The following is a 54,835-nucleotide window of genomic DNA, read 5'->3' as shown; positions in this document are numbered from 1 at the left end:
CGGTCTCGGTCACGTCACCGCCGAGCGCGTTGATCTCCTTGGTCAGCGCGGCCAGCCGGTCGGTCTCGTGCAGCCGCAGATGGGCCACGCCGCGCAGGGTCGAGGACGAGTCGGCGAGGGCGGCGACGGCCGCGATGCCCGGGGTCAGCTCGCCCACCTCGCTCAGGTCCACGTCGATGCCGTGCACGGCACCCGAACCGGTGAACACCAGGCCGTACTCGGTGAGCTCGCAGGAACCACCCATCTCGGTGAAGATCTGCCGCAGCCGGTCACCCGGCTGGGTCGTCCGGGCCGGCCAGTCGGGGATGACGACCTTGCCGCCGGTCAGCAGCGCCGCCGCGAGGAAGGGCTGGGCGTTGGACAGGTCCGGCTCCACGGTCAGGTCCCGGCCGAGCAGGGCGCCCGGCGTGATCCGCCACACGTTCGGCTCGCCGCCCGACTCCGGGGTGTCCACCTGGGCGCCGACCGCGCGCAGCATGTCCACCGTCATCCGGATGTGCGGCATCGACGGCAGCTTCGCACCGGTGTGCCGCACCTCCACGCCCTGGTTGAAGCGCGGCCCGGACAGCAGCAGGGCGCTGACGAACTGGGACGAGGAGGAGGCGTCGATCTCCACCGGGCCGCCCTCCAGCGCACCGCCGCCGTGCACGGTCATCGGCAGCGCGCCCCGGCCGTCGTCGTCGATCCGGGCGCCCAGAGCGCGCAGCGCGTCGATGACCCCGTGCAGCGGACGCTCGTACGAACGCGGGTCGCCGTCGAAGCGGATGGGGCCGTCGGCCAGCGCGGCGACCGGCGGCAGGAAGCGCATCACGGTGCCCGCGTTGCCGACGTCGACCGTGGCCGGGCCGTGCAGGCCCGCGGGGATCACGCGCCAGGCCTCCCCGGTGCCGTCCGGGCCGACGCCCTCCTCGATGCCCACGCCCATCGTCCGCAGGCCGCCCGCCATCAGCAGCGTGTCGCGGGAGCGCAGCGGGCGGCGCAGCCAGCCCGGCTCGGAGGCGAGGGCGGCGAGCACCAGGGCGCGGTTGGTGACTGATTTGGACCCCGGCACGTGGACCGTCGCATCGACGGCTCCGCTCGCGTGCGGGGCGGGCCAGAGGGCGGTGTGTGCGGGATTCGGAGCCATGGCCCCCACTCTATAAGGAGGAGGTCGGACCGGCCGCCGCCCGTCCAGGCGGGTGATCACAGCCCCAGCAGCCAGCGGCCTCCGCCGATCAGCGAGCACAGCGACACCGCGTGGAACAGGAACAGCCACAGCCCCGCCGGTACGTGCGTCAGCCGCGACAGCTGGTCCGCGTCCGAGTCCCCGGCGCCCCCTCGGGACCGCTTGGCCTGCAGCTCGAAGGCCGGGCGCACCCCGCCGAGCAGCAGGAACCACACCACCGCGTACGCGAACGCCGCCTGCACCTGGGGCCCGGTCAGCCAGGACACCAGCAGGAACGTGCCGCCGGTGAGGATCACGGTGAGCGCCCCGTAGGCGTTGCGGATCATCACCAGCATCGTCACCAGCAGCGCGGTGGCCACCCACAGCAGCAGCGTGATGCGCCCGGCGCCGAGCAGGGCAGCGCCGCCCAGGCCCAGCAGCGGGGGAGCGGTGTAGCCGGAGGCCGCGGTGAGGATCATGCCGATGCCGTACGGCTTGCCGCGGCTGACGGTCAGGCCGCTGGTGTCGGAGTGCAGGCGTATCCCGGTCAGCGTGCGGCCGGTGAGCAGGGCCACCAGTCCGTGGCCGCCCTCGTGCGCGATGGTGATCGCGTTGCGGGAGACGCGCCACAGGCCGTGCGGGACGACCACGGCGAGCGCGGCGACCGCGGTGGCGACCACCACCCACAGGTCGGGATCGGGCTGGGTGCCGATCAGCCGGTCCCAGAGGTCGGGCAGCGCGGAGGCGGCGGTGCTGGCCATGTTTTCTGGTGGCTCCCTGTCCTTGTACGGAGTCTGGCAGTGTGGCACGTATGTGCGGACGGTATGCGGCGAGTCGTGGGGCCGGGGAACTCGCGGAAATCTTTGAAATCGAGAAGTGGGAGCCGGAGGAGACCCTGGTGCCCGACTACAACGTGGCCCCGACCAAGGAGGTCCACGTCGTCCTCGACCGCCCTCTGAAGGACGCCGAGGACAGGCGGCCGGTTCGGCAGCTGCGGAAGCTGAGGTGGGGTCTGGTTCCCTCCTGGGCGAAGTCCCCCGAGGGCGCCGCCCGGATGATCAACGCGCGCGCGGAGACCGTCCACGAGAAGCCGTCGTACCGCCGTGCCTTCGCCGCCCGGCGCTGCATCCTGCCCGCCGACGGCTACTACGAGTGGGTCACCGGCACCCAGGAGCGCGAGCTGGAGGTCGAGGGCAAGCGCAAGCGGCCCCGCAAGCAGCCGTACTTCGTCACTCCGGCGGACGGCTCGGTGTTCGCGATGGCGGGTCTCTACGAGTTCTGGCGGGACCGTACGCTGCCCGACGACCACCCGCGGGCCTGGTGGGCGACCTGCTCGGTGATCACCACGGAGGCCGAGCAGACCCCGCTGGCCGGCGCCCCCGCCGAGGGCCCGCGCTCGCTGCACGACATCCACCCCCGGATGCCGCTGATGCTGACCCCCGACCGGTGGGACGCCTGGCTGGACCCGGCCCGCACGGACGTGGACGACCTGCGCACCCTGCTGGCACCCCCGCCGCCCGGCCTGATGCGCGCCTACCCCGTCTCGACGGCCGTGAGCAACGTCCGCAACAACGGACCGGAGCTGCTGAGGGAACTGCCGGCGCCTGAAGAGGGCACACTCTTCTGACGTGGACGTGAGCGAGAACACCGGGACCGCCGGGACCGCCGGGACCGCCGAGACCGCCGGGACCGCCGGGACCGCCGAGGACACCGAGACCGCCAGGACCGCCGAGGTCGTCGAGACCGGTGCGGGCCAGGCCCGCGTCACCTGGCACCGGGCGGACGACGCGCGGCTCGTCCTCGCCGTGGGTCACGGCGCGGGCGGCGGCATCGAGGCCCGCGACCTGCAGGCGTTGGCCCGGACCCTCCCCGGGCACGGTGTGACCGTCGCGCTCGTCGAGCAGCCCTGGCGGGTGGCCGGCAAGAAGGTGGCTCCCGCGCCGAAGACCCTGGACACCGGCTGGCGCGGGCTCTGGCCGGCGCTCACCGCGCCCGGACTGCCGGTGATCTCCGGAGGCCGCAGCGCGGGCGCGCGCGTCGCCTGCCGCACCGCGACCGAGCTGGGCGCGCACGCCGTGCTGGCGCTCGGCTTCCCGCTGCACCCGCCGGGCAAGCCGGAGAAGTCCCGCGCGGAGGAGTTGCTCGCACCCGGGGTGCCCACCCTCGTGGTCCAGGGCGGCAACGACCCGTTCGGCAGGCCGGCGGAGTTTCCCGAGGGGGACCACGACCTGATCGAGGTGCCGTACGCCGATCACGGCTTCGCCGTCCCGAAGCGTGCGGACATCACGCAGGAGCAGGCGCTGGAGATCATCACCGAGGGCGTCGCCCAGTGGGCCGTGTCACTCGGGTGACGCCCGGGAATGCCCGGCCCCCGGGCGCTGTTGAGGTGGACAGAAGTGCCGGTCACCGGCGTCCGCGTCCGAGGAGAGGAAGTCCGCCGCATGGGTTCGACCATTTGCCCGAGCCGCAGCAGCCGCACCACCCTGGACTGGACGGTGCTGCACGCGGCCAGGACCGCCCCGATTCGGGCGGCGGGCGGGCCGGATCGTCGTCTATCCTCCGATTCGGGTGGGACCGCTTCCGGTCCCCCGACATCGCTTGAGGAGGTGGGTCCGGTTCCCGGTACCGACGCAAGGGCCGACAACGGCCAGGCGGAGCAGCCCGAGGGCCGGGGCGCGCGTGTGGAAGCGTCCGCGGAGTCGAGTGCCGAGCGCAGTGCGCGCTTCGAGCGGGACGCGCTCGAATTCCTCGACCAGATGTATTCGGCCGCGCTGCGCATGACGCGCAACCCGGCCGACGCGGAAGACCTGGTGCAGGAGACCTACGCCAAGGCGTACGCGTCCTTCCACCAGTTCCGTGAGGGCACCAACCTCAAGGCGTGGCTGTACCGGATCCTCACCAACACGTTCATCAACTCCTACCGTAAGAAGCAGCGCGAACCCCAGCGCAGCGCGGCCGAGGACATCGAGGACTGGCAGCTCGCGCGGGCCGAGTCGCACATGTCGACGGGGCTGCGCTCCGCCGAGTCGCAGGCGCTGGACCACCTGCCCGACTCGGACGTGAAGGAAGCGCTGCAGGCGATCCCCGAGGAGTTCCGCATAGCCGTCTACCTCGCGGACGTGGAGGGCTTTGCCTACAAGGAGATCGCGGACATCATGGGGACACCCATCGGTACGGTGATGTCCCGGCTGCACCGGGGCCGCCGTCAGCTGCGCGGAATGCTCGAGGACTACGCCCGCGAGCGCGGGCTGGTCCCGGCCGGTGCCGGAGAGTCGAACAAAGCGAAAGGCTCGGGCTCATGAGCTGCGGAGAGCCGCACGAGACGGACTGCAGTGAGGTACTCGACCACCTCTACGAGTTCCTCGACAGTGAGATGCCGGAAGTCGATCGCACCAAGTTCGAGCACCACTTCGAGGAGTGCTCGCCGTGCCTCGAGAAGTACGGCCTGGAGCAGGCCGTGAAGAAGCTGGTCAAGCGGTGCTGCGGGCATGACGACGTACCCACCGACCTGCGCGCCAAGGTCATGGGGCGGATCGAGCTGATCCGCTCCGGCCGGACCGTCCCCGAGAACGACGTGACCGCGGGACCGGTGACTCCGCAGGAGTCCTGACCCGCCGTCCGCGCGGACACCCGCCCGGACACTGTTCACCCGAACGTGCTAATCTGCGGGGTTTTGCCCCGTGTACTCCCCGTTGCCCGCCCTACGCTCCCACTGTGGACAGGCGTGACCGGGGAGGGGCATCGTCATGGAGGCGGTTCCACCGCGGGCCCGTGTGTACGTCGCCTGTGTGGTCCTCGGCGCCCTGACCTGTCTGCTGCCGCTGCCGGCGAGCCCCACCACCTGGTGGGCGGTCGCCCTGCTCGCCGCGGTGTACGCCGGCTGCAGGCACCTCGCCCGGCGCAACCTCGCCGGCCCCTTCTACCCCGTCCTGCTGGCGGCGGCCTTCCTGCTGCCGCCGGCCGCCGCCGCGCTGGTTCCGCTGCCGGGTGTCCTGTTCGCCCGCGTCGGGCAGCGGCCCGAGGGGCTGCGCCGGAGCTGGCGGGCCGCCCAGCTCGCCCTCGCGGTGTGGGCCGCCTCCCGGACGCACGGGGCACTGGGCGGCCGGGACGCCGTCGCCGCCTCCGACTTCCCCTACGCCCTCGCCCCCGCCGGGGCCGCCGTGCTCGCCTTCTGCCTGGTGCTGACGGCGCTGGACGGCGGGATCCACGCGCTCGTCGAGCGAGTGCCGGCACGGCGGGCGTGGCAGGGGCTGTTCACCCGGTCGCTGGCGCCGATCGGGGTGCACGGGCTCGCGGGACTGATGATGGCCGTGCTGTGGCGCAGCCCCTACGGCCCGGTCGCCGCGCTGCTGGTGCTGCTGCCGATGTGCGTGTCGTGGTGGGCGTACGCCCAGTACCACCGGGAGCGGGCCGCCCACCGGGCCACCATCCGCGCGCTGGTGCAGGCCGTCGACATCAAGGACGGGTACACGCGCGGGCACAGCGAGCGGGTCGGTCAGGCCTCCATGATGATCGCGCGTGAGCTCGGCATGGACGACGAGCGCGTCGAGGTGCTGCGGTTCGCCGGCATCCTGCACGACGTGGGGAAGCTGGGCGTTCCCACCCGGCTGCTGCGCAAGGACGGGCCGCTGACCCCCGAGGAGCGCCGGGTGATCGAGCTGCACCCCGAGTACGGGCACGAGATGGTGCGCGGGATCTCCTTCCTCGGCGAGGCCCGCTCGGCGATCCTGCACCACCACGAACGCCTGGACGGCAGCGGCTACCCGTACGGGCTGACGGGAGGCCAGATCCCCGAGTCCGCACGGGTGGTGGCCGTCGCGGACGCCTTCGACGCGATGACCTCCACCCGCTCCTACCGGCGGGCCCGCCCGATCGGTGCCGCCCTGGAGGAACTGGAACGCTGCGCCGGCGCACAGTTCGACCCGCGGATGGTCACGGCACTGGCACGGGCCCTGGACCGGCACGGTTGGCACCCGGCGGTCACGGCCGAGGACGGGGTGTCCGTCTCCCCGCCGGTGCCGCCGGCGGCCGACCGTGAGGAGGTGCGCCGATGAGCCGGTGCGTGTTGTCGGCCCTCGACCCGCGGATGGTCGCGGCGCCGGTGCGGGCCCTGGACCGGCACGGTTGGCACCCGGCGGTCACGGCCGAGGACGGGGTGTCCGTCTCCCCGCCGGTGCCGCCGGCGGCCGACCGTGAGGAGGTGCGCCGATGAGCCGCCCCCTGCTGCTGGTTCTCATCCGTGGCTCGGCTCTTCTCGTCGCCCTGCTGTCCCTCGGCGTCACCCTGTGGACCGGCGTGGAGGAGCGCGGGGCCGCCCTCGCCTTCGGGGTGCTCGTGCTCGTCGGCGAGGTCGCGCGGTGGAACGGGGCCGGTGTCCGGGAGGCCGCGCCGCTGGGTGCCGCGGGAGGGCTGTCGTACGCCCTGCTGGGCGAGGACGCCGGGCGGGCCAGTCACCACGGCGCCTTCCAGGCCGTCGCCGTGGTGCTCGGCGCGTGTCTGCTCGGCAGCGTGCCGCACCTCGCGCGCGGGGAGGGACAGACCCTCGACCACCTCGCGCGGCGGATCCTCACCGTCGCCTTCGCGGCCGTCTGTTTCCAACCACTGTACGGCGAAGGGGCGTTCGGGGACTGGATCGGTCCGGCGTACGCCCTGCTGCTGCTCGCGCTGCTGGTGCTCACCGCGCTGTGCGGCGCCGTGCTGGCCGCCGCGTCGGCGCACTGCCGTACCCGGTGGCCGTTCGGCCCGCTGCTGCGCGAGGAGCTGCGCGGGCTGCTCGGGATCGGCTCGGCGGTGTGCGCGACCGGCGCGGTCATGGCCCTCGCGGTCGCGGTGGTCGGGCTGTGGGCGCTGCCCGTGTTCTCGCTGCCGCTGCTGCTCACCCAGTTGTCCCTGAGACGGTACGCGGCCGTGCGGAGCACCTACCGGCAGACCATCGACTCCCTGGCCCGCGCCACCGAGGTCGCCGGGTACACCCCGTCCGGGCACGCCCGGCGCGTGGCCGCGCTCAGCCGGGCCGTGGGCCGGGACCTGGGCCTGACGGAGCCGGAGCTGACCGTGCTGGAGCACGCGGCCCTCATGCACGACATCGGGCAGCTCAGCCTGGTCGACCCGGTCCCCGCGGGCGCCACCGCCGGGCTGCCCGCCGAGCAGCAGCGGCGTATCGCACTGCTCGGCGGGGCCGTCGTACGGCAGACCGGGGTCGACGCGCGGGTCGCGGTCGTGGTGGAACGCCAGGCCGACCCCTGCCGGGAGCAGCCGCTGCCCGCGCGGATCGTGCGGGCCGTCAACGCCTACGAGGAGAAGGCACGCGACGCCGGGCCCGGCGGATCGCTCCAGGCCCTGGAGGAGCTGCGGCTGGCGGCCGAGTACGCCCCCGATGTGGTGGAATCACTGGCCCGTGTACTCTCACGCGACGGTCTGACGTCGCCCGCCATGGGGTAACCCATGGGTAATGAGCGCCCTTCCAACCGTACGTGGTTGGATGCGTGGAAGAGGGTGTCCGGGGGCAGAAGCCAGCCCACTGAACGGAACTGGCAGGCAGGAATCGTGAGGATCTTCGGCAAGGTACGGCACCGGCCCTCCGCCTCCTGGCGGCAGGCCACCGACCGCGCGTTCACCCTGATCGGCGACGGTCGGTACGAGGACGCGGGCGCGCTGCTGACGCGCGCCGCCGACCTGGAACCCTGGCTGTCCGAGTCCTGGTTCAACCTCGCCCTGCTGCACAAGTTCCGGCACGACTGGGAGCAGGCCAGGTCGGCGGGGCTGAGGGCCGTGGCCCTGCTGGAGAAGGAGACCGGGGCGCCCGACTGGTGGAACGTCGGCATCGCCGCCACCGCCCTGCAGGACTGGCCGCTGGCCCGGCGGGCCTGGCAGGCGTACGGCCTGAAGGTGCCCGGAGGCGCGGCCGCCGCCGGGGAGCCGGTGGGCATGGAGCTGGGCAGCGCGGCCGTGCGGCTGTCGCCGGAGGGCGAGGCCGAGGTGGTCTGGGGCCGGCGCCTGGACCCGGCCCGGATCGAGGTGCTGTCCATCCCGCTGCCCTCCTCGGGGCGGCGCTGGGGCGAGGTCGTGCTGCACGACGGCGTGCCCCACGGCGAGCGGACCACCGCGGCCGGCGACATCTACCCCGTCTTCGACGAGATCGAGTTGTGGGCGCCCTCGCCCGTGCCCACCTGGGTGGTCCTCCTGGAGGCCGCCACCGAGGCCGACCGGGACGCCCTGGAACAGCTGGCCTCCGACGCCGGCTTCGCCGCCGAGGACTGGTCGTCGTCCGTACGGCTGCTGTGCCGGATGTGCTCGGAGTCGCGGATGCCGTCCGACGAGGGCGACGGCGAGCACCTCGACCCGCACGACCACAGCGAGCCGGGGCACCCCGGCCCCCTCGGCCACCGCACCGACGGACAGCTGTGGGTGCCGGAGCGGGAGTGCGGGGTGGCCGCGCCCGCCTCGCTGGTGAGGGGGCTGCTGGACGGCTGGGTCGCCGACAGTCCGGACTCCCGGGACTGGCGGGACCTGGAAGAGGTCTGCTGAGCGCTCGCCGTACTCTTTAACAGCATCAGTCGTTCCAGGAAGGCAGGCACAGGGCGGTCATGGCGGAGCAGGACACCGATCAGCAGCACGCGGGCGTGCTCCCCGTCGACGACGAGGGGTACGTCGTCGACACGGAGGACTGCGAGGAGCGCGAGGCGGCCTGGCGCGAGCGCGGCACCTCCCGGCCCATCACGGTCGTCGGCAATCCGGTGCTGCACAAGGAGTGCGAGGACGTCACCGACTTCGGTGAGGAGCTCCAGCAATTGGTCGCGGACATGTTCGCCAGCCAGCGCACCGCCGAGGGCGTGGGCCTGGCCGCCAACCAGATCGGCGTGGACCTGAAGGTCTTCGTCTACGACTGCCCGGACGACGAGGGCGCCCGGCACGTCGGCGTCGTCTGCAACCCCAAGCTGGTCGAACTGCCCGCCGACCGCCGCCGCCTGGACGACAGCAACGAGGGCTGCCTGTCCGTGCCCACCGCCTACGCGCCGCTCGCCCGCCCCGACTACGCCGAGGTGACCGGGCAGGACGAGCGGGGCAACCCGATCAAGGTGCGTGGCACGGGCTACTTCGCGCGGTGCCTGCAGCACGAGACCGACCATCTCTACGGCTACCTCTACATCGACCGGCTCTCCAAGCGCGAGCGCAAGGACGCGCTGCGGCAGATGGCCGAGAACGAGCCCCGCTACCCCGTCGTCGCCAACGACTGATACGCGTCACGGCAGTCGGGGCGGGAGCGACCCGCCCGTACGGCGCCCGGTCGGCAGGAAACCGACCGGGCGCCGTACGTATGCCGTCGCACTTCCGGCGCACTGCTCTCGCACCGTGCTCGCACATGCGTTGTAGATGCCGTGCTTATTCGATCCTTTGTGCGCTTTCGTCGATTCATATTCAGCCACACAAGGGGAGATTCTCCGCATCCCGGAATGGCGAGTAGGTCAAATCCGTTCCCAGAGCGGTCAGTTGTAGTGCTGAATGGGGGGACGGGGATACGCGACGGCGTGCGCCCGGCACAACAGAAGGGGCGTACGTCACCGGCGGCTGAGAGGGGTTTGTTCGTGCCAGCTTTCCCGTACAGCACCGCAACGACATCCACAACGACATCCACATCGACGGCGGTCGCAGTCCCGCCACAGCTCGCTCTCCCGGTGATCGAGACCGTGTTCCCCAGGCAGTTGCACGCCTATTGGCCCAGCCTCCAGGGGAAGACCCGCGGCTGGCTGCTGGAAAAGCGGCTCATGCCGGCCGACAAGGTCGAGGAACACGCCGACGGCCTGTGCTACACCGACCTCATGGCGGGGTACTACATCGGCGCCCCGGACGAGGTGCTCCAGGCGATAGCGGACTACAGCGCGTGGTTCTTCGTCTGGGACGACCGTCACGACCGCGACATCGTCCACGGCCGGCCCGCCGCCTGGCGGCGGCTGTGCCATGCGCTGCACACGGCCCTGGACTCCCCCCAGGACCACCTGAACCACCGGGATGCCCTGGTCGCGGGGCTCGCGGACAGCGTGCTGCGGTTCTACTCGTTCCTGTCGCCGACGTGGAACGCCCGCTTCGCCCGGCACTTCCACGCGGTGATCGAGGCGTACGACCGGGAGTTCCACAACCGCACCGAGGGTGTGGTGCCCACGGTCGAGGAGTACCTCGCGCTGCGCCGGCTCACCTTCGCGCACTGGATCTGGACCGACCTGTTGGAGCCGAGCGCCGGCCGCGAACTCCCGGACGCCGTCCGGAAGAACCCCGCCTACCGGCGCCCGGCACTGCTCAGCCAGGAATTCGCCGCCTGGTACAACGACTTGTGTTCGCTGCCCAAGGAATTGGCGGGCGACGAGGTGCACAATCTCGGGATCAGTCTCGTCAAACATGAGGGTCTGACCCTGGAGGAGGCGGTGAAGGAAATGCGCCGGCGCATCGAGGAGTGCGTTTCTGAATTCCTCGTCGCCGAACAGGAGGGATTACGTTTCGCCGATGAACTCGCGAACGGCACGGTGCGGGGAAAGGAACTGAGCGCCGCCGTACGGGACTGCCTCGGCAACATGCGGAACTGGTTCAGTTCCGTCTACTGGTTCCACCACGAGTCCGGCCGTTACAGGGTCGACAGCTGGGACGACCGATCCACGCCCCCGTATGTCGACAACGATGCGGCAGGTGAGAAATGACCGTCGATTCGGTGAATTCCGAAGCCCGGCAGAACACGGAGGAACCGCACGAGCCGCCGCTGGCCGGAGGGGCGGTACCGCTTCTCGGCCACGGTCTGAAACTGGCCCGCGATCCACTGGCCTTCATGTGCGGGCTGCGCGACCACGGCGACGTCGTCCGCCTCAGACTCGGTCCCAAGACGGTGTACGCCATCACCACCCCCGCCCTCACCGGGGCGGTGGCCCTGAGCCCCGACTACATCATCTCCGGCCCGCTGTGGGAGACCCTGGAGAGCCTGCTCGGCAAGGAGGGCGTGGCCACCGCCAACGGCCCTCTGCACCGCCGCCAGCGCCGCACCATCCAGCCCGCCTTCCGGCGCGACGCCATCCCCGCCCACGGTCCGGTCATGGAGGAGGAGGCGCACGCGCTGACCGAGCGCTGGAGCTCCGGCCGACCGGTCGACTGCACCCTGGAGGCCTTCCGGATCGCCGTGCGCGTCTCGGCCCGCTGCCTGCTGCGCGGCCCGTACATGGACGAGCGCGCCGAACGCCTGGGCGGCGCGCTCTCCACCGTCTTCCGCGGCATGTACCGGCGGATGATCCTGCCGCTCGGACCGCTGTACCGGCTGCCGCTGCCGGCCAACCGCGCATTCGACCGCGCGCTGGCCGATCTGCATCGCCTCGTCGACGAGATCATTGCCGAACGCCGGGCGTCCGGGCGAAATCCGGACGATTTGCTGACGGCATTGTTGACGGCCGAAAATGACAATGGCAAGCCCATCGGGGAACAGGAGATCCACGACCAGGTGGTCGCGATACTCACCGCCGGCGGTGAAACGGTGGCCACCACGATCATGTGGCTGCTGCAGACACTCGCGAATCACCCGGAACACGCGGACCGGATCCGCGCCGAGGTCGAATCCGTGACCGGCGGCAAACCGGTCGCATTCGACGACGTCCGCAGGCTCACGCACACCAACAATGTCATCGTGGAGACGATGCGTTTACGGCCGTCAGTATGGGTATTGACGCGGCGGGCGGTCACCGACACCGAACTCGGTGGCCGGCGCATTCCCGCCGGGGCGGACATCATCTACAGTCCGTACGCAATCCAGCGCGATCCGCGTTCGTACCCGGACCACCTGGAGTTCGACCCCGACCGCTGGCTTCCCGAGCGGTCCAGGGAGGTACCGAAACACGCCATGAGCCCGTTCGGCGTGGGCAACCGCAAGTGCCCCGCCGACCACTTCTCCATGGCGTTGCTGAGCCTGTTCACGGCGGCGGTGGCGACGAGGTTCCGCCTGGAGCAGGTCGCCGGGTCGAACGACACCCCCCGGATCGGCATCACCCTGCGCCCGCGCAAGCTGCTGGTGCGGCCGGTGCCGAGGTGACCTGAGCGGACGTACGCGCGTTCAGGCGGCCTGCGGACCCCTGAACGCGCGCCGGTAGGAGTTCGGGGTGGTGCCCAGCGCGCGGACGAACTGGTGCCGCAGCGCCGCCGCCGTCCCGAACCCCGTCCGGTCCGCGATCACGTCCATCGTCTCGTCCGTCGCCTCCAGCAGCTCCTGTGCCAGCAACACACGTTGACGCAGGATCCAGCGGTACGGGGTCGTGCCCGTCTCCTGCTGGAAGCGGCGGGCGAAGGTCCGCGGGGACATGTGCGCGCGGGCGGCGAGCTGCTCGACGGTGACCTCCTGGCCGAGGTGCTCCTCCATCCACACCAGCACCTCGCCGACCGTGTCGCACGGGGACTTGGGCAGCGGCCGCTCGATGTACTGCGCCTGCCCGCCGTCCCGGTGCGGGGGCACCACCATCCGCCGGGCGATCCTGTTGGCGACCTCCGGGCCCTGCTCCTTGCGCACGATGTGCAGGCAGGCGTCGATGCCCGCCGCGGTCCCGGCCGAGGTGATCACCGGGTCCTCGTCCACGTACAGCACGTCCGGCTCGACGACCACCCGCGGGAAGCGCCGGGCCAGCTCGTCCGCGTGCCGCCAGTGCACCGCACAGCGCCGCCCGTCCAGCAGCCCGGCGGCGCCCAGCACGAACACGCCCGAGCAGACGCTGAGCACCCGCGCGCCCCGTTCCACGGCCCGGTTGAGCGCGTCGAGCAGCGCGGGCGGGTAGTCGCGCGAGACGTTCGCGTCCGAGGCCGGCACGGCGATCAGGTCGGCCTCCTCCAGCCGCTCGAGCCCGTACGGCGTCGATACCGTGAGGCCGGGGACATGGGTGTTCAGCGTCCCGCCCTCCGCGGAGGCGACCGCGAAGTCGTACACCGGCAGCCCCTCGTCACTGCGGTCGAGCCCGAAGACCTCGCAGACGACGGAGAGCTCGAAGGGATGCACTCCGTCCAGCAGGACGGCGGCCACGTTGCTCAGCATGCCTCACCTCGCCTCATCGGCGAGGAGCGCGTCTCGTTCCTCGGCCGGGGGTCCGGGGGGCGCCCCCCGGGACAGCACAGCAGCATGGTGCCAGTGTGCCTCAACAGTGGCAGGAATTTGAAGGTGTACGGCAGTCCTGCCACTCACGGTCAGGAGTGTCCGGCGCGACAGTGGTGTCCATGAATACGACACAGCTGCAAGGCCTCATCTCCATGGTCGCCGTCCTCGGGCTCCTGGTCCTCATGGTCCTGCCGGCGGTGATCGGCATCGTCCACGACCGCCGTATCGACCGCCAGCTCAGGCAGGCCCAGGAGGACCGGGAACCCCGGGAGAACCGCGACGGTCAGAAGTCCTCGTCCAGGTCGACGGTGCCCTCCACCGCCACCTGGTACGCCGACGGACGCCGCTCGAAGAAGTTGGTCAACTCCTGAACGCCCTGGAGCTCCATGAAGGAGAAGGGGTTCTCCGAGCCGTACACCGGAGCGAAGCCGAGGCGGGTGAGGCGCTGGTCGGCGACGCACTCCAGGTACTGCCGCATGGAGTCGGTGTTCATCCCCGGGAGGCCGTCACCGCACAGGTCGCGCGCGAACTGCAGCTCGGCCTCGACGGCCTCCCTCAGCATGTCGGTGACCTGCCGCCCGAGCTCGTCGTCGAAGAGGTCCGGCTCCTCCTTGCGGACGGTGTCCACCACGTCGAAGGCGAACGACATGTGCATCGTCTCGTCCCGGAACACCCAGTTGGTGCCGGTCGCCAGCCCGTGCAGCAGGCCCCGGCTGCGGAACCAGTACACGTAGGCGAAGGCGCCGTAGAAGAACAGGCCCTCGATGCACGCGGCGAAGCAGATCAGGTTGAGCAGGAAGCGCCGGCGGTCGGCCCTCGTCTCCAGCCGGTCCAGCTTCTCCACCGAGTCCATCCACCTGAAGCAGAACTCGGCCTTCTCGCGGATGGAGGGGATGCTCTCCACGGCCGCGAAGGCGGCGGTGCGGTCGTCCGGGTCGGGGAGGTAGGTGTCCAGCAGCGTCAGGTAGAACTGGACGTGCACCGCCTCCTCGAAGAGCTGCCGGCTCAGGTACAGCCGCGCCTCGGGGGAGTTGATGTGCTTGTAGAGCGTCAGCACCAGGTTGTTGGCGACGATCGAGTCACCGGTGGCGAAGAACGCGACCAGCCGGCCGATCAGGTGCTGCTCGCCCGGCGTCAGCTTCGCGAGGTCGGCGACGTCCGAGTGGAGGTCGACCTCCTCCACGGTCCAGGTGTTCTTGATGGCGTCCCGGTAGCGCTCGTAGAAGTCCGGGTAGCGCATGGGGCGCAGGGTCAGCTCGAAGCCGGGGTCGAGGAGATTCTGGTTGCTGGTCATCACTGGCAGGCCTCGCAGGACTCGGGGTTTTCCAGGGAGCAGGCGACGGCGTCCGGTTCGGTCACCTGCGGTGCGGGGGCGGCGGCGCGGTTCTGTGCCCGGGCCGCGCGGGCGATCCGGGTGGCCGGGCGGGAGCGCAGGTAGTACGTCGTCTTCAGGCCCTGCTTCCACGCGTACGCGTACATCGAGGAGAGCTTGCCGATGGTCGGCGTCTCCATGAACAGGTTCAGGGACTGCGACTGGTCCAGGAACGCGGTGCGGGCCGCCGCCATGTCGATCAGGCCGCGCTGCGGGATCTCCCACGCCGTGCGGTACAGCTTCCGTACGTCCTCGGGGATCCAGGCGAAGTCCCGCACCGAGCCGTTGGCCTCGCGCAGTGCCTCACGTGTACGGGCGTCCCAGACGCCGAGCTTCTTCAGGTCGGCCACCAGGTAGGAGTTGACCTGCAGGAACTCCCCGGACAGCGTCTCGCGCTTGAACAGGTTGGAGACCTGTGGCTCGATGCATTCGTACGCGCCCGCGATCGAGGCGATGGTGGCGGTCGGGGCGATGGCGAGCAGCAGCGAGTTGCGCATGCCGACCGCGGCGACGCGCTCGCGCAGGGCCGCCCAGCGCTCGGGCCAGGTGAACTCGACGCCGTAGTGGTCGGGGTGCAGCACACCCCGGGCCGTACGGGTCTTCTCCCAGGACGGGAACGGGCCACTGCGCTCGGCGAGGTCGGCGGAGGTCTCGTACGCGGCGAGCATGATCCGCTCGGCGATCCGGGTGGACAGGGCCTTCGCCTCCGGGGAGTCGAAGGGCAGCCGCAGCTTGAAGAACACGTCCTGCAGGCCCATGGCGCCCAGGCCCACCGGCCGCCACCGGGCGTTGGACCGGCTCGCCTGCTCGGTCGGGTAGAAGTTGATGTCGACCACCCGGTCGAGGAAGGTGACGGCGGTGCGGACCGTCTCGTCCAGCCGCTCCCAGTCGATGTCCTCGCCGTGCACGAACGAGCCCAGGTTGACCGACCCCAGGTTGCAGACCGCCGTCTCGCCGTCGTCCGTGACCTCCAGGATCTCCGTGCACAGGTTGGAGGAGTGGATCACGTGGCCCGGCTCGGCCGTCTGGTTGGCGGTGCGGTTGGCGGCGTCCTTGAAGGTCATCCAGCCGTTGCCGGTCTGCGCGAGGGTGCGCATCATGCGGCCGTACAGGTCGCGGGCCGGCATGGTCTTCCTCGCCAGGCCCTTCGCCTCCGCGGCCCGGTACGCGGCGTCGAACTCCTCGCCCCACAGGTCGGTCAGCTCCGGCACGTCGGAGGGGGAGAACAGCGACCACCGCCCGTCGGCGTCCACCCGGCGCATGAACTCGTCCGGGACCCAGTGCGCGAGGTTCAGGTTGTGCGTCCGGCGGGCGTCCTCGCCGGTGTTGTCCCGCAACTCCAGGAACTCCTCGATGTCCGAGTGCCAGGTCTCCAGGTAGACCGCGGCCGCGCCCTTGCGCCGGCCGCCCTGGTTCACGGCGGCCACCGAGGCGTCCAGGGTCTTCAGGAACGGCACGATGCCGTTGGAGTGCCCGTTGGTGCCGCGGATCAGTGAACCGCGCGAGCGGATGCGGGAGTAGGCGATGCCGATGCCGCCGGCGTGCTTGGACAGGCGGGCGACCTGGTGGTAGCGCTCGTAGATCGAGTCCAGCTCGTCCCTGGGGGAGTCCAGCAGGTAGCAGGACGACATCTGGGGGTGCCGGGTGCCGGAGTTGAACAGGGTGGGGGAGGAGGGCAGGTAGTCGAGGCGGCTCATCAGCCCGTACAGCGCCGCGACTTCGTCGAGGGACCGCAGGGTGTCGTCCTCGGCGAGGCCGCTCGCCACCCGCAGCATGAAGTGCTGGGGCGTCTCGATCACCTGGCGGGTGATCGGGTGCCGCAGCAGGTAGCGGCTGTGCAGGGTGCGCAGGCCGAAGTAGCCCAGGCGGTCGTCGGCGGCCGGGTCGATCAGCGCGTCCAGGCGCTTGCCGTGCACGCGCGCGAACGCGGCGGTCCGGTCGGCGATCAGGCCCTCGCGGTGGCCGACGGCGATGGACCCGGTGAACGACGTGACGCCCTGGGAGGCGGCCTCGGCGCGGATGCCGATGGCCAGCAGCCGGGCGGCCAGCCGTGAGTAGGCGGGGTCCTCGGAGATGAGCCCGGCGGCCGCCTCCGTGGCCAGCTCGCGCAACTCGGCCTCGTCGGCGTGTGCCGACCGGCCGCGCAGCGCGGCGGCGGCGACCCGGCCGGGGTCGGCGTCGGGGAGGTCGGCGGTCAGCTCCGTCAGGGTCCGCAGCAGTGCGGTGCCGGGACTGTCGGGCTCCGGGGCCGCGGCTGAGGCCGGGTCGGCTGGCGCGATGGTCACGTGGGGTCTCCCTCGCTCGGCGCGGGGCCTCGTCGAGGGCAGGGGGCAGCACACGAGCGCACGGGGCGTCGCGTCCACCGGCCCATTCCACGAGGCCCGGACGTCGGGGCACCCGGACCGGACGGCCGGGCGCACTGTCGGCAGGTCCTCGGACTGACGCTCGTACACGGCCATGCGGGCATACGTGTACGAGTACACCGTTGCGGGACAGTTCCGGATTCGCACCGGATTCCCCTGCGGCGACAGCGAGCATGAGCATACATGTTGTGCCGGGCGGGGGAGACACCCCCAGATGTTGTGCCGAGCTGGTGTCAGCGCGGCAACGCAGCGTCAGATCGGCGTCAGATCGGCGTCAGTTCATAGGCGAGCAGGGAGAAGCCGTCGATGTGCGGCAGCGGGTTCCAGTCCCGCTCGGGAGCGCGGGTGAAGCCCAGGCGCTCGTAGATCCGGTGGGCCGCGTGCATGGAGCTCTGGGTCGACAGCACCACGCGCACACAGCCGTCCGTGGCCCGTGCCCGGTCCAGGCAGGCCCGCACGAGGGCCTCGCCGGCGCCCCGGCCGCGTGCCGCGTGCGCGACCGCGAGCATCCGTATCTCGGCCTCGCCCGGACCGGAGATGTCGGCCATGGGACCCCCGGCACGCACGAAGGTCACGCCACCGAGCACCTTCCCGTCCGCCACGGCGACCAGCACCTCGGCGGCGGCCGCCCGCTTGGCCACGTCGCGCAGCTCGTCGAGGTACGCGTCGCTCTCCCCGAAGTCCAGGAGCCCGTCCTGGAGATAGGCCTGGGCGGTGATCTCCCCGAGGGTGCCGTACTCGCCGGGCTCGACCGGCCGGATCGCGATGTCCATGGGGTGAGTGTGCCGCAGGGGTATGACAACGGGCCGCCGGTTTTCCTCCGGCGGCCCGCTGCCGTACCCGAGCCTCAGTGCGAGGCCGCTGCCGCAGCCGGTGGGCGACCACGGTCGGGGCCGTGGAGAGGACCGCCCGTACAGGTGGCGCGAGAGCCTCGCTCCGTCACAAGGTCCTCACTCCTGCGGGCGCTTGAGGCGGGCCACGAACTTGTAGCGGTCCCCGCGGTACACCGACCGCACCCACTCCACCGGCCGGCCCTCCCGGTCCACCGAGTGCCGGGAGAGCAGCAGCATCGGCAGGCCCACGTCGGTGCCGAGCAGGCCCGCCTCGCGCGGAGTGGCCAGTGAGGTCTCGATGGTCTCCTCGGCCTCGGCGAGATGGACGTCGTAGACCTCGGCGAGGGCCGTGTAGAGGGAGGTGTACTTCGCCAGGCTGCGGCGCAGCGCCGGGAAGCGCTTGGCCGACAGGTGCGTGGTCTCGATGGCCATGGGCTCGCCGTTGGCCATGCGCAGCCGCTCGATGCGCAGCACGCGTCCGCCGGTGGCGATGTCGAGCAGGTCCGCGAGCCGGTCGTCGGCGGTGATGTAGCCGATGTCGAGGAGCTGCGAGGTCGGCTCCAGGCCCTGGGCGCGCATGTCCTCGGTGTAGGAGGTGAGTTGCAGGGCCTGGGAGACCTTCGGCTTGGCGACGAAGGTGCCCTTGCCCTGGATGCGCTCCAGCCGGCCCTCGACGACCAGTTCCTGCAGGGCCTGGCGCACGGTGGTGCGCGAGGTGTCGAACTCGGCCGCCAGCGTCCGCTCCGGCGGGACCGGCGTGCCGGGCGCCTGGGTCTCCGTCATGTCGAGCAGGTGCTTCTTCAGGCGGTAGTACTTGGGCACGCGCGCGGTACGGACGGTCGTCCCACTCTCGTTCTCCGCACTGCTGACGTCGGTGCTCATGCTCTGCCTTCCCGGCTCCTGTGCCGAAGCGGCCGACATCCATCGGCCACGGCTCACATCGTGGCACGGCTTGGCGGGCGGTGGTCACCCGCACGCTCCGTGATCTCCTCTGTATACCGTCGTGACCGCGGTTGGTCTAGTCCATCCCTCGGTGCGGACCCGGTGGTCCACCCCGGCGGACACGCCCCGGGCGGGGAACGGTCGCCGGTGGTCCGGCCGGACGAGCGCACCCGTTTGGCCGGGAGAGCAATGAAAGGTCCCTGCATATCGCGGTCCCGTAACGGCCTTCTTGAGCCTGCTTGCGCACTCTTGACAGCCCTATTGGTCTGAGCCAAGCTCCCCCCTACTGGTCTACACCATTGGTCCAGTCCCGGCCCCACGGGCGGTGATGCGCCGACGCTCGTATGTCGCTCAGCCGCGGGGAGGCAGGGGGGTTTGTGGCATCCCTGAGGAGGGTGGCGTGAAGCGCAAGCTGATTGCCGCGATCGGTATCGCGGGCATGGTGGTCTCCATCGCGGCGTGCGGCGGCGACAACGGCGACGACGGAGGCAGGGCCAAGAGCGGCAAGGACGGCTACGCCGGCCAGACACTCACGGTGTGGGTGATGGACGGCTCCTCCCCGGACCAGTGGCAGAAGGACGTCGCCGCGGCCTTCGAGGCCAAGACCAAGGCGAAGGTCAAGTTCGAGATCCAGCAGTGGAACGGCATCCAGCAGAAGCTGACCACCGCCCTGTCCGAGGAGAACCCGCCGGACGTCTTCGAGATCGGCAACACCCAGACCCCGGCCTACGCCAAGACCGGCGGCCTCGCCGACCTCGCGGACCTGAAGTCCTCGATCGGCGCCGACTGGACCGACTCCCTCAACAACTCGTCCGTCTACGAGGGCAAGCAGTACGCGGCACCCTGGTACTTCGCCAACCGCGTCGTCCTCTACAACAAGAAGGTCTGGGCCGACGCCGGCATCAAGGACACCCCCAAGACCCGCGACGAGTTCTACGCCGACCTCAAGAAGATCGGTGAGAAGACCGGTGCCGAGCCGATCTATCTGCCGGGCCAGAACTGGTACCACTTCGTCGGCCTGGTCGTCGGCGAGGGCGGCGAACTGGTGAAGAAGGACGGCGACAAGTACGTCTCCAACCTCGACGACCCCAAGATCGCCGCCGCCATGGAGACCTACAAGAAGTTCCAGGCCCTGTCCAAGGCGCCCAAGGACAAGGACGAGGCCACCCCGCAGCAGGGTGAGATCTTCGCCAAGGGCAAGGTCGGCGCGTTCATCGGCATGGGCTGGGAAGCCGGCATCGCCATCAAGGCCAACCCGAAGATCGAGAAGGAGATCGGCTACTTCACCATCCCGGGTGCCACGGCCGACAAGCCCGAGGGCGTCTTCCTCGGCGGCTCCAACCTCGCCGTCGCCGCGGGCAGCAAGAAGCAGGACCTCGCCAAGGAGTTCCTGAAGATCGCCCTGTCCGACCAGTTCGAGGGCCAGCTGGCCAAGGAGAACGGCGTCATCCCGAACAAGGAGTCGCTGCAGAGCAACCTCCAGGGCAACGCCGTCGCCGAGGCCGCCGCCCCGGCCGCCGCGGGAGGTGGCACCACTCCGCTGATCGCCGAGTGGGCCGCGGTGGAGAACGAGCCGAACCCGATCAAGGCCTACATGACCGCCGTGCTGAACGGAAAGTCCCCGGCCGAGGCCGCCAAGCAGGTCGAGGGCGAGTTCAACAAGCGCCTGGCGCAGAAGCAGTAGCACCGGGTGAGCCGGGGCGGGGCCGGCGTATGACGGCCCCGCCCCGGCGACCGTGTGCGGGTCGACGTACGTAGGCTGAGAAGAGAGATCGCAGCATGACCGTGCAGACCGAACGGCCGCCCTCCGGCGCGGCGGACGTCCTGGAGGCGGGCGACGGGGGCCCCGGCAGGCTGAAACCGCGAGCCGTGTCGAGGGCCGGCGCGCTCGCCCCGTATCTGTTGCTGCTGCCCGCCTGCGCGGCCACCGTGCTGCTGCTCGGCTGGCCGCTGCTGAAGGACTTCCTGTTGTCGTTCCAGAACCTCAACATGGCGCAGCTGATCCAGCACGTCACCGAGTGGAACGGCATAGACAACTACAAGGAGACCCTCACCAGCGAGGACTTCTGGCGCGTCACCCTCCGATCGATCCTGTTCACGGCGGTCAACGTTGTCCTGATCATGGTCCTGGGCACGCTGGTCGGCCTGCTGCTCGCCCGCCTCGGCAAGCGGATGCGGTTCACCCTGCTGATCGGTCTGGTGCTGGCCTGGGCCATGCCCATCGTGGCGGCCAGCACCGTCTACCAGTGGTTGTTCGCCCAGCGCTTCGGCGTCGTCAACTGGGTCCTGGACAAGCTCGGCTGGCACTCCATGGCCGACTACAGCTGGACCAGCAGCCAGATGTCGACGTTCTTCGTCATCACCATGCTGATCGTGTGGATGTCCATCCCGTTCGTCGCGATCAACCTGTACGCGGCGACCACCACCATCCCCGTCGAGCTGTACGAGGCCGCGTCCCTCGACGGCGCCGGCGTCTGGCGGAGCTTCACCACGGTCACCCTGCCGTTCCTACGGCCCTTCCTCTACGCGACGACGTTCCTGGAGATCATCTGGGTCTTCAAGGCGTTCGCACAGGTCCTTCTCATCAACAACGGTGGCCCGGACCGGCTCACCGAGATCCTGCCCGTCTACGCCTACATCGAGGGCATCGGCAACCAGCACTACGGCATGGGTGCGGCGATCGCCGTCCTGACCATTCTGATCCTGCTCGGCCTGACCGCCTACTACCTCAGGATCGTGCTCAAGCAAGAGGAGGACGAGCTGTGAAACGCTCGCTCTTCGGCCGCCTGTGGCCCAACGTCACGGCCGTCGTCCTGTTCATCGGCTTCGTCTTCCCCGTGTACTGGATGTTCGCCACGGCGTTCAAACCGACCGGCGACATCATCTCCGAGGACCCGGTCTGGTTCCCGGTCGACGTCACCTTCGAGCACTTCAGGACGGCGACGCAGGCCGACCACTTCTGGACGTACGTCACCAACTCGGTGACCGTCACCGTCCTCGCCGTCGTCTTCTCGCTGATCATCGCGCTGGCCGGTTCCTTCGCCCTGGCACGGATGCGGTTCAAGGGACGGCGTGGCTTCATCGTCGGCTTCATGCTGGCCCAGATGGCGCCCTGGGAAGTCATGATCATTGCGATCTACATGATCGTGCGGGACGCGTCGATGCTGAACAGCCTCGTGCCGCTGACGCTCTTCTACACGATGATGATCCTGCCCTTCACCATCCTGACGCTGCGCGGCTTCGTCGCCGCCGTGCCGAAGGAACTGGAGGAGGCGGCCATGGTGGACGGCTGCTCCCGTATGACGGCCTTCCGCCGGGTCATCCTGCCGCTGCTCGCCCCGGGCCTGATGGCCACCTCGCTGTTCGGCTTCATCACCGCCTGGAACGAGTTCGCCCTCGTCCTGGTGCTGAACAAGGACGCCGAGGCCAAGACGCTGCCGCTGTGGCTGTCCAGCTTCCAGACCCAGTTCGGCGACGACTGGGGCGCGACCATGGCGGCCTCCTCCCTCTTCGCCCTCCCGATCCTGATCCTCTTCGTCTTCCTGCAGCGCAGGGCCGTCAGCGGTCTCACCTCCGGCGCCGTGAAGGGATAACGCCACCCGATGACGACAATCGCCAGCGGCACCGACACTCTCACCCGCGACGCGCTGACCGTCCTCCAGCCGGGCTTCACCGGCACCACCGCCCCCGACTGGCTGCTGCGCCGCGTCGGCGAGGGCCTGGCCTCGGTCGGCCTGTTCGGCCGCAACATCGCCTCGTCCGAGCAACTGGCCGCACTGACCGAACGATTGCGCGAGGAGCGGGACGACGTCCTGGTCGCCATCGACGAGGAGGGCGGCGACGTCACCCGCCTGGAGGTGCGCACCGGCTCCAGCTTCCCCGGCAACCACGCGCTCGGCGCGGTGGACGACACGGAGCTGACCCGGAGCGTGGCCCTGGAACTGGGCCGGCGGCTCGCGGAGTGCGGCGTCAACCTCAACTGGGCGCCGTCCGCCGACGTCAACTCCAATCCGGGCAACCCGGTCATCGGTGTCCGTTCCTTCGGCGCCGACACCGGGCTGGTCGCCCGGCACACCGCCGCCTACGTGGCCGGACTGCAGTCCGCGGGCGTCGCCGCCTGCACCAAGCACTTCCCCGGGCACGGGGACACGGCGGTCGACTCCCACCACGCGCTGCCGCGCATCGACGTGGACCCGGCGGTGCTCCGGGAGCGCGACCTCGTGCCGTTCCGCGCGGCGATCGACGCGGGCACCAAGGCCGTGATGAGCGCGCACATCCTGGTCCCCGCGCTGGACCCGGACCGCCCGGCAACCCTGTCCCGCCGGATCCTGACCGATCTCCTGCGCGGCGAGCTGGACTACGACGGCCTGATCGTCACCGACGGCATGGAGATGCAGGCCATCGCCGGCACCTACGGCATCGAGCGGGGCAGCGTCCTCGCCATCGCGGCCGGCGCCGACGCGATCTGCGTGGGCGGCGGCCTGGCGGACGACGAGACGGTACGACGCCTCCGGGACGCCCTCGTCACCGCCGTCCGCGCCGGTGAGCTGCCCGAGGAACGGCTGGCGGACGCGGCCGCACGCGTGCGTGCGCTGGCCCGCTGGACGGCGTCCGCGGCCTCGGGGGCGCCCGTCACCGCCGACGAGGAGGTCGGCCTGCGAGCGGCCCGGCGCGCGCTGCGGATCACCGGCGGCGAGACCTTCGCCCCGCTCACCGAGCCGCCCTACGTCGCCGCTCTCACCCCGGTCGCCAACATCGCGGTCGGCGACGAGACCCCCTGGGGCGTGGCCGCCGAGCTCGCCCGTCTCCTGCCGGGCACGGAGACGGGCGGCTTCGCCGGCGAGGACGCGGGCCGCGCGGCCCTGGAGGCGGCCGGGGAGCGGCGCGTGGTCGCCGTCGTCCGCGACGAGCACCGCCACCCGTGGATGGCCTCCGCCCTCGGCACCCTCCTCGCCGCCCGCCCCGACACGATCGTCGTGGAAATGGGCGTCCCCCGGGCCTCCCCCCGGGCCTCCCTCCACATCGCCACCCACGGCGCGGCCCGCGTCTGCGGCCGAGCGGCGGCGGAGGTCATCGCGGGGGCGTAGGCCGGACGGCCCCGGGCGTCCTCCGGGGCGTGGTCCCAACGACGAAGGTGCCGGTCACCCCACTCGGGGCGACCGGCACCTTCACGTGTGCGCGTGGGAGCCAGTGGGGGCTAGATGCCCTGCCAGGACGGCTTGTTGGCGTAGGCGTAGCGGAAGTAGTCCGCGAGCTTCAGCTGGGAGGCGGCGGCCTCGTCGGCGACGATCGTGGCGTGCCGGTGGAGCTGCAGGGCCGAGGCCGGGCAGATGGCGGCGATCGGTCCCTCGACGGTCGCCGCGAGCGCCTCCGCCTTGCTCTCGCCCGTGGCCATCAGCACCACGTGCCGCGCGTCGAGGATCGTGCCGACACCCTGCGTGATGACCTGGTGCGGCACCTGCGCGATGTCACCGTCGAAGAAACGCGCGTTGTCGGCGCGGGTCTGCTCGGTCAGGATCTTGACCCGGGTGCGCGAGGACAGCGAGGAGCTCGGCTCGTTGAACGCGATGTGCCCGTCCACGCCGATTCCGACCAGCTGCAGGTCCACGCCGCCGGCCTCGGCGAGCGCCTTCTCGTAGGCGTCGGCCTCCGCCTGCACGTCCTCCGCGGTGCCGTCGGGCCCCAGGAAGGAGTCCATCCCCAGGCCGAGCGGCTCCACCACCTGGCGCCGCAGGACCTCGCGGTACGACTCCGGGTGCCCGGCGGGCAGCCCCACGTACTCGTCGAGCTGGGCGATCCTCGCCCGCGAGGCGTCCACGGCGCCCGAGCGCACCTTGCCCGCCAGTGCCTCGTACACGGGCAGCGGCGTCGAGCCCGTGGCCATGCCGAGCACGGCGTCGGGTTTGCGCCTGAGCAGTTGCGCCATGGCCTCCGCGACGAGCTCGCCGCCTGCGCTGGCGTCCGGAACGATGACAACTTCCACGCTGGGCCTGCCGATCTGAGGAGGTCTGAGGAGAGGGGACGGGACCCGTTGACGAGGGTCGACGATCAGGTGGTTTAGACCAATCCACCCTAAGTCCAATCTAACAGAGACGTGCGTGTGACTGCCCAAGAGGGCCAGGCGTGCGACGGCGCGGGGCATGAGGAATCCGAGGCGCTCGGGGCGCACGCGGAAATCGCCCCGGCCGCCCGGTCCCGTTACCGGGCCGGGCGGGCTAGGCTGCGTGGTGCGCGCCGGGAAGTCCTGGCCAGTTGGCCGATCCATCTCGGCCCGGACCTGGCCCGGCCGGCCGACCGATGAAGAAACCACAACAACCGCCGTCCGGCACATGGACAGGCCAGGTGGTCTAGTCCAGAATGCTCGGAGCGTCCAACGCGCGAGCCTCCGTCTTCCCCGCACAGGAAGACGGACCGAGGATCCGGAGCTCTCTGCCCTGACTGCCCCGGCTCCTCATCCTTCGGCCGACCGGGACCGCACACCCCACGGCCGATACTGCTCCGGGCTGCGGTGCCGGGAGGGTTGAGGGTCCCTCCCAGGCGCCGCGGCCCGCGGGTGTCTCCGGGGTCGGCAGAGCCGTACGCCGCCGCACTCCACCGTTCACCGCCGTACGCGTCCGTACCGTTTCAGAACCGTACAAACGCCCGGGTACGCTCGCACACGTGCCCTCCATGAACGAACTCGTCCGCCAGCACACCGCCCTCGACGACTCCGATCTCGAGTGGCTCCACCTGCTGGTCTCGGAGTGGCAGCTGCTCTCCGACCTCTCCTTCGCCGACCTGGTCCTGTGGATCCCCACCCGCGACGGCACCCGCTATGTCTCCGTCGCCCAGATGCGGCCGAACACCGGCCCGACCTCCTACCAGAACGACATGGTCGGCCACCTCGTCCCGCGCGGCCGCCGCCCGTTGCTGGACGCCGCGCTCGACGAGGGCCGGATCGTGCGCGAAGGCGACCCGGAGTGGCGCGAGGAGGTCCCGGTCCGCGTCGAGTCCATCCCCGTACGGCGGGAGAGCCGCGTCCTCGGGGTCATCGCGCGCAACACCAACCTGCTGACGGTGCGCACCCCGAGCCGTCTTGAGCTGACGTATCTGCAGAGCGCCTCGGACCTGGCGCAGATGATCGCGGCCGGCGCCTTCCCGTTCCCCGACCAGCAGGTCGACATGGACGTCGCGCCGCGGGTCGGCGACGGACTGATCCGGCTGGACGCGGACGGCGTCGTCCAGTACGCCTCGCCCAACGCGCTGTCCGCCTACCACCGCCTCGGTCTCGCCGCCGACCTCGTCGGCCACCGCCTGGGCGAGACCACCGCCGAACTCGCCCCCTCCCTGGCCCCGGTGGACGAGGCCCTGGTGAAGCAGGCCAGCGGCTGGGCACCCCGGGAGTTCGAGGTCGAGGCCAACAGCGCGGTCATCCAGTTCCGGGCGATCCCGCTCAAACCCAAGGGCACGCGCATCGGTTCGCTGGTGCTGCTTCGGGACGTCACCGAACTGCGCCGCCGCGAGCGGGAGCTGCTCACCAAGGACGCGACGATCCGGGAGATCCACCACCGGGTCAAGAACAACCTGCAGACGGTGGCGGCCCTGCTCAGGCTGCAGGCCCGGCGCATCGAGTCCGAGCGCGGCAGGGAGGCACTGGAGGAGGCGGTCCGCCGGGTCGGGTCGATCGCCATCGTCCATGAGACGCTGTCCCAGAACCTGGACGAGCGGGTGGAGTTCGACGAGATCGCCGACCGGGTGCTGTCGATGGTCGCCGAGATCTCTCCGGGCAAGGTGACCGGCCGGCGCACCGGCCTCTTCGGCATCCTGGACGCCGAGGTCGCCACCCCGCTGTCGATGGTGCTGACCGAGGTCCTGCAGAACGCCCTGGAACACGGCTTCCGCGAGGGTGACACGGGCACCGTGGAGGTCTCCGCGGTCCGCGGCGGGACCTCGCGCGAGGCCCGCCTGCTCGTGACCGTCCAGGACGACGGCGTGGGGCTGCCCGAGGACTTCGACGCGCACAGCTCCGGCAACCTGGGCCTGCAGATCGTACGCACCCTGGTCGAGGGTGAGCTGGGCGGCACCTTCGACATGGTGCCGGCCCCGGAGCGCGGCACGCGCGTGATCCTCGACATCCCGGTGCGGGCGCACAAGTAGCAGTCCCGGCGCACAAGTAGCGCGGTTGTACTGCGAGTAGTGCGTCCGGGCGCACAAGTGGCCCGGACAGCAAAGAGCCTCGGACCGGGAACGGTCCGAGGCTAGTCGCTCGTTGCGGCTCGTTTGCGCATCGGGGGTACTGCGCGCTGCGGCTCGGGGGCGGGGGATGCGTACTCGCTGTACGCGCCGCCAAGCTCAGGCTGTCAGCGGGGTGGCTGTGGTCAGGCGGATGCCTGACGGGCCCGGTTGCGGGCGGCGCGGCGCTTCATCGCGCGGCGCTCGTCCTCGCTGAGACCACCCCAGACGCCGGAGTCCTGGCCGGACTCGAGCGCCCACTGCAGGCACTGCTCGATAACCGGGCAGCGACGGCAGACAGCCTTGGCTTCCTCGATCTGCAGCAGCGCAGGACCGGTGTTGCCGATGGGGAAGAACAGCTCGGGGTCTTCCTCGCGGCAAACGGCGTTGTGACGCCAGTCCATGGCTGCTACCTCTCTCGGTGTTCGTGCGGGTTGCTTGTGAATGTGAACGCTTTCACGAATCCCTCGACAAGTGAAGGGCCGACTGCCAGGTTCCCTGGCGTGGTCCTGTGGTGTGAAGAGGGATTCTCGGCGGTCTCCGGATCCCGTGTGATGGGCCGTCCTGATCGCCACGTAGAGACTCGCAAACCTCGGCGGCGGATACAACCCCTTCCGGAAAGTTTTTTTTGATTCCTCGGTGTCGACTAGGTCACAGCCGTACTTCCATGGGGTGGATCCTGGCCTAAACGTTCGAGTGAAAGGACTTTGGGCCCTTCCACTCACACAATCACACGCAGTGCACGGCGTACGCCTGTGAACGTCACGCTCTTGCGCAGCCCGAGGTGGTCACCGTCCATCTGAAGGGGCAGCGGAACCTTCGAATGCAAGGTGAAGCGGCTCAAGTCGTGCAGGGAAGCAGCGTGCCTGCCATGAGGGCCGCGCTCGGGGGACGAAGTGAGCAACTGGGTCCCATACCGGGCAACCGCGGCGGTGGACAGACGGCTGAGACCGAGCACGTCGAGCCCTGTATCGAACGAGGCCTTAGGAGACGTGTACATCGGGCGATTGCCCAAATACGTCCACGGTGAGGTGTTCGACACTATGGCCACCACCAACTCGGTGAGCGGATCCTCCCCGGGCCGCTCCAGGGTGATCGCCCCGTGCCGCCGGCCCGGCTCGCCGAGGAACTGGCGGACCACCTGCCGTACGTACAGGGCGTGCGTGGACTTCTTGCCGCGCTCCCGCTTCTGCTCCACCCGCCCGACCACGCCCGCGTCGAAGCCGAGCCCGGCGTTGAAGGTGAACCAGCGCTCCGGGACGGCAGCGTCGTCGGTGCCCGGCGTTCCCGAGGTGAGGCCCAGGCCGACCGTGCGCTCGCTGCCGGTGCGCAGGGCGTCCAGGATCGCGCCGGTGGCCTCCACGGCGTCGTTGGGCAGCCCCAGGGCGCGCGCGAAGACATTGGTGGAGCCGCCGGGGACCACGGCGAGGCGGGGCAGCCGCTCGGGGTCGGGGCCGCGGTGCAGCAGGCCGTTGACGACCTCGTTGACCGTGCCGTCGCCGCCGAGCGCCACGACCAGGTCGATGTCGTCGCTGTCCGCGGCCTGCCGGCCCAGGTCGCGGGCGTGACCGCGGTATTCGGTGGTGACCGCATCCAGCTTCATCTCGCTGGCGAGCGCGTGGATCAGCACATCGCGCGTACGTGCGCTTGTGGTGGTTGCCGCCGGATTGACCACGAGAAGTGCACGCATGGGGTGCAGCGTACCTACCGGGCAGTACCCGGCCCACACCGAGGCAGGGATCGGACAGGGATCCGGATGTGAGCCTGCACACGGTGGTCCGGGCCGTGAGAGCTACCCTGCTGGGGTGAGCAGTGAGCAGAACCCCACCCGGAAAACCACGGACGCCACGGATGTCACGGACGCCACGGGTGCCGAGGGCGCCGTCGGCCCGCGTCCGCGGCGGCTGACGTACGCGGCGGCGCTGTCCGCGCTGGAAGGGCTCGCGCTGCTCGTGGGCGGGGCCTGGATGCTCGTCCTCGGCGTCACCGGCGACGGAAGCGACCGGGAGACCGGCATCACCGGCGGCATCACGGTGCTCGTGCTCGCGCTGCTGCCGCTGCTCGCCGCCCGGGGGCTGCTGCTGCGGCGCAGCTGGAGCCGGGGACCGGCGGTCATCACGCAGATCCTGGCACTGCCCGTGGCCTACAACCTGCTGCAGGCCGACAGCATGGCCATCCCGGCCGGCATCGCGCTCGCCGTCGTGGCCGTGACCTCGCTGGTGCTGCTCGTGAACCCGGCGACGACCCAGGCCCTCGACATCAAGGGCCCGGGCCGCACCCGGGAAACCGAACAGCGTTAGGGCCCTTCCGCCACTGCTCTACTCCTCCACCAGCAGCTTCTCCCGCAGCTGGGCCAGCGTGCGGGCCAGCAGCCGGGAGACGTGCATCTGGGAGATGCCGACCTCCTGCGCGATCTGCGACTGGGTCATGTTGCCGAAGAAGCGCAGCAGCAGGATCCGCTTCTCGCGCGGGGGAAGGTCCTCCAGCAGCGGCTTGAGCGACTCGCGGTACTCCACGCCCTCCAGCGCCTCGTCCTCCGCGCCGAGGGTGTCGGCGACCGCCGGGGACTCGTCGTCGGTGTCGGGGACGTCCAGGGACAGGGTGGAGTAGGCGTTGGCCGACTCCAGGCCCTCCAGGACCTCCTCCTCGGAGATGGCCAGCTTCTCGGCCAGCTCGTGCACCGTGGGGGAGCGGCCGTGCAGCTGGGACAGCTCGGCCGTCGCGGTGGTGAGCGCCAGGCGCAGCTCCTGCAGCCGGCGCGGTACGCGCACCGCCCAGCCCTTGTCCCGGAAGTGCCGCTTGATCTCGCCGACGACCGTCGGGGTCGCGTACGTCGAGAACTCCACGCCGCGGTCCGGGTCGAACCGGTCGACCGACTTGATCAGACCGATGGTGGCGACCTGGGTCAGGTCGTCCAGCGGCTCACCGCGGTTGCGGAAACGGCGCGCGAGGTGCTCGACGAGCGGCAGGTGCATGCGGACCAGCTGGTTGCGCAGCTCCGCGTACTGCGGGCTGCCCTCCCTCAGCGTGCGCAGTTCGACGAACATCGCGCGTGCGCCACTGCGGTCCTGAGGGCCGTGCTGCGCGCGGTGCGCGCTCGGCACGCCCTGCCCGTCGGCCTCGGAGTTTCGCTCGTGCTCGCTCATCGTCCCGCCCGTTGCCCTTCCCCGAGCCCCCGCCTCCTTCCCCGCGTTCTCGCCTTCGCGCGAACAGGGGGAATCCCCGTGAGGGGGAGGACCTCCATGGCCGGCACCGGCTCCGCTCCGCGTCGGCGCGGGCGTGCCCCGCACGACGTCGCCCCGCGCGAGCCCCTCGCCCGGAAGGCCGGCCGCCGACGGCTCGTCCTCCGGGTGCGGCCTTGCCTGCTCCGGGATGCCGTCGACGCCGCCCGCCGTGGGCCGGGGCACGGCCGGGCCGCCCGGGGTGGTCCCGTCCGGGCTCGTGACCTCGTCCGCGCGGGCGGGAATCCCGCCCTCGGCCGGCAGCTCCCGTGTGCCGCGCTCTTCGTCCCGCACCGGCCCGTCCCCGTTCCTCACGCCGGCCCGGGTCCCGCGCCGCGCTGTTTGTGGAGGCTGATCGACACGGTCTTGTCCTCGTCCACGGCGGAGGAGACCTTACCCGCGAGCGCGGACAGGACGGTCCAGGCGAACGTGTCCCGCGAGGGCGCGTGGCCGTCCGTGGTCGGGGCCGAGACGGTCACCTCGAGCGAGTCGTCGACCAGCCGGAAGACACAGCTGAGCACCGAGCCGGGTACGGCCTGCTGGAGCAGGATCGCGCAGGCCTCGTCCACCGCGATGCGCAGGTCCTCGATCTCGTCGAGGGTGAAGTCCAAGCGGGCTGCGAGACCGGCCGTGGCCGTCCGCAGCACCGACAGGTAGGCACCCGCAGCCGGCAGCCGGACCTCCACGAAGTCCTGGTTCGCCACGGGCTCGCCTGCGATCTGGGACACCCTCACCTCCAAGGTGGTACAAGTTCTCTCAGGGCCGAGGGTCGCCCCCCGGGGTAACGCGATACATGGTTCAGCGGTGACGCTACCGCGCGCTCGGCATTCCTGTCCCGGGACCCCAACCCCCCGCTGTCACTCATAGTAAAGCCGCGAATACGCTACGTGGCTAGGGGTTTGCGGGCCCCAACGGGAACAGCGCGGGCCGGATTGTCGTACCCAGACGTCAGACGGTCGAACCGTCGAACCCTCCGACCCCCGTCGCAGGAGCACGTCACCCGGGCACGGTCACCCGGGCGCGGTCACACGAGCACGTGGTCCACGAAGCACCAACGCCAGTCCTCGCCGGGCTCGAAGGTCCGCATCACGGGGTGCCCGGTGTCCTCGTGGTGCCTGGTCGCGTGCCGTCCCGACGAGGAGTCGCAGCACGCGACGTGCCCACAGGTCAGACACAGCCGCAGCTGCACCGGATCCGTGCCGTCCGCCAGGCACTCCGGGCAGGTCTCGCTCTCGGGCGCGGGCTCCGGACGCGGCAGCGTGCCGGCGTGCGTGCACTGTTTCATGATTGCCAGGTTACGACGGGTGCGCGGGTGACCGTGCGGAAAGCGGGCGGCGAGAACGACGGGCGGGTGAGGGCGATGGACGTGATGCCGCTGCTGTTGCTGGTCGCGGGCAGTGCCACGGTGGCCGGGGCCGCCCGGCGCACCCCCGTACCGGCACCCCTGCTGCTGGTCGCGGCCGGACTGGCGGTCTCCTACGTCCCCGGGGTCCCCGCCTACACCCTCGACCCCGGAGTGGTCCTGCCGCTGCTGCTGCCCCCGCTGCTGTACACGTCGACCCGGGACAGCTCCTACCTCGACCTGCGCGCGCAGCTGCGACCCGTGGCGCTGCTCTCGGTCGGGTACGTGCTGTTCGCGACCTTCGTGGTCGGCTGGGCCGCGTACCTGATCGTGCCGGGGCTGCCGCTGACGGCCGCGCTGGTGCTGGGCGCGGTGGTGGCGCCGCCGGACGCGGTCGCGGCGACGGCGGTGGCCCGTCGGGTCGGGCTGCCCTCGCGGATCACCACGATCCTGCAGGGGGAGTCCCTGCTCAACGACGCCACCGCGATCACCGCCTACAAGGTGGCGGTGGCCGCCGCGGTCGGCGAGGGCGCGACCTGGGCCGGGGGCGTCGAGGAGTTCCTGGTCGCGGCGGTCGGCGGCGTCGGCGTCGGACTGGTGCTGATGGCGCCGCTGCACTGGCTGCGCACCCATCTGGAGGAGCCGCTGCTGCAGAACACGCTCTCCCTGCTGATCCCGTTCGTCGCCTACGGCGTCGCCGAGCAGCTGCACGCCTCCGGTGTCCTCGCCGTCGTCACGGTCGCCCTCTACCTCGGCCACCGCGCGTGGGAGGTCGACTTCGCCACCCGGCTCCAGGAGGAGGCGGTGTGGAAGATGGTCGCCTTCGTCCTGGAGTCCTCGGTGTTCGCCCTCATCGGACTGCAGCTGCCGATCGTCCTGAGGGGCCTCAGGGCGCACGCGGGCGCCGAGGCCGCCTGGTACGCGGCCGCCGTCTTCCTGGTGGTCGTCGCCACCCGGTTCGTGTGGGTGTACCCGGCGGCGTTCCTGCCCCGCCTGCTGTCCCGGCGCGTCCGGGCGCGGGAGGAGAACCCCACCTGGAGGGGCGCGATGGTCACCGCCTGGGCCGGGATGCGGGGCGTGGTGTCCCTGGCCATCGCCTTCTCGATCCCGGCCACGCTGCACGACGGCGAGCCGTTCCCCAGGCACAGCCTGCTGCTCTTCCTGACCTTCACGACGGTCATCGGGACGCTGGTGGTGCAGGGCCTGACGCTGCCGCCGCTGATCCGCCTGCTGAAGTTCCCCGGCCGGAGTGCGCAGGCGGAGACCCTGGCCGAGGCGAACGCCCAGGCACAGGCCTCCCGGGCCGCCGAGCAGCGCCTGGAGGAACTCCTCCAGGACGAGCGCAACACCCTGCCCCAGCCGCTCGCCGAACGGCTCCGCACGGTCCTGGAGCGCCGCCGCAACTCCGTGTGGGAGCGCCTCGGCCAGGTCAACCCGGTCACCGGCGAGTCGGTCGACGACATCTACCGCCGGCTGTCCCGGGACATGATCAGCACCGAGCGCGAGATCTTCGTACGGCTGCGGGACGGGCGCTACATCGACGACGAGATGCTGCGCACCCTGCTGCGCAGGCTCGACCTGGAGGAGGCGGCCGCCTACCGGGAGACGGTGTGAGGGGGGACGGTGAGGGGGACGGCGTGAGCGCGGGAGGGGCGTGAGCGAGGGGGCGGGAACGCGGCCGGGCACGCGGGTCAGGGCTGTACCGGGAAGGGGCTGCCCGTGACGACAGCGGCGATCGTCGTCCCGCGCGCGAAGGCGCCCTCGCCGGCCAGGGCGACCAGGGCGTACAGCAGCTTGGCGACGTAGAGGCGCTCGACGGGGACGCCGTGCCGGCCGGTGAAGTCCTCGGCGAAGGCGTCGAGTTCGGATGTGGTGCGGGCGTAGCCGCCGAAGTGGAAGCGCTCGTCGAGCGACCAGGTGCCGCGGCGGGCGCCGAAGGCCCGCTCCTGCAGGGCCTGTATGTCCGCCGTCAGGAAGCCGCCCCTGAGGACCGGTACGCCCAGGACGCGCCGGCCGGGCGGGAGGCCCGCGGCCAGACCGGCCAGGGTGCCGCCGGTGCCACAGGCCAGGGCGACGACGTCGGCGTGGGCGCCGAGTTCCTCGCCCAGGGCCCGGCAGCCGCGTACGGCGAGGGCGTTGCTGCCGCCCTCGGGGACGACGTACGGCTCCTCGGCACCGATGTCGCGCAGTACGGCGGCGAGCGTCTCCGGCTCGGACTTGCGGCGGTAGGTCGTCCGGTCGACGAAGTGCAACCGCATCCCGTCGGCCGCGCACCGGGCGAGGGAGGGGTTGAGGGGTCGGTCGGCGAGCTCCTGCCCGCGGACCACACCGACCGTGCGCAGGCCCAGGAGGCGGCCCGCGGCGGCGGTCGCGCGCAGATGGTTGGACCAGGCGCCGCCGAAGGTCACGACCGTCCGTCCGGCCGCGGCCCTCAGGTTCGGGGCGAGTTTGCGCCACTTGTTGCCGGTCAGCTCCGGGTGGATCAGGTCGTCGCGCTTGAGCAGCAGCCGCAGACCGCGCCGGGCGAAGCGGTCGTCGGCGACCTCCTGCAGGGGCGAGGGGAGCCTCGGGGCGAGCGCGGCGGGATCGGGAGCGGCGGAGCTGGTCACGCGGCCATTGTCCGGGTCGGCACATCCGCCCGCCGCCGGGAGGGGCCCTTGTCTGCCCGGGGCGACGGTGATCCATTCCCGCTCTTTCGGGTAATGGTACGGACACTTTCCGTGATGGAAGGCTGGTGCCCGCAAGATCGATGCGCGGCGCCGAGCGTGCCGGGCGTGAGCGGGAGGACAATTCTCTATGTCGGTAGGCGAAGAGGTCCGCGCGGAACAGGGCCGGCCGCAGCAGAGCCTCGGCACCGCGGCCGCGCGGAACCTGGCCACCACCACCAAGTCCGTTCCCCAGATGCAGGAGATCAGCTCGCGCTGGCTGCTGCGCATGCTGCCCTGGGTCGACGTGCAGGGCGGCACGTACCGGGTGAACCGGCGGCTCACCTACGCCGTCGGCGACGGCCGCATCACCTTCGTGAAGACCGGCGACAGAACCGAGGTCATCCCCGCCGAACTCGGCGAACTGCCGGCCCTGCGCGGGTACGAGGACGAGGACGTGCTCTCGGAGCTCGCCCAGCGCTGCCGGCAGCGGGAGATCGCCGCCGGCCAGGTGATCGCCTCGTTCGGCAACCAGGCCGAGGAGGTGTACCTGCTGGCGCACGGCAGGGTCCAGAAGGTCGGCACCGGCCCCTACGGCGACGACCAGGTCCTCGGCGTCCTCGCCAACGGCGCCTACTTCGGCGACCAGGCGCTCCTCGACCCGGACGCCATCTGGGAGTACACCGCACGCGCGGACACCACGTGCACCGTCCTCGTCCTGTCCCGCCACGACTTCGAACAGGTCACCGACCGCGCCGAGTCGCTGCGCGCCCACCTCCGGCGGCTGCGCTCGATCCCGGGGCAGCGCGCCAACAAGTACGGCGAGAAGGCGGTCGACCTCGCTGCCGGCCACGACGGCGAGCCGGACATCCCGCACACCTTCGTCGACTACGAGGGCCGCCCCCGCGAGTACGAGCTGAGCATCGCCCAGACCGTCCTGCGCATCCACTCGCGCGTGGCCGACCTCTACAACCAGCCGATGAACCAGACGGAGCAGCAACTGAGGCTGACCGTCGAGGCGTTGAAGGAGTGCCAGGAGCACGAGCTGATCAACAACCGCGACTTCGGCCTGCTCCACAACTGCGAGTACGACCAGCGGATCCAGCCGCACGACGGTGTGCCGAGCCCCGACGACATGGACGAGCTGCTCAGCCGGCGCCGCGGTACCAAGCTCTTCCTCGCCCATCCGCGCGCGATCGCCGCGTTCGGCCGCGAGCTGAACAAGCGGGGGCTGGTCCCGGAGACCATCGACATGGGCGGCAACCGCATCCCCACCTGGCGCGGGGTGCCGATCTTCCCGTGCAACAAGATCCCGGTCACCGACGCCAGGACCAGCTCGATCATCGCGATGCGCACCGGCGAGGACGACCAGGGCGTCATCGGGCTGCGGGCCAAGGGGATCCCCGACGAGATCGAGCCGAGCCTGTCCGTGCGGTTCATGGGCATCAACGAGCAGGCGGTCATCAAGTACCTGGTGACGGCCTACTACTCGGCGGCGGTGCTGGTGCCGGACGCGCTGGGCGTCCTGGAGAACATCGAGGTCGGCCGTTGGCGCTGACGACTCGCGCCGCCCACCGGTGTCCCGGCCCGCCGGGCCGGGTACATCCCGGGAGTACGCGCCAGGTTCCGGCTGCGGAAGCTCCACCGTCCGCGGTCTCTTCCGAGGGGGATCGGATGTGGATCGGATGGCCGAGTCCATGACGGAGACGACAGAGCGGACGGCAGAGCGTCCGGCGACCGTGCCCCGGCCGGTGGGTGCGCCCGACGGACACGACGCGGCGCTGATCCTCGAGCGTTCCCGGAGGTCGGTCGATCCCGAACTGCGGGCGGCGGTCGACTCCCTGCCCGCCTCGATGCGCCGGATCGCGCGCTACCACTTCGGCTGGGAGCACGCGGACGGCACGCCGGCCGCAGGGAACGAGGGCAAGGCGATCCGCCCGGCGCTCGTCCTCACGGCGGCCGCCGCACTCGGCGGGCCGGAGGCGAGGGCGGGGGCGGCGCGGGCCGCCGCGGCGGTGGAACTGGTCCACAACTTCACGTTGCTGCACGACGACGTGATGGACCGGGACGCCACCCGCCGGCACCGGCCCACCGCGTGGGCGGTGTTCGGCGACACCGACGCGATCCTCGCCGGGGACGCCCTGCAGGCGCTGGCCCTGCGGCTGCTCGCCGAGGACCGGCACCCGGCGTCCCAGGCGGCCGCCGCCCGGCTCGCGGCCTGCGTGGTCGAGCTGTGCGCGGGCCAGCAGGCGGACACGGCCCTGGAGCATCGGGCCCCCGGCGAGGTCACGCTCGCCGAGGTGCTGGCCATGGCCGAGGCCAAGACGGGCGCACTGCTCGGCTGCGCCTGTGCCGTCGGCGCGCTGTACGCGGGAGCGGGGAAGGAGGAGGCCGAGGCGCTGGACGCGTTCGGCCGGCAGGCGGGGCTGGCCTTCCAGCTGATCGACGACGTGATCGGCATATGGGGTGACCCGGGCCGCACCGGAAAGCCGGCCGGTGCCGACCTCGCCGCCCGCAAGAAGTCCCTGCCGGTGGTCGCCGCGCTGACCTCCGGCGCCCCGGCCGCCGCCGAACTCGCCGAGCTGTACTCGCGGCCCCATCGGGAAGGGCGGGAAGGAGAAGAGGAACTGCAGCGCACCGCGCTGGCGGTGGAGCGGGCCGGCGGCCGGGACTGGGCCCAGGCTCAGGCGGCCGACCGGATGGCCCGGGCCGTGGACGACCTGGCCCGTGCCGTCCCCGACCCCGCGCACGCGGGCGGCCTGCTGGCCCTGGCCGAGTTCGTGACCAGGCGCACCAGCTGACACCCGCCCCACCGGGGAAGACCCCGGAGCCACCGGATCCGTACGGCTCCTGACTCCGTACGGCCGCCGGGACTCCGGTCCGGCGGGTCCCGCACTGCCCCACGGTGTGCGGGACCCGCCCCTTTCCCCTAGGCTCAACACCCGTACTTCCAGGGCCACTTGAGCTGAGAGGGCGGAAGATGGGCGTAGGCATCCGGTCAGCGGGACAGGACGACCGCGCACGGGTCGTACGGCTGCTGGACGAGGCCTTCCAGGACGACCCGGTGAGCGGCTGGGTCTTCCCCGGCGAGGAGTACCGCCGCACGACCCACCACCGGCTGATGACCGCCTTCACCGACATCGTGCTCGAAGAGGGCCGGATCGACGTGACGGAGGACGGCACGGCCTGCGCGCTGTGGCTGTCGATACCGGTGGCTTCCCCCGACGACATGGACGACTCCGACGACGCCGTCCGCCTGCGCGAGACGGTCGACCCGGCCAACGCGCGCGTGGAGGAGATCGCCCGCCTGATGGCCGACTTCCATCCGGCGGACCGCGCCCACGAGTACCTGTGGATGATCGGTGTCACTCCCGCCCGCCAGGGCGAGGGCCTGGGCAGCGCCCTCATCCAGCACGCCCTCGACCACTGCGACCACAAGGGCCTGCCCGCCTACCTGGAGGCCAGCAGCAAGCGCAGCATCACACTCTACGAACGCCTGGGCTTCACCTTCACCGGCCGCACCCTCGACCTCCCGGACGGCCCCCGGATGTGGCCGATGTGGCGGGAACCCCGCACGCCCTAGCCCTCCGGAACGATCGTCACCACGATGCGGTCCACCAACCCGTCCGGCACGCTCACCCCGGGCAGTACGCCGTCCAGGACGCCCGGCAGGGTCAGGTGCTCCAGGAGCAGACCGAGCACGGCGAGGTAGAGCACGGTCACGGTCTCGTCGCCGCCGGGCAGACCGGCGGCCCGGTGGTGTTCCAGAGCCTCCTCCAGGTCCCCGCGCACCGACTTGGTGAAGGAGGCATGCAGTTCGGGGCGCCGGGTGGCCTCCAGACGCATTTCCAGCAGGGCCAGGTAGCCCGTGCGGTCGCGGGTCGCGCGGGCCAGCAGGTCGTGCATGAACGCCGCGACCAGGGCGCGGTCCTTGGGGCGGTTCATCAGGGTGGCAAGCACCCCGGGGTCGGGCGCGAGGCGGGTGTGCAGCCGGGTGTCGATCTGCCGCAGCAGGTCGACGCGGCTGGGGAAGTAGTTCGAGGCGGTGCCGACCGGGACCCCGGCCTCGGCGTCGACCGCGCGGAACGTCAGCCCACGTGCGCCCTCGCGCGCGAGCACCTCGACCCCGGCGTCGACCAGCGCCGCCCGCCGCTCCGGATTGCCGGCCATGCGGAACCCCTTCTCTCACTTGCCCGGGCTCACGAAAACCTCTTGCAGCCACTACGGGTGGAGTACTACAACTGAAGCACTACAAGTGCAGTGGTCGTGGCAGCCTACGGAAGGAGACCGGCTTGCGAAAGCTCACCTACTTCGTCGCCTGCTCCATCGATGGCTTCATCGGGGACCCGAGCGGCGACGCGCAGATGTTCTTCCCCTTCGTCGACGAGGAGTTCCTCACCTTCCTGAAGGCGGAGTACCCGGAGACCGTGTCCGCCCATGGCCGCCGCGCGCTCGGCATCGACGAGCTGGAGAACAAGCGGTTCGACACGGTCGTCCAGGGACGGGCCAGCTACGACGTGGCCCTCAAGGAGGGCATCACCAGCCCCTACGCCCACCTGCGCGAATACGTCGCCTCGCGCACCCTGGGCGAGTCCCCCGACCCGCACGTGGAGATCATCTCCGCGGACCTCGCCGGTCGCATCCGCGAACTGAAGGCGGAGGACGGCGAGCTCGGCATCTACCTGTGCGGCGGCTCGCAGCTCGCGGGCGAGCTGGCCGACGAGATCGACGAACTCGTCATCAAGACCTACCCGGTCGTGCTGGGCTCGGGCCTGCCGATGTTCGGATCCGGCTTCCGCATCACGGAGTTCACCCTCGACGAGGTGCGCACCTTCGGCAACGGCGTACTGGTCCGCACCTACCGCAGAAAGCGCTGAGCGGCCCCGGCCCGGCGGTGGCGTTGCCGTCGGACCCGGTTGAGCAGAAGAGGCACTGAGGTGGCGCAGGGCGGGAGCGGCACCGCAGGGGGTGGCGGTGAGCCGTGACGACGCCCGTACTTGCCCGCCCCGGTCTTCTCGCCCTCGCCCGGTCACGGCATGACCGCCTGCATATGTGCGTACCCGCCTCAGCGCTGCCCCTCGGACCGCTCCAGGAACCGCAGCAGGTTCCCGGCCGGATCCCGGAACGCGCAGTCGCGCACCCCGTACGGCTGGTCCATCGGCTCCTGGACGACGTCGGCGCCGTACTCCTGGACACGGGAGAAGAGGGCGTCGCAGTCGGCGGTGCTGAAGATGACCCCGCGGAGCATGCCCTTGGCCAGCAGTTGGGCCATGGCCTCCTTGTCGGCGGGGGAGGCGTCGGGGTTGGCGGCGGGCGGCTCCAGGACGATCTCCACGTCCGGTTGCAGCGGCGATCCCACGGTCACCCACCGCATCCCCTCGAACCCGACGTCGTTGCGGACTTCCAGTCCGAGCACGTCGCGGTAGAAGGTGAGCGCCTTGTCGTGGTCGTCGACGGCGATGAAGCACTGGTGGAGTTTGAGGTCCATTCCCCCACGTTAGGGCGCGGGCGGCGGTCCCGTGCGCCTCGGGCGCGTGAAGGTCCGGGCCATGCACGCCGGAATCACCGCGCCGTCCTCGTGCGACCGCGCCCGATAGGCGCTCGGCGTCTGACCGACGAGCTCGGTGAACCGTGAGCTGAACGACCCCAGCGACGTACACCCCACCGCCAGGCACACCTCCGTCACGCTCATGTCCCCGCGCCTGAGCAGCGCCTTCGCCCGCTCGATGCGCCGGGTCATGAGATACCCGTACGGCGTCTCCCCGAAGGCGGCCCGGAAACTGCGCTGAAAGTGCCCCGGCGACATGAGCGCGGTCCGCGCCAGCGCGGCCACGTCCAGCGGCTCGGCGTACTCACGGTCCATCCGGTCGCGGGCCCGGCGCAGTCGTACCAGGTCTTCGAGCGTCATCCCGCCAGCATGGCACGAGCCGACGGGAGAGGGCCCCGGCGCAGCAGAGAGGGTCCGGCCGGACAACCGACCGGACCCTCTGCACGGTCCTCATCGACCCGCAGTGGTGCACCGACCGCCGATCAGCGGACGACGCCTGCGGTCAGGCCTTCTTGGTCTCCCAGAAGATCTTGTCGATCTGGGCGATGTGGTCCAGCGCCTTCTGGCCCGTGGCCGGGTCGGTCGAGGCCTTGGCGGTGGAGAGGGCCTTCAGCGTGTCGTTGACCAGCTGGTGCAGCTCCGGGTACTTCTCGAAGTGCGGGGGCTTGAAGTAGTCGCTCCAGAGCACGGAGACGTGGTGCTTCGCCAGCTCGGCACGCTGCTCCTTGATGACGGTGGCGCGCGCCTGGAAGTGCGGGTCGTCGTTGCCGGCCATCTTCTCCTGGATGGCCTTCACCGACTCCGCCTCGATGCGGGCCTGGGCAGGGTCGTACACACCGCAGGGAAGGTCGCAGTGTGCGCTGACCTTGACCTTGGGGGCAAACAGGCGGGAAAGCATGGAGCATTCCTTCCTCGTGATCGTCTTCTCAGGTGGGACATTACTCCCTGCAAGGCGTGTTTTCGCGGGTGCCCCCTGGGGCTTAGGACAAAAGTCCCGGGTGAGACTGGGACTGGTGGAGGAACGGACCGGGGAGGTGCCGGGAATGCCGGAGCTGTCGCAGGAGAGCGAGGGCAGGGGGGCCGTACTGCCTTTCGGGCTGGCCGAGGTGACCGGACCGTCCATGGTGCCCACGCTGTACCACGGGGACCGGCTCGTGGTGCAGTACGGCGCACGGATCCGGCCGGGTGACGTGGTGGTCCTGCGGCATCCCTTCCAGCAGGACCTGCTGGTCGTCAAGCGTGCGGCGGAGCTGCGCGAGGGCGGCTGGTGGGTGCTCGGGGACAACGCGTACGCGGGGGGCGACAGCACCGACTACGGCGCCGTGCCCGAGGACCTGGTCCTGGGCAAGGTGTGGTTCCGCTACCGGCCGCGCAAGCCCGCTCAGCGCTCGCCGCTGGCGCTGGTGCGCTGGGCGCTGTCGGCGGCCAGGCCCGTCTTCACCGCCCGGTCGGCCTCCAGGCGTTTGCGGGCCCGGTAGGCGGCCACGTTGGCGCGGGTCGCGCAGCGGTCGGAGCAGTAGCGGCGCGAGCGGTTGGTCGAGGTGTCGAGGTAGGCGTTGCGGCACGGCGCGGCCTCGCACAGGCCGAGGCGGTCGACGCCGTACTCCGTCAGGTGGAACGCCAGGCCCATCGCCGCGATCGCCGCGTAGCCGGCCGTGGCGTTGGACGGGTGGTCGGCCAGGTGCATGTGCCACAGCGGGCGGCCGTCCTCGTCGCGGTGGTCGTGCCCGGAGATCTGCGGGCTCACCGGGAACTCCAGCAGCAGCGAGTTCAGCAGGGCCACCGCGAGCGTCTCGTCGCCCGTGTCGGCCGCCTCGAAGACCGCGCGCAGCCGGGCCCGTACCGAGCGGAAGCGCGTGACGTCGGCGTCGGTGGCGCGGCGGGCCGCGGAGGAGTTCGCGCCGAACAGGTCCCGGATCGCCTCGACCGAGGTCAGGCTGTCCTTGCCCCGGGCCGGCTCCTCGCTGTTGACGAGACGTACGGCGTAATCCGAGTAATAGGCCAGTTCCACTTGTAGTCCTTACGGGCGGGGCTCTATGGTCGTCATGCGGTCGAGTAACAGACGGTCGTGCTTCCAGGGTATTACGTGGCATGCGTGAGGGAGGGGCTTGCGATGACGGACACGGACACGGGGACCGCCACCGCCGCCGGCAGCGACTGGCGGGCCTGGCAGGAGAGCTGGGACCGCCAGCAGGAGTGGTACATGCCCGACCGGGAGGACCGCTTCCGCGTCATGCTCGACATGGTGGAGGCCTTCGTCGGACCCGAGCCGCGCGTCCTCGACCTCGCCTGCGGCACCGGCAGCATCACCGCCCGCCTCCTGGACAGGTTCCCGGGGGCAACCAGCACCGGCGTCGACCTCGACCCCGCCCTGCTCACCATCGCGCGGGGCACCTTCGCCGGCGACGCGCGGGTGACCCTCGTCGAGGCCGACCTCAAGGACCCCGGCTGGCCCGCCCGGCTCCCGTACGACACGTACGACGCGGTCCTCACCGCCACGGCCCTCCACTGGCTGCGCACGGAAGCCCTGGAGGCCCTCTACGGCCAGGTCGCGGAACTCGTCCGCCACGGCGGTGTCTTCATGAACGCCGACCACATGATCGACGACAGCACGCCGAGGATCAACGCCGCCGAGGCCGCCCACAGCCGCGCCCGCAGGGACCGGGCCATGAAGAACGGCGCCCTCGACTGGGCGGAGTGGTGGGCCCTGGCGGCCAAGGACCCGGTCCTCGCCGAGCCCACGGCCCGCCGCTTCGAGATCTACGGCGACCACGCCGACGGCGAGATGCCCTCCGCCGCCCGGCACGCGCGCGTACTGCGCGAGAAGGGCTTCGCGGAGGCCCGGCCGGTGTGGTGCTCACCGTCGGACACGTTGCTGCTGGCGCTGAAGTAGACCCCTGTACTCCAGCTGAGGCGGTCGAAGAAGTCCGAACCGCCTCTTTCTGGTCACGGCTGGATTCGCGTATGTGTCCTCTGCTCGCCGAACAGTGGTCCCTTTGAAGCGTTCTGCTCATGGGCAGAGGAGATCAAGCCATTGGGGGAGGGGCTTCCAGACACCCAGTGCTCGAACTTCTTGATCGATTTTTTGGCCCTGTGTACTGTCGCGGCGTCGAACACCCGAACGGGTGTCCGATTCATGTCGTGCGCCCAAACAGCTTAGGTCTGACCACCCAAGTGGGACGCGACTGGTGAAGGGGAGACTTGTGCGAAGCAAGGTACTTGGCGCTTTTGTGCCCGTTGTTCTCTCCGCCGCGGCGATTGTCCCGCTCACGGCCGGTACGGCGTCGGCTGATCCCGGATGCGCGCAGGACGTGTACGGCAAAACGGTTTGGTCCGGATCTCAGCAGGCCTATCAGATCGACGTGACACTCAACCGTTGCGACCGCCCCACCAGGCCGATGGCCAAGTGTGCTGGTCTGGGCGGATCCGGCATCAACTACGGGCCCTCGATCACCCGTGGCACCAGCCGGACTGAGTTCTGCGCGCGGGGCTACGAGATGGTGAACTACGGGTGGCAGGTTTACTGCAGCGGGAAGTGGAACTCCCGTTGGGTCGGCTGACGCCTGGACGATGAGCGTGGGGCTGCCCGGTACGCCGTACCGGGCAGCCCCACAGCCGTTGTGCAGCTACGCCTTCTCGGGTGCGCTACAGCACCTTCGACAGGAACGACTTGGTCCGCTCGTGCTGGGGGTTCGTCAGGACCTCGCGTGGGTGGCCGGATTCGACAACCACGCCGTCGTCCATGAACACCAGGGAGTCGCCGACCTCGCGGGCGAAGCCCATTTCATGGGTGACGACGACCATGGTCATACCGTCCTCCGCGAGGTCTCGCATCACGTCGAGTACCTCACCGACGAGCTCCGGATCGAGAGCCGAGGTCGGCTCGTCGAAGAGCATCAGCTTGGGCTCCATCGCGAGTGCGCGGGCGATGGCGACGCGCTGTTGCTGACCGCCGGAGAGTTGAGCGGGGTAGTGGCCGGTCCGGTCGCCCAGGCCCACTCGGTCCAGCAGGCGCTGGGCCCGTTCCCGGGCGACGGCCTTGGCCTCGCGTTTGACCTGGACCGGCGCCTCCATGACGTTTTCGAGCGCCGTCATGTGCGGGAAGAGGTTGAAGCGCTGGAACACCATGCCGATGTCCCGTCGCTGCGCCGCGACCTCCGTCTCCTTCAGCTCGTAGAGCTTGTCGCCCTTCTGCCGGTAGCCGACCAGGTCGCCGTCGACGTAGAGCCGGCCGGCGCTGATCTTCTCCAGGTGGTTGATGCACCGCAGGAACGTGGATTTGCCGGAGCCGGACGGGCCGATCAGGCAGAAGACCTCACGCGGGTTCACCTCCAGGTCGATGCCCTTGAGGATGTGGGCGAGCCCGAAGGACTTGTGCACACCCTCGGCCCTGACCATGGGGTGGCCACTGGTGCTCGGGGCAATGCCCTTGGTGAGGTTGCTCATCGGGCCACCTCCGGGCGGCGGAACGAACCGAACATACGGAGGTTCTTCCTCAGACGCTGGAGCGGGGTCGGCGGTAGGTTGCGCGTCGAACCGCGGGCGTAATGGCGCTCCAGGTAGTACTGGCCCACGCTGAAGACGCTGGTGAGCATCAGGTACCAGATCGACGCGACGAAGAACATCTCAGCGACCGCGAGTGAGGTGCTGGAGATGTCCGTGGCACGCTTCATGAGTTCGCTGAACTGCACCACGTAGGCCAGCGACGAGGTCTTCAGCATGTTGATGTACTCGTTGCCGGTCGGCGGCACGATCATGCGCATCGCCTGCGGGAGGACCACGCGCCGCAGCGTCTGGCTTCGGGTCATGCCCAGCGCGTGCGAGGCCTCTGTCTGCCCCTCGTCGACCGACTGGATGCCGGCCCGGACGATCTCCGACATGTATGCGGCCTCGTTCAGGCCGAGCCCCAGCAGGGCCGCCAGGAACGGGGTCATCACGGCGTTCATGTCGTTCTTGTAGAACCCCAGGTTGAGGACGGGGAACACCAACGAGATGTTGTACCAGAGCAGGAGCTGGACCAGGACCGGGGTGCCGCGGAAGAGCCAGACGTAGAACCATGCCACGGTGCTCGTGACCGGGTTCGACGACATCCGCATCACGGCGAGGATCACGCCCAGGACGAGACCCAGCACCATGGCCAGCACGGAGATGTACAGCGTGTGCCAGGCGCCGGACAGGATCGTGCCGTCCTTGACGTAGTCCGGGATGATGCCATAGTTGATCTTCGCGTTGGAGAAGGCGATCCCGATCAGCACCAGGATCGCGACGACCGCGGCGCCGGCCACCCAGCGGCCGTAGTGGCGCACCGGGATGGCCTTGATCTGTTCCGGCGGCACCGATGCCGCCGGAGCCCTGTCGACAGTCTCAGTCACAGTGGTTGCCCCTTCAGTGTCGCGCGCGGGCTCAGCGGGCTCAGGAGCCACCGTTGATCTTTGCCTCGGTGATGCCACCGTCGGTGACGTTCCACTTCTCGAGGATCTTCTGGTAGTCGCCGTTCTTGATGATCGCGTTCATCGCAGCCTGGAGGGCGTCGCGCAGCTGGGTGTTCTCCTTGCTGACGCCGATGCCGTAGGGGCCGGCCTCGATCTGCTCGCCGATGACCTCGAAGTCGTTGCCACCGCCCGAGGTCTTGGCGTTGTAGGCCGCGACCGGGAAGTCGTTCAGGTCCGCGACGGACGCGCCCTGCTTGAGGCGGAGCAGCGCCTCGGGGTCGGTGTCGAAGGTCTGCAGTGTGATGGCCTTCTTGCCGTCCTTCTTGCACTTGGTGTTCTGGGCCTTCGCGATGCCCTCGGACGTGGTGCCCCTCTGCAGGGCCACGACCTGTCCGCAGAGGTCGTCCAGCGTCTTGATGCCCTTCGGGTTGCCCTTCTGGACGAGGATCGAGGTGCCGGCGGTGAAGTAGTCGACGAAGTCGATGCCGTTGCCGACCTTCTTGCCAGTGTCGGAGTCGATGCCGTTCTGGCGGTCCTTCGTGTCGTTCATCGCCGACATGGCCACGTCGTAGCGCTTGGACTGCAGACCCACGATGAGCTGCGCGAACTTGCCGTTCTGGAATTCGAACTTCACGCCCAGCTGCTTGCCCAGGGCCTCCGCGATGTCGGGGTCTATGCCGACGGCCTTGCCGCCCTGCATGTACTCGACTGGCGGATAGGCGATGTCGGAGCCCACCTTGATGACGCCCGCGTCGCGGATGTCCTTGGGGAGCTTGTCGGCGAGGGGGGCCGAGGAGTTGCCGCCGGCCTTTTTGGTCTGGTCACCGCAGCCGGTGAGAATCAGGGCGCCTGCGACCGCGATCGCAGACACCGCGACAAGCCGGGAGTGCGCGGCGGTCGTACGACGGGTGGAGCTTGCGGTCATGGTGGTTCCTCCGGCTGATGGGTGGAGCTGCCGATGGGTCGACGAGAACACACACCTTCGGGTGTCGCGACCTCGCGTGATTGACCGCATCTTGCCATTCAGGCTGCGCCATTCAGGGGCCCCGCCATGTCAAAATCGGATAACGGGTGACCCCCGAACCCCGCGGAGCAGGTCCGTCACTGCCGGATCATCCGCGGCGATTGCTCCTGGCGGCCGGAAAATCTTCGGTCCGTCTCAGGATGTGGCCTGCCAGGACAGAATGTTTGGGTGCATTTGAGTACCTGGCAGGTGCCTGGCGTGGACTTATGCCCACATGGGGTCGGATGTCAGGGCTGCGTCATGTGACCTTCGCGTTATGGACTCGTCGTCGACGCCGTCCGTCCGGTAAGAAGGTTCTTTACACCCCTCATCCGGGGCTCAGGGTGCGTGTGCGGCGCGCCCGTCGCGCGTGGGTCCGAACGCATCAGTTGCGGGGCCGTGCGCGGTCCCGCCCACCCCTCACCAGGGAGTGGCAACCCTCAAACCGTGAATACTTAAAGGGGTAAAACCAAGTGGCAGCGGAGATCGTCAATCCTCGCAGCGACAGCACTGGTCAGGAAAGCGGAGCAGAGCCGCTCGATTCCTTCGACCCGGCCTTCGCGCTGCACCGCGGCGGCAAGATGGCCGTGCAGGCCACCGTGCCCGTCCGTGACAAGGACGACCTGTCCCTGGCGTACACGCCCGGTGTCGCGCGCGTGTGCTCCGCGATCGCGGAGCAGCCGGACCTGGTCCACGACTACACGTGGAAGTCGTCCGTGGTCGCCGTCGTGACCGACGGCACGGCCGTCCTGGGACTCGGGGACATCGGCCCCGAGGCCTCCCTTCCGGTGATGGAGGGGAAGGCGATTCTGTTCAAGCAGTTCGCCGGCGTGGACGCCATCCCGATCGCGCTCGACTGCACCGACGTCGACGAGATCGTCGAGACCGTGGTGCGCCTCGCGCCGTCCTTCGGCGGGGTGAACCTGGAGGACATCTCGGCACCCCGGTGCTTCGAGATCGAGCGCAGGCTGCAGGAGCGCCTGGACATCCCGATCTTCCACGACGACCAGCACGGCACCGCGGTCGTGACGCTGGCGGCGCTGCGCAACGCGGCGCGGCTGAGCGGGCGGGCGATCGGGGAGCTGCGGGCCGTCATCTCGGGCGCGGGCGCGGCCGGTGTCGCCATCGCCAGGATGCTGATCGGGGCCGGTATCGGCGATGTCGCCGTCACGGACCGCAAGGGCGTCGTGTCGGCCGACCGGGAGGACCTGACGCCGGTCAAGCGCGAGCTGGCCGAGTTCACCAACAAGGCGGGCGTCAGCGGGTCCCTGGAGGACGCACTGGCCGGCGCCGACGTCTTCATCGGCGTCTCCGGCGGTACGGTGCCGGAGGCGGCCGTGGCGTCGATGGCCGAGGGCGCCTTCGTGTTCGCCATGGCCAACCCGAACCCCGAGGTGCACCCCGAGGTCGCGCACAAGTACGCGGCGGTCGTGGCGACCGGGCGGTCGGACTTCCCGAACCAGATCAACAACGTCCTGGCGTTCCCCGGCATCTTCGCGGGCGCGCTGCAGGTGCGGGCGTCCCGCATCACCGAGGGCATGAAGATCGCGGCGGCCGAGGCGCTGGCCGGAGTCGTCGGGGACGACCTTGCCGCGGACTACGTGATCCCGTCGCCGTTCGACGAGCGGGTCGCTCCGGCCGTGACCGCGGCGGTGGCCGCAGCGGCTCGGGCGGAGGGCGTCGCCCGACGCTGAGGTGACCCGGATGGCCTCGCCCGAACGCAAGTGCTGACGGGCGGGGCCTTTTCTTCTGCCCGGCTTCTCTCGCCTGGAAAGCGCTTGGCAAGGGGGCGTGTGTCACAGCGGTCCGTGGTTCCATAGCTGCTCGCGTGCCCCTATCGTCAAGGTCATGTTCGCTGTCTACGCCGCCCGAATCGACCGCGACCAGCCGCTGAACGGCCTGGAGACGGGGGACCGCCCGGCCCCCGAGACCCGCCCCGGCTGGAGCATCGTCAACGTCAGGGCCGCCTCCCTGAACCACCACGACCTCTGGTCGCTCAGGGGTGTGGGCCTGCCCGAGGACAAGCTGCCGATGATCCTCGGCTGCGACGCCGCCGGCGTCGACGAGGACGGCAACGAGGTCGTCCTGCACTCCGTGATCGGACAGAGCGGACACGGGGTCGGGCCGAAGGAGCCCCGGTCCATCCTCACCGAGCGCTACCAGGGCACCTTCGCCGAGCAGGTCGCCGTACCGACCTGGAACGTCCTGCCCAAGCCCAAGGAGCTCTCCTTCGAGGAGGCGGCCTGTCTGCCCACGGCCTGGCTGACGGCATACCGGATGCTCTTCACCAACGCGGGGGTACGTCCCGGGGACTCCGTCCTCGTGCAGGGTGCCGGCGGTGGTGTCGCCACGGCCGCGATCGTGCTCGGCAGGGCGGCGGGGTTGCGGGTGTTCGCCACCAGCCGGAGCGAGGCCAAGCGCAAGCGGGCGGTGGAGCTCGGCGCGGTGGAGGCACTGGAGCCGGGGGCGCGGCTGCCGCAGCGGGTGGACGCCGTGATCGAGACCGTCGGCGCGGCCACCTGGTCGCACTCGGTGAAGTCGCTGCGGCCCGGCGGCACGCTCGTCATCTCCGGGGCGACGAGCGGCGACCGTCCCTCGCACGCCGAGCTGACCCGCATCTTCTTCCTGGAACTGAAGGTCGTCGGCTCGACCATGGGGACCAAGGACGAGCTGGAGGACCTGCTCTCCTTCTGCGCCACCACCGGGGTGCGTCCCGTCATCGACGAGGTACTGCCGCTCGACCGGGCCCGCGAGGGCTTCGAACGGATGGAGTCGGGCGACCAGTTCGGCAAGATCGTGCTCACCCGGTCCTGAGTCTCACCTCGCCCTTCTTCGGCGGGCCCGGACTTCCTCCGGGCCCGCCGTTCGTATGCCGTCAGGTCTTCGGGATGTGGAGCACCGATGCGATGTGGGCGGCGGCCGTCGACAGGTGGCGGCGGGTTTCCCGGAGTTGGGTGGGGGTGATGCCGTGGTCCCTGGCCGCGTCGCGGATGTCGTCGCGGAAGCGGTCGAGGAGGCGGTCCAGGTCGCGGGCCGGGTCGCCGGTGAGGTCCTCGTGGGCCCAGGCCGGTTCGTAGTCGGCGGGGAAGTCCTCCGGGGTGTCGGAGTACTCCGTGTGTGACGCCGTACGGCCGAAGGCGTAGTCCTTGCCGAAGTCGCCGAACTCCTTGGCCAGTTCGGTCAGGCCCTCGCGCACGCCGGTGGGCCAGTCGCCCCGGGTGAAGTGGTCCTGCACCTGCTCCTGGACCCGCCGGGCGATGCGCTGCAGCTCCTCCTGAGCCTGGGCCCGCGCCCGCTCCTGCGCCTCCTTGGCCTGGCGTCGGGCCCGCTGGGCCTCCTCGCGTGCCCTGCGGCTCTCGTCCTTGGCGCGCCGCGCCTGCTCCTTCCACTCCTGCTTGACCCGGCGCATCTCCTCCTTGGCGGCCTGCCAGGCCTCCTTGTCGTCGACGCCGTCGTACTCCCCGGTGCCCTGCCGGGTCCGGGACGCCGCCGCGCGCATCTCGCGCCGCAGGTCGCCCGCCGCGCCGCGCACGTCGGCCCGGATCTCCGCGGCGAGTTCGGCGACCGACTCGCGGATCTCCAGTTCCAGATCGGCCAACTCGCCGCTCCGGCCAGCCAGTTCGGCGCGGCCGGCGTCCGTGATGGCGTACACCTTGCGGCCGCCCTCGGTGGTGTGCGTGACCAGGCCTTCGGTCTCCAGCTTGGCCAGCCGCGGGTACACGGTGCCCGCCGAGGGCGCGTACAGCCCCTGGAAGCGCTCCTCCAGGAGCCGGATCACCTCGTAGCCGTGGCGCGGGGCCTCGTCGAGCAGCTTGAGCAGGTAGAGACGCAGGCGGCCGTGGGCGAAGACGGGAGCCATGTCAGAGCACCTTCTTGTCGGTCGTGCCGGCGGTCGTGCCGTCGGTCGGAGTGCCGGTGGAACCCTCTCCCGGCCGGGCGTCCCGTGGCCCCGCCTCCCACGGTCCGTCCTCGGTCGGCGGGCGCCGCAGCAGGGCGATCGATCCGGAGACGGTCGTCGCCTTCAGCCTGCCGTTGCCCGCGCCGAGCCGGCCGGTGATCCGCTTGGCGCCCCACTGGCCGGCGACCCTGAGGTCCTCGAAGGCGTTGGACACCGTCCCGCTCGCCGTGTTCGCCTCCACCCGCGCGTCCGCCGGGTGGGGCAGCCGGATGGCGATCTCGCCGGAGACACTGGTCAGACTGACGTCGGTGGGGCCGCCCGCCGGGTCGAGGTCGACGATCATCGATCCGCTCACCGAGTCGGCCCGCACCGAGGGGCCGGCGCCGTCGACCACCGTCAGGTCCCCGGAGACCGAGTTGAACCGCAGGGCGCCGGAGAGGGCCTGCGCCTCCACGCTGCCCGACACGGTGTCCGCGCGCACCGGGCCCGTCAGGCCCACCAGGGTCGTGTCCCCGGAGACACCTTTCACCTCCGCGGGCCCGTCGATCCCCGAGACCGTCGCGGCGGCCCCGACCACCCCGAGTTCCACGCGCGTGCTCGACGGCACGGCCACGGAGACCACGGCGCTGCGCCGCCAGCCCTTGCGGTCCAGCCACTTGAGGAAGCCTTTCCAGGGCAGGTCCTCGTACGCCACCGTGAGCGTGCCGCCCTGCTGGGTGACCAGGAGGGGCGGGCCCTCGATCTCGGAGACCTCCAGGCGGGCGGAACTCTCGTCCGTGCCCACGACGTTCACCGTCCCGTGGACGATGCGGACGTTGAGCTCGGTCACGGGCTCGTCGAAGGCGAGCTTCCTGGGCTCGCCGACGGACCACTCGGACATGCGGGCCTCCCCGGCATAGTGCGCGACACGCCATATCGCGTCCTCTGTCAAACACGATATATCGCGCTCACGGGAAGTCAAGACACTCGTTCAGGTGATGCGAGGAAGCGGAAAAGGACAGGGCGCCCCCGAAGGGGCGCCCGGAAGCGCACGGCGACCCGTCACGGGTCCGGTGCTTACTCGTCGTCCTCGTCGTCCAGCCGGGCGAGCCACGTCGCCAGCCGCTCCACCGGCACCTCGAAGTCCGGGTTCAGGTCGACGAAGGTCCGCAACTGCTCGGCGAGCCACTCGAAGGTGACCTCCTCCTCGCCCCGACGCTTCTCCAGCTCTTCGATGCCACGGTCTGTGAAGTACATGCGGTCCAGGATAAGTGCGCCAAAACGGCCGGGCCGCACTCCGGCTCAGGGAGTGCGGCCCGGTCAGGTACGACCCGCGGGAGCGGTTACGCCTCGAACACCTCGCGCACCAGCTGCTCCTGCTCCGCCTGGTGCCGCTTCGCGGAACCCACGGCGGGGGAGGAGCTGTGCGGGCGGGAGATGCGGCGCAGGCGCTCGCCGGCCGGGATGTCCGCGCCGACCGCCAGGTCCAGGTGGTCGATGAGGTTCAGGGCGATGAACGGCCACGCTCCCTGGTTCGCCGGCTCCTCCTGGGCCCACAGGTACTTCTCGGCGTTCGGGTACTTGGCGATCTCGGCCTGGAGCTCGGCACCCGCCAGCGGGTACAGCCGCTCGATACGGATGATCGCCGTGTCCGTCACACCGCGCTTCCGACGCTCGGCGTCGAGGTCGTAGTAGACCTTGCCGGCGCAGAAGACGACCTTGCGCACCGCGCTCGGGTCGACCGAGGCGTCGCCGATGACCGGGCGGAACTGGCCCGTGGTGAACTCCTCCGCCTTCGAGGCCGCGGCCTTCAGGCGCAGCATCGACTTCGGGGTGAAGACGACCAGCGGCTTGTGGTGCGGGTTGTGCACCTGCCACCGCAGGAGGTGGAAGTAGTTCGACGGCAGGGTCGGCATCGCGACCGTCATGTTGTTCTGCGCGCACAGCTGCAGGAACCGCTCCGGGCGCCCGGAGGAGTGGTCCGGGCCCTGGCCCTCGTAGCCGTGCGGCAGCAGGAGCACGACGCCGCTCGTCTGGCCCCACTTCTGCTCGGCGGAGGAGACGAACTCGTCCACGACCGTCTGGGCGCCGTTGGCGAAGTCGCCGAACTGGGCCTCCCACATGACGAGCGCGTCCGGGCGGGCCAGCGAGTAGCCGTACTCGAAGCCCATCGCCGCGTACTCGGACAGCAGGGAGTCGTAGACGTTGTACCGGGCCTGGTCCTCGGAAAGGTGCAGCAGCGGGGTGTAGCCCTCGCCCGTCTCACGGTCGATGATCACCGCGTGCCGCTGGCCGAAGGTGCCGCGGCGGGAGTCCTGGCCGGCCAGCCGGACCGGGACGCCCTCGAGCAGCAGCGAGCCGATGGCCAGGGTCTCGCCCATGCCCCAGTCGATCGTGCCGTCCTCGACCATGGCCGCACGGCGCTGCAGCTGCGGCTGCAGACGCGGGTGGACGGTGAAGTGCTCGGGGAGGTCGACCTGGGACGCGGCGATGCGCTTGACGACCTCGGTGGAGACGGCCGTCGGGACCGCGACCGGGAAGCCGTCCTGCGGCTCCTGGGAGTCCACGGGCACCTGCTGGGAGGCGGTGGTGGCCTCGCGGACCTCGGTGAAGACCTTCTCCAGCTGGCCCTGGTAGTCCTGCAGGGCCTGCTCGGCCTCCTCCAGGGTGATGTCGCCCCGGCCGATCAGCGACTCGGTGTAGAGCTTGCGCACCGAGCGCTTCTTGTCGATCAGGTCGTACATCAGCGGCTGGGTGAAGGCCGGGTTGTCCGACTCGTTGTGCCCGCGGCGGCGGTAGCAGATGAGGTCGATCACCACGTCCTTGTTGAACGCCTGGCGGAACTCGAAGGCGAGCCGCGCCACGCGGACGACGGCCTCGGGGTCGTCGCCGTTGACGTGGAAGATCGGGGCCTCGATCATGCGGGCCACGTCCGTCGCGTACATGGAGGAACGCGAGGACTCCGGGGCGGCGGTGAAGCCGACCTGGTTGTTGATGACGATGTGGACCGTGCCGCCGGTGCGGTAGCCGCGCAGCTGCGACATGTTCAGGGTCTCGGCCACCACGCCCTGGCCCGCGAAGGCCGCGTCGCCGTGGATCGCCACCGGCAGGACCGTGAAGTCGGTGCCGCCCTTGCCGATGATGTCCTGCTTGGCGCGGGAGACGCCCTCCAGGACCGGGTCCACCGCCTCCAGGTGGGAGGGGTTGGCCACCAGCGAGACCCTGATCTGGTCGCCGTCCAGGCCCGTGAACGTGCCCTCGGCGCCCAGGTGGTACTTCACGTCACCGGAGCCGTGCATCGACTTCGGGTCGAGGTTGCCCTCGAACTCGCGGAAGATCTGCGCGTACGACTTGCCGACGACGTTGGCCAGGACGTTGAGGCGGCCGCGGTGGGCCATGCCGATGACGACCTCGTCCAGGCGGGACTCGGCCGCCGAGTCGAGGACCGCGTCGAGCAGCGGGATGACGGACTCGCCGCCCTCCAGGGAGAACCGCTTCTGGCCGACGTACTTCGTCTGCAGGAAGGTCTCGAAGGCCTCGGCGGCGTTCAGCCGGCGCAGGATGCGCAGCTGCTCGTCGCGCTCCAGGCCGGCGTGCGGGCGCTCCACGCGGTCCTGGATCCACTTGCGCTGCTTGGGGTCCTGGATGTGCATGAACTCGATGCCGACCGTGCGGCAGTACGAGTCGCGCAGCACGCCGAGGATGTCGCGCAGCTTCATCAGCGTCTTGCCGGCGAAGCCGCCGACCGCGAAGTCGCGCTCCAGGTCCCACAGGGTGAGCCCGTGCTCGGTGATGTCGAGGTCGGGGTGCTTGCGCTGCTGGTACTCCAGCGGGTCGGTGTCGGCCATGACGTGGCCGCGGACCCGGTAGGAGTGGATCAGCTCGAAGACGCGGGCGGCCTTGGTGACGTCGTCGTCGTGCGAGGCGTCGATGTCCTTGAGCCAGCGGACCGGCTCGTAGGGGATGCGCAGCGCCTTGAAGATGTCGTCGTAGAAGCCGTGCTCGCCCAGCAGCAGGTTGGCCACCGCGCGCAGGAACTCGCCGGAGGCGGCGCCCTGGATCACCCGGTGGTCGTAGGTCGACGTGAGCGTCATGACCTTGGAGATGCCGAGCTTGTTCAGGGTGTCCTGGGAGGTGCCCTGGAACTCCGCCGGGTAGTCCATGGAGCCGACGCCCAAGATCACCGACTGGCCGGGCATCAGGCGCGGCACCGAGTGGACCGTGCCGAGGCCGCCGGGGTTGGTGAGGGATGCGGTGACGCCGGTGAAGTCGTCCATCGTCAGCTTGCCCTCGCGGGCGCGGCGGACGATGTCCTCGTAGGCCTGCCAGAACTCGAAGAAGTTCAGCGTCTCGGCCTTCTTGATGGCGGCCACGACCAGCTGGCGGTCGCCGTTGGGCTTGACCAGGTCGATGGCCAGGCCGAGGTTGACGTGGTCCGGCTTGACCAGGGTGGGCTTGCCGTCCTTCTCGGCGAAGGACCAGTTCATCGACGGCATCTGCTTGATGGCCTGGACCATCGCGTAGCCGATGATGTGCGTGAAGGAGATCTTCCCGCCGCGGGCCCGCTTGAGGTGGTTGTTGATGACGATGCGGTTGTCGAACAGCAGCTTCACCGGGACGGCGCGCACGGATGTGGCCGTGGGCAGCTCCAGGGAGGCGTTCATGTTCCTGACGACCGCGGCGGAGGGGCCGCGCAGCGTCACGAACTCGGGGCCGGCGGGCGCCTCGGCGGCAGGCTCGGGCTTCGCGGCGGCCGGCTTCGCAGGGGCCGGCTTCGCGGGCGCCGGGGCCTGAGC

General features: G+C 70.5%; 54 protein-coding genes and 1 riboswitch (1 of these 55 cut by a window edge). Of the genes, 28 read left to right on the top strand and 26 right to left on the bottom strand.

Annotated features, from left to right (window positions below; genetic code table 11):
* Window positions 1-1,126: the 5' portion of a 3-phosphoshikimate 1-carboxyvinyltransferase gene (aroA, locus tag DEP02_RS10980; RefSeq protein ID WP_112467155.1), read on the bottom strand. Its footprint begins 191 nt before the window's first position; only the first 1,126 of its 1,317 coding nucleotides appear in the window; it begins with the start codon at window positions 1,124-1,126; the stop codon falls past the left edge of the window.
* A 56-nt stretch (window positions 1,127-1,182) separates the two neighbouring features.
* Window positions 1,183-1,905: a M50 family metallopeptidase gene (locus tag DEP02_RS10975; RefSeq protein ID WP_112467154.1), complete on the bottom strand. Its 723-nt coding sequence runs from the start codon at window positions 1,903-1,905 to the stop codon at window positions 1,183-1,185.
* A gap of 50 nt (window positions 1,906-1,955) precedes the next feature.
* Here DEP02_RS10975 and DEP02_RS10970 point away from each other — a divergent pair, with 50 nt between their 5' ends.
* The 11 genes from DEP02_RS10970 to DEP02_RS10920 all read left to right on the top strand — a co-directional run bounded on the left by DEP02_RS10970 (window position 1,956) and on the right by DEP02_RS10920 (window position 12,203).
* Window positions 1,956-2,771 (top strand): SOS response-associated peptidase, encoded by an 816-nt coding sequence (locus tag DEP02_RS10970; RefSeq protein ID WP_112467153.1) that lies wholly within the window; start codon window positions 1,956-1,958, stop codon window positions 2,769-2,771.
* Window position 2,772: 1 nt separating this feature from the next.
* Window positions 2,773-3,495 (top strand): alpha/beta hydrolase family protein, encoded by a 723-nt coding sequence (locus tag DEP02_RS10965; RefSeq protein WP_232839054.1) that lies wholly within the window; start codon window positions 2,773-2,775, stop codon window positions 3,493-3,495.
* Window positions 3,496-3,750: 255 nt separating this feature from the next.
* The gene (locus DEP02_RS10960; RefSeq protein ID WP_198668380.1) at window positions 3,751-4,446 is read left to right on the top strand and encodes a sigma-70 family RNA polymerase sigma factor; all 696 of its coding nucleotides are present in this window, start codon (window positions 3,751-3,753) and stop codon (window positions 4,444-4,446) included.
* Window positions 4,443-4,754 (top strand): mycothiol system anti-sigma-R factor, encoded by a 312-nt coding sequence (gene rsrA / locus DEP02_RS10955; RefSeq protein ID WP_112467151.1) that lies wholly within the window; start codon window positions 4,443-4,445, stop codon window positions 4,752-4,754. The genes DEP02_RS10960 and rsrA overlap by 4 nt, the downstream gene beginning before the upstream one ends.
* 136 nt (window positions 4,755-4,890) lie before the next feature.
* Window positions 4,891-6,198, top strand: a complete 1,308-nt coding sequence (locus DEP02_RS10950; RefSeq protein WP_112467150.1) for an HD-GYP domain-containing protein — start codon at window positions 4,891-4,893, stop codon at window positions 6,196-6,198.
* Window positions 6,195-6,356, top strand: a complete 162-nt coding sequence (locus DEP02_RS10945) for a hypothetical protein (RefSeq protein WP_232839053.1) — start codon at window positions 6,195-6,197, stop codon at window positions 6,354-6,356. Before DEP02_RS10950 ends, DEP02_RS10945 begins: the two co-directional genes overlap by 4 nt.
* Window positions 6,353-7,585 carry an HD-GYP domain-containing protein gene (locus DEP02_RS10940; RefSeq protein ID WP_112467149.1) on the top strand — a complete coding sequence of 411 codons (1,233 nt, stop codon included), beginning with the start codon at window positions 6,353-6,355 and terminating at the stop codon, window positions 7,583-7,585. Before DEP02_RS10945 ends, DEP02_RS10940 begins: the two co-directional genes overlap by 4 nt.
* 105 nt (window positions 7,586-7,690) lie before the next feature.
* Window positions 7,691-8,671, top strand: a complete 981-nt coding sequence (locus DEP02_RS10935; protein ID WP_112467148.1) for a tetratricopeptide repeat protein — start codon at window positions 7,691-7,693, stop codon at window positions 8,669-8,671.
* Window positions 8,672-8,730: 59 nt separating this feature from the next.
* The gene (gene def, locus DEP02_RS10930) at window positions 8,731-9,381 is read left to right on the top strand and encodes a peptide deformylase (RefSeq protein ID WP_112467147.1); all 651 of its coding nucleotides are present in this window, start codon (window positions 8,731-8,733) and stop codon (window positions 9,379-9,381) included.
* A 348-nt stretch (window positions 9,382-9,729) separates the two neighbouring features.
* Complete coding sequence (cyc1, locus tag DEP02_RS10925) at window positions 9,730-10,833, top strand: epi-isozizaene synthase (protein ID WP_112467175.1); 1,104 nt, start codon at window positions 9,730-9,732, stop codon at window positions 10,831-10,833.
* The gene (locus tag DEP02_RS10920) at window positions 10,830-12,203 is read left to right on the top strand and encodes a bifunctional albaflavenone monooxygenase/terpene synthase (RefSeq protein WP_112467146.1); all 1,374 of its coding nucleotides are present in this window, start codon (window positions 10,830-10,832) and stop codon (window positions 12,201-12,203) included. The genes cyc1 and DEP02_RS10920 overlap by 4 nt, the downstream gene beginning before the upstream one ends.
* A 21-nt stretch (window positions 12,204-12,224) precedes the next feature.
* Here DEP02_RS10920 and DEP02_RS10915 read toward each other — a convergent pair whose 3' ends face one another.
* The gene (locus tag DEP02_RS10915) at window positions 12,225-13,190 is read right to left on the bottom strand and encodes a helix-turn-helix domain-containing protein (protein ID WP_112467145.1); all 966 of its coding nucleotides are present in this window, start codon (window positions 13,188-13,190) and stop codon (window positions 12,225-12,227) included.
* A gap of 179 nt (window positions 13,191-13,369) precedes the next feature.
* Here DEP02_RS10915 and DEP02_RS10910 point away from each other — a divergent pair, with 179 nt between their 5' ends.
* Complete coding sequence (locus DEP02_RS10910; RefSeq protein ID WP_198668379.1) at window positions 13,370-13,621, top strand: hypothetical protein; 252 nt, start codon at window positions 13,370-13,372, stop codon at window positions 13,619-13,621.
* Here the strand turns inward: DEP02_RS10910 and DEP02_RS10905 are convergent.
* From DEP02_RS10905 to DEP02_RS10890, 4 genes are all read right to left on the bottom strand, one after another.
* Window positions 13,534-14,544 carry a ribonucleotide-diphosphate reductase subunit beta gene (locus DEP02_RS10905; RefSeq protein WP_112467144.1) on the bottom strand — a complete coding sequence of 337 codons (1,011 nt, stop codon included), beginning with the start codon at window positions 14,542-14,544 and terminating at the stop codon, window positions 13,534-13,536. The two genes, DEP02_RS10910 and DEP02_RS10905, sit on opposite strands and share 88 nt — an antisense overlap.
* Window positions 14,544-16,907, bottom strand: coding sequence for a ribonucleoside-diphosphate reductase subunit alpha (locus tag DEP02_RS10900; protein WP_112467143.1), 2,364 nt, complete (start codon window positions 16,905-16,907; stop codon window positions 14,544-14,546). The genes DEP02_RS10905 and DEP02_RS10900 overlap by 1 nt, the downstream gene beginning before the upstream one ends.
* Window positions 16,908-17,029: 122 nt before the next feature.
* Window positions 17,030-17,166: riboswitch (cobalamin riboswitch) on the bottom strand.
* Between the two features lie 82 nt (window positions 17,167-17,248).
* Entirely contained in the window at window positions 17,249-17,758 is a 510-nt protein-coding gene (locus DEP02_RS10895) for a GNAT family N-acetyltransferase (protein ID WP_112467142.1), read from the bottom strand.
* 177 nt (window positions 17,759-17,935) lie between these two features.
* Window positions 17,936-18,700 carry a GntR family transcriptional regulator gene (locus tag DEP02_RS10890; protein ID WP_112467141.1) on the bottom strand — a complete coding sequence of 255 codons (765 nt, stop codon included), beginning with the start codon at window positions 18,698-18,700 and terminating at the stop codon, window positions 17,936-17,938.
* A gap of 460 nt (window positions 18,701-19,160) precedes the next feature.
* Here DEP02_RS10890 and DEP02_RS10885 point away from each other — a divergent pair, with 460 nt between their 5' ends.
* The 4 genes from DEP02_RS10885 (at window position 19,161) to DEP02_RS10870 (ending at window position 23,847) form a co-directional block, all read left to right on the top strand.
* The gene (locus tag DEP02_RS10885; protein ID WP_112467140.1) at window positions 19,161-20,444 is read left to right on the top strand and encodes an extracellular solute-binding protein; all 1,284 of its coding nucleotides are present in this window, start codon (window positions 19,161-19,163) and stop codon (window positions 20,442-20,444) included.
* 95 nt (window positions 20,445-20,539) lie between these two features.
* Window positions 20,540-21,526: a carbohydrate ABC transporter permease gene (locus tag DEP02_RS10880; protein WP_112467139.1), complete on the top strand. Its 987-nt coding sequence runs from the start codon at window positions 20,540-20,542 to the stop codon at window positions 21,524-21,526.
* Window positions 21,523-22,353, top strand: coding sequence for a carbohydrate ABC transporter permease (locus tag DEP02_RS10875; protein ID WP_112467138.1), 831 nt, complete (start codon window positions 21,523-21,525; stop codon window positions 22,351-22,353). Before DEP02_RS10880 ends, DEP02_RS10875 begins: the two co-directional genes overlap by 4 nt.
* Window positions 22,354-22,362: 9 nt before the next feature.
* Window positions 22,363-23,847 carry a glycoside hydrolase family 3 protein gene (locus DEP02_RS10870; RefSeq protein WP_112467137.1) on the top strand — a complete coding sequence of 495 codons (1,485 nt, stop codon included), beginning with the start codon at window positions 22,363-22,365 and terminating at the stop codon, window positions 23,845-23,847.
* A gap of 110 nt (window positions 23,848-23,957) precedes the next feature.
* On the opposite strand, the gene nagB is transcribed toward DEP02_RS10870, so the two are convergent.
* The gene (nagB, locus tag DEP02_RS10865; protein WP_112467136.1) at window positions 23,958-24,743 is read right to left on the bottom strand and encodes a glucosamine-6-phosphate deaminase; all 786 of its coding nucleotides are present in this window, start codon (window positions 24,741-24,743) and stop codon (window positions 23,958-23,960) included.
* A 686-nt stretch (window positions 24,744-25,429) separates the two neighbouring features.
* Between nagB and DEP02_RS10860 the strand changes: the two genes are divergently transcribed.
* Window positions 25,430-26,896, top strand: a complete 1,467-nt coding sequence (locus DEP02_RS10860) for a histidine kinase N-terminal domain-containing protein (protein ID WP_112467135.1) — start codon at window positions 25,430-25,432, stop codon at window positions 26,894-26,896.
* Between the two features lie 221 nt (window positions 26,897-27,117).
* On the opposite strand, the gene DEP02_RS10855 is transcribed toward DEP02_RS10860, so the two are convergent.
* Window positions 27,118-27,375 carry a WhiB family transcriptional regulator gene (locus DEP02_RS10855; RefSeq protein WP_003992873.1) on the bottom strand — a complete coding sequence of 86 codons (258 nt, stop codon included), beginning with the start codon at window positions 27,373-27,375 and terminating at the stop codon, window positions 27,118-27,120.
* 317 nt (window positions 27,376-27,692) lie between these two features.
* Window positions 27,693-28,661: a diacylglycerol/lipid kinase family protein gene (locus DEP02_RS10850; protein ID WP_112467134.1), complete on the bottom strand. Its 969-nt coding sequence runs from the start codon at window positions 28,659-28,661 to the stop codon at window positions 27,693-27,695.
* Between the two features lie 115 nt (window positions 28,662-28,776).
* Here DEP02_RS10850 and DEP02_RS10845 point away from each other — a divergent pair, with 115 nt between their 5' ends.
* Window positions 28,777-29,271: a hypothetical protein gene (locus tag DEP02_RS10845; protein ID WP_112467133.1), complete on the top strand. Its 495-nt coding sequence runs from the start codon at window positions 28,777-28,779 to the stop codon at window positions 29,269-29,271.
* Window positions 29,272-29,289: 18 nt separating this feature from the next.
* Here DEP02_RS10845 and DEP02_RS10840 read toward each other — a convergent pair whose 3' ends face one another.
* From DEP02_RS10840 to DEP02_RS10830, 3 genes are all read right to left on the bottom strand, one after another.
* Window positions 29,290-30,486 (bottom strand): RNA polymerase sigma factor SigF, encoded by a 1,197-nt coding sequence (locus DEP02_RS10840; protein ID WP_112467132.1) that lies wholly within the window; start codon window positions 30,484-30,486, stop codon window positions 29,290-29,292.
* A gap of 17 nt (window positions 30,487-30,503) precedes the next feature.
* Entirely contained in the window at window positions 30,504-30,920 is a 417-nt protein-coding gene (locus tag DEP02_RS10835; protein WP_112467131.1) for an ATP-binding protein, read from the bottom strand.
* Window positions 30,921-31,216: 296 nt separating this feature from the next.
* Window positions 31,217-31,477: a UBP-type zinc finger domain-containing protein gene (locus tag DEP02_RS10830; RefSeq protein ID WP_112467130.1), complete on the bottom strand. Its 261-nt coding sequence runs from the start codon at window positions 31,475-31,477 to the stop codon at window positions 31,217-31,219.
* 75 nt (window positions 31,478-31,552) lie between these two features.
* Here DEP02_RS10830 and DEP02_RS10825 point away from each other — a divergent pair, with 75 nt between their 5' ends.
* Window positions 31,553-33,148, top strand: coding sequence for a Na+/H+ antiporter (locus tag DEP02_RS10825; protein ID WP_112467174.1), 1,596 nt, complete (start codon window positions 31,553-31,555; stop codon window positions 33,146-33,148).
* Between the two features lie 77 nt (window positions 33,149-33,225).
* Here DEP02_RS10825 and DEP02_RS10820 read toward each other — a convergent pair whose 3' ends face one another.
* The gene (locus DEP02_RS10820; RefSeq protein WP_112467129.1) at window positions 33,226-34,143 is read right to left on the bottom strand and encodes a 1-aminocyclopropane-1-carboxylate deaminase/D-cysteine desulfhydrase; all 918 of its coding nucleotides are present in this window, start codon (window positions 34,141-34,143) and stop codon (window positions 33,226-33,228) included.
* 187 nt (window positions 34,144-34,330) lie between these two features.
* On the opposite strand from DEP02_RS10820, the gene DEP02_RS10815 reads away from it, so the two are divergent.
* The 3 genes from DEP02_RS10815 (at window position 34,331) to DEP02_RS10805 (ending at window position 37,762) form a co-directional block, all read left to right on the top strand.
* Window positions 34,331-35,737 carry a family 2B encapsulin nanocompartment shell protein gene (locus DEP02_RS10815; protein ID WP_112467128.1) on the top strand — a complete coding sequence of 469 codons (1,407 nt, stop codon included), beginning with the start codon at window positions 34,331-34,333 and terminating at the stop codon, window positions 35,735-35,737.
* A 127-nt stretch (window positions 35,738-35,864) separates the two neighbouring features.
* The gene (locus tag DEP02_RS10810) at window positions 35,865-36,980 is read left to right on the top strand and encodes a family 2 encapsulin nanocompartment cargo protein polyprenyl transferase (protein WP_112467127.1); all 1,116 of its coding nucleotides are present in this window, start codon (window positions 35,865-35,867) and stop codon (window positions 36,978-36,980) included.
* Between the two features lie 179 nt (window positions 36,981-37,159).
* Window positions 37,160-37,762 carry a GNAT family N-acetyltransferase gene (locus tag DEP02_RS10805; protein WP_112467126.1) on the top strand — a complete coding sequence of 201 codons (603 nt, stop codon included), beginning with the start codon at window positions 37,160-37,162 and terminating at the stop codon, window positions 37,760-37,762.
* Here DEP02_RS10805 and DEP02_RS10800 read toward each other — a convergent pair.
* A complete protein-coding gene (locus DEP02_RS10800; protein ID WP_112467125.1) occupies window positions 37,759-38,349 on the bottom strand; it encodes a TetR/AcrR family transcriptional regulator in 591 nt (196 codons plus the stop codon). The genes DEP02_RS10805 and DEP02_RS10800 overlap by 4 nt on opposite strands.
* Before the next feature lie 122 nt (window positions 38,350-38,471).
* Between DEP02_RS10800 and DEP02_RS10795 the strand changes: the two genes are divergently transcribed.
* Complete coding sequence (locus DEP02_RS10795; protein ID WP_112467124.1) at window positions 38,472-39,056, top strand: dihydrofolate reductase family protein; 585 nt, start codon at window positions 38,472-38,474, stop codon at window positions 39,054-39,056.
* A 188-nt stretch (window positions 39,057-39,244) separates the two neighbouring features.
* Here the strand turns inward: DEP02_RS10795 and DEP02_RS10790 are convergent, their stop codons facing one another.
* The 3 genes from DEP02_RS10790 to sodN form a co-directional block, all read right to left on the bottom strand.
* Window positions 39,245-39,667, bottom strand: coding sequence for a VOC family protein (locus DEP02_RS10790; RefSeq protein WP_112467123.1), 423 nt, complete (start codon window positions 39,665-39,667; stop codon window positions 39,245-39,247).
* 9 nt (window positions 39,668-39,676) lie between these two features.
* Window positions 39,677-40,087 (bottom strand): helix-turn-helix transcriptional regulator, encoded by a 411-nt coding sequence (locus DEP02_RS10785; RefSeq protein ID WP_112467122.1) that lies wholly within the window; start codon window positions 40,085-40,087, stop codon window positions 39,677-39,679.
* A gap of 142 nt (window positions 40,088-40,229) precedes the next feature.
* Complete coding sequence (gene sodN / locus DEP02_RS10780; RefSeq protein WP_112467121.1) at window positions 40,230-40,625, bottom strand: superoxide dismutase, Ni; 396 nt, start codon at window positions 40,623-40,625, stop codon at window positions 40,230-40,232.
* A 145-nt stretch (window positions 40,626-40,770) separates the two neighbouring features.
* On the opposite strand from sodN, the gene sodX reads away from it, so the two are divergent.
* Window positions 40,771-41,205, top strand: coding sequence for a nickel-type superoxide dismutase maturation protease (sodX, locus tag DEP02_RS10775; RefSeq protein ID WP_112467120.1), 435 nt, complete (start codon window positions 40,771-40,773; stop codon window positions 41,203-41,205).
* Here sodX and DEP02_RS10770 read toward each other — a convergent pair.
* Window positions 41,109-41,738, bottom strand: coding sequence for a CGNR zinc finger domain-containing protein (locus DEP02_RS10770; RefSeq protein ID WP_112467119.1), 630 nt, complete (start codon window positions 41,736-41,738; stop codon window positions 41,109-41,111). The genes sodX and DEP02_RS10770 overlap by 97 nt on opposite strands.
* A 102-nt stretch (window positions 41,739-41,840) precedes the next feature.
* On the opposite strand from DEP02_RS10770, the gene DEP02_RS10765 reads away from it, so the two are divergent.
* Together DEP02_RS10765 and DEP02_RS10760 are read left to right on the top strand one after the other, a co-directional pair.
* Window positions 41,841-42,620, top strand: coding sequence for a class I SAM-dependent methyltransferase (locus tag DEP02_RS10765; protein ID WP_112467118.1), 780 nt, complete (start codon window positions 41,841-41,843; stop codon window positions 42,618-42,620).
* 310 nt (window positions 42,621-42,930) lie between these two features.
* Window positions 42,931-43,287 (top strand): hypothetical protein, encoded by a 357-nt coding sequence (locus tag DEP02_RS10760; RefSeq protein ID WP_157977413.1) that lies wholly within the window; start codon window positions 42,931-42,933, stop codon window positions 43,285-43,287.
* Between the two features lie 85 nt (window positions 43,288-43,372).
* On the opposite strand, the gene DEP02_RS10755 is transcribed toward DEP02_RS10760, so the two are convergent.
* The 3 genes from DEP02_RS10755 to DEP02_RS10745 are packed head-to-tail and all read right to left on the bottom strand — an operon-like array spanning window position 43,373 to window position 46,084.
* On the bottom strand, window positions 43,373-44,173 hold the full coding sequence (locus tag DEP02_RS10755) for an amino acid ABC transporter ATP-binding protein (RefSeq protein ID WP_112467116.1): 801 nt from the start codon (window positions 44,171-44,173) through the stop codon (window positions 43,373-43,375).
* Complete coding sequence (locus DEP02_RS10750; RefSeq protein ID WP_198668378.1) at window positions 44,170-45,099, bottom strand: amino acid ABC transporter permease; 930 nt, start codon at window positions 45,097-45,099, stop codon at window positions 44,170-44,172. The genes DEP02_RS10755 and DEP02_RS10750 overlap by 4 nt, the downstream gene beginning before the upstream one ends.
* 40 nt (window positions 45,100-45,139) lie before the next feature.
* Entirely contained in the window at window positions 45,140-46,084 is a 945-nt protein-coding gene (locus tag DEP02_RS10745) for an ABC transporter substrate-binding protein (RefSeq protein WP_112467114.1), read from the bottom strand.
* 551 nt (window positions 46,085-46,635) lie between these two features.
* Between DEP02_RS10745 and DEP02_RS10735 the strand changes: the two genes are divergently transcribed.
* Window positions 46,636-47,856: an NAD(P)-dependent malic enzyme gene (locus tag DEP02_RS10735; protein ID WP_112467113.1), complete on the top strand. Its 1,221-nt coding sequence runs from the start codon at window positions 46,636-46,638 to the stop codon at window positions 47,854-47,856.
* A gap of 154 nt (window positions 47,857-48,010) precedes the next feature.
* The gene (locus DEP02_RS10730; RefSeq protein WP_112467112.1) at window positions 48,011-48,976 is read left to right on the top strand and encodes a zinc-binding dehydrogenase; all 966 of its coding nucleotides are present in this window, start codon (window positions 48,011-48,013) and stop codon (window positions 48,974-48,976) included.
* 61 nt (window positions 48,977-49,037) lie between these two features.
* On the opposite strand, the gene DEP02_RS10725 is transcribed toward DEP02_RS10730, so the two are convergent.
* The 4 genes from DEP02_RS10725 to DEP02_RS10710 all read right to left on the bottom strand — a co-directional run.
* Entirely contained in the window at window positions 49,038-50,021 is a 984-nt protein-coding gene (locus DEP02_RS10725) for a PadR family transcriptional regulator (RefSeq protein WP_112467111.1), read from the bottom strand.
* A gap of 1 nt (window position 50,022) precedes the next feature.
* The gene (locus tag DEP02_RS10720) at window positions 50,023-50,940 is read right to left on the bottom strand and encodes a DUF4097 family beta strand repeat-containing protein (protein ID WP_112467110.1); all 918 of its coding nucleotides are present in this window, start codon (window positions 50,938-50,940) and stop codon (window positions 50,023-50,025) included.
* A 176-nt stretch (window positions 50,941-51,116) separates the two neighbouring features.
* Complete coding sequence (locus DEP02_RS10715; protein ID WP_003992906.1) at window positions 51,117-51,296, bottom strand: DUF6104 family protein; 180 nt, start codon at window positions 51,294-51,296, stop codon at window positions 51,117-51,119.
* 86 nt (window positions 51,297-51,382) lie between these two features.
* On the bottom strand, window positions 51,383-54,835 hold a 3,453-nt coding region (locus DEP02_RS10710; protein WP_198668377.1), incomplete at its 5' end, for a multifunctional oxoglutarate decarboxylase/oxoglutarate dehydrogenase thiamine pyrophosphate-binding subunit/dihydrolipoyllysine-residue succinyltransferase subunit.

The organism is Streptomyces triticisoli, assembly GCF_003270085.1.
Classification (GTDB): domain Bacteria; phylum Actinomycetota; class Actinomycetes; order Streptomycetales; family Streptomycetaceae; genus Streptomyces; species Streptomyces triticisoli.
The sequence above is the reverse complement of the archived record's forward strand: the minus strand, read 5'-3'. Positions and strand labels throughout refer to the sequence as shown.

Excerpts from the sequence above, each read along its gene's own strand:
- DEP02_RS10975 (WP_112467154.1), bottom strand. The coding sequence starts at position 1,905 with ATGGCCAGCACCGCCGCCTCCGCGCTGCCCGACCTCTGGGACCGGCTG.
- DEP02_RS10970 (WP_112467153.1), top strand. The coding sequence starts at position 1,956 with ATGTGCGGACGGTATGCGGCGAGTCGTGGGGCCGGGGAACTCGCGGAA.
- rsrA (WP_112467151.1), top strand. The coding sequence starts at position 4,443 with ATGAGCTGCGGAGAGCCGCACGAGACGGACTGCAGTGAGGTACTCGAC.
- DEP02_RS10950 (WP_112467150.1), top strand. The coding sequence starts at position 4,891 with ATGGAGGCGGTTCCACCGCGGGCCCGTGTGTACGTCGCCTGTGTGGTC.
- DEP02_RS10945 (WP_232839053.1), top strand. The coding sequence starts at position 6,195 with ATGAGCCGGTGCGTGTTGTCGGCCCTCGACCCGCGGATGGTCGCGGCG.
- DEP02_RS10940 (WP_112467149.1), top strand. The coding sequence starts at position 6,353 with ATGAGCCGCCCCCTGCTGCTGGTTCTCATCCGTGGCTCGGCTCTTCTC.
- def (WP_112467147.1), top strand. The coding sequence starts at position 8,731 with ATGGCGGAGCAGGACACCGATCAGCAGCACGCGGGCGTGCTCCCCGTC.
- DEP02_RS10920 (WP_112467146.1), top strand. The coding sequence starts at position 10,830 with ATGACCGTCGATTCGGTGAATTCCGAAGCCCGGCAGAACACGGAGGAA.
- DEP02_RS10915 (WP_112467145.1), bottom strand. The coding sequence starts at position 13,190 with ATGCTGAGCAACGTGGCCGCCGTCCTGCTGGACGGAGTGCATCCCTTC.
- DEP02_RS10910 (WP_198668379.1), top strand. The coding sequence starts at position 13,370 with ATGAATACGACACAGCTGCAAGGCCTCATCTCCATGGTCGCCGTCCTC.
- DEP02_RS10905 (WP_112467144.1), bottom strand. The coding sequence starts at position 14,544 with ATGACCAGCAACCAGAATCTCCTCGACCCCGGCTTCGAGCTGACCCTG.
- DEP02_RS10895 (WP_112467142.1), bottom strand. The coding sequence starts at position 17,758 with ATGGACATCGCGATCCGGCCGGTCGAGCCCGGCGAGTACGGCACCCTC.
- DEP02_RS10890 (WP_112467141.1), bottom strand. The coding sequence starts at position 18,700 with ATGAGCACCGACGTCAGCAGTGCGGAGAACGAGAGTGGGACGACCGTC.
- DEP02_RS10880 (WP_112467139.1), top strand. The coding sequence starts at position 20,540 with ATGACCGTGCAGACCGAACGGCCGCCCTCCGGCGCGGCGGACGTCCTG.
- DEP02_RS10870 (WP_112467137.1), top strand. The coding sequence starts at position 22,363 with ATGACGACAATCGCCAGCGGCACCGACACTCTCACCCGCGACGCGCTG.
- DEP02_RS10860 (WP_112467135.1), top strand. The coding sequence starts at position 25,430 with ATGAACGAACTCGTCCGCCAGCACACCGCCCTCGACGACTCCGATCTC.
- DEP02_RS10855 (WP_003992873.1), bottom strand. The coding sequence starts at position 27,375 with ATGGACTGGCGTCACAACGCCGTTTGCCGCGAGGAAGACCCCGAGCTG.
- DEP02_RS10850 (WP_112467134.1), bottom strand. The coding sequence starts at position 28,661 with ATGCGTGCACTTCTCGTGGTCAATCCGGCGGCAACCACCACAAGCGCA.
- DEP02_RS10830 (WP_112467130.1), bottom strand. The coding sequence starts at position 31,477 with ATGAAACAGTGCACGCACGCCGGCACGCTGCCGCGTCCGGAGCCCGCG.
- DEP02_RS10825 (WP_112467174.1), top strand. The coding sequence starts at position 31,553 with ATGGACGTGATGCCGCTGCTGTTGCTGGTCGCGGGCAGTGCCACGGTG.
- DEP02_RS10815 (WP_112467128.1), top strand. The coding sequence starts at position 34,331 with ATGTCGGTAGGCGAAGAGGTCCGCGCGGAACAGGGCCGGCCGCAGCAG.
- DEP02_RS10810 (WP_112467127.1), top strand. The coding sequence starts at position 35,865 with ATGGCCGAGTCCATGACGGAGACGACAGAGCGGACGGCAGAGCGTCCG.
- DEP02_RS10805 (WP_112467126.1), top strand. The coding sequence starts at position 37,160 with ATGGGCGTAGGCATCCGGTCAGCGGGACAGGACGACCGCGCACGGGTC.
- DEP02_RS10800 (WP_112467125.1), bottom strand. The coding sequence starts at position 38,349 with ATGGCCGGCAATCCGGAGCGGCGGGCGGCGCTGGTCGACGCCGGGGTC.
- DEP02_RS10790 (WP_112467123.1), bottom strand. The coding sequence starts at position 39,667 with ATGGACCTCAAACTCCACCAGTGCTTCATCGCCGTCGACGACCACGAC.
- DEP02_RS10785 (WP_112467122.1), bottom strand. The coding sequence starts at position 40,087 with ATGACGCTCGAAGACCTGGTACGACTGCGCCGGGCCCGCGACCGGATG.
- sodN (WP_112467121.1), bottom strand. The coding sequence starts at position 40,625 with ATGCTTTCCCGCCTGTTTGCCCCCAAGGTCAAGGTCAGCGCACACTGC.
- sodX (WP_112467120.1), top strand. The coding sequence starts at position 40,771 with ATGCCGGAGCTGTCGCAGGAGAGCGAGGGCAGGGGGGCCGTACTGCCT.
- DEP02_RS10765 (WP_112467118.1), top strand. The coding sequence starts at position 41,841 with ATGACGGACACGGACACGGGGACCGCCACCGCCGCCGGCAGCGACTGG.
- DEP02_RS10755 (WP_112467116.1), bottom strand. The coding sequence starts at position 44,173 with ATGAGCAACCTCACCAAGGGCATTGCCCCGAGCACCAGTGGCCACCCC.
- DEP02_RS10745 (WP_112467114.1), bottom strand. The coding sequence starts at position 46,084 with ATGACCGCAAGCTCCACCCGTCGTACGACCGCCGCGCACTCCCGGCTT.
- DEP02_RS10730 (WP_112467112.1), top strand. The coding sequence starts at position 48,011 with ATGTTCGCTGTCTACGCCGCCCGAATCGACCGCGACCAGCCGCTGAAC.
- DEP02_RS10725 (WP_112467111.1), bottom strand. The coding sequence starts at position 50,021 with ATGGCTCCCGTCTTCGCCCACGGCCGCCTGCGTCTCTACCTGCTCAAG.
- DEP02_RS10720 (WP_112467110.1), bottom strand. The coding sequence starts at position 50,940 with ATGTCCGAGTGGTCCGTCGGCGAGCCCAGGAAGCTCGCCTTCGACGAG.
- DEP02_RS10715 (WP_003992906.1), bottom strand. The coding sequence starts at position 51,296 with ATGTACTTCACAGACCGTGGCATCGAAGAGCTGGAGAAGCGTCGGGGC.